39 protein-coding genes and 1 tRNA gene (2 of these 40 running past the window's edge) are annotated in these 57,671 nt (G+C 41.5%); 23 read left to right on the top strand and 17 right to left on the bottom strand.

Annotated features, from left to right (window positions below; all coding sequences use genetic code 11):
- Both ftsH and rsfS read right to left on the bottom strand, forming a co-directional pair.
- On the bottom strand, positions 1–1,845 hold the 5' portion of the coding sequence (ftsH, locus tag DXB58_RS00645; protein WP_032852107.1) for an ATP-dependent zinc metalloprotease FtsH. 306 nt of this gene lie to the left of the window's left edge; 1,845 of the gene's 2,151 nt are visible here — the first part of the coding sequence; the start codon lies at positions 1,843–1,845; the stop codon falls past the left edge of the window.
- 9 nt (positions 1,846–1,854) lie between these two features.
- Positions 1,855–2,214 carry a ribosome silencing factor gene (gene rsfS / locus DXB58_RS00650; RefSeq protein ID WP_117937711.1) on the bottom strand — a complete coding sequence of 120 codons (360 nt, stop codon included), beginning with the start codon at positions 2,212–2,214 and terminating at the stop codon, positions 1,855–1,857.
- 264 nt (positions 2,215–2,478) lie between these two features.
- Here rsfS and DXB58_RS00655 point away from each other — a divergent pair.
- A tRNA-Gln gene (locus DXB58_RS00655) sits at positions 2,479–2,549 on the top strand.
- A gap of 244 nt (positions 2,550–2,793) precedes the next feature.
- On the opposite strand, the gene DXB58_RS00660 is transcribed toward DXB58_RS00655, so the two are convergent.
- From DXB58_RS00660 to rsmA, 3 genes are all read right to left on the bottom strand, one after another.
- Positions 2,794–4,647, bottom strand: a complete 1,854-nt coding sequence (locus tag DXB58_RS00660; RefSeq protein WP_122135578.1) for a DUF349 domain-containing protein — start codon at positions 4,645–4,647, stop codon at positions 2,794–2,796.
- An 85-nt stretch (positions 4,648–4,732) separates the two neighbouring features.
- Positions 4,733–6,073, bottom strand: a complete 1,341-nt coding sequence (gene mgtE / locus DXB58_RS00665) for a magnesium transporter (RefSeq protein WP_117937693.1) — start codon at positions 6,071–6,073, stop codon at positions 4,733–4,735.
- Between the two features lie 65 nt (positions 6,074–6,138).
- Positions 6,139–6,939 carry a 16S rRNA (adenine(1518)-N(6)/adenine(1519)-N(6))-dimethyltransferase RsmA gene (gene rsmA, locus DXB58_RS00670; RefSeq protein ID WP_117937691.1) on the bottom strand — a complete coding sequence of 267 codons (801 nt, stop codon included), beginning with the start codon at positions 6,937–6,939 and terminating at the stop codon, positions 6,139–6,141.
- A gap of 70 nt (positions 6,940–7,009) precedes the next feature.
- Between rsmA and DXB58_RS00675 the strand changes: the two genes are divergently transcribed.
- The 6 genes from DXB58_RS00675 to meaB all read left to right on the top strand — a co-directional run bounded on the left by DXB58_RS00675 (position 7,010) and on the right by meaB (position 19,278).
- On the top strand, positions 7,010–7,996 hold the full coding sequence (locus DXB58_RS00675) for a lysylphosphatidylglycerol synthase transmembrane domain-containing protein (protein WP_117937689.1): 987 nt from the start codon (positions 7,010–7,012) through the stop codon (positions 7,994–7,996).
- A gap of 121 nt (positions 7,997–8,117) precedes the next feature.
- Positions 8,118–9,575: an aminoacyl-histidine dipeptidase gene (locus tag DXB58_RS00680; RefSeq protein WP_009000363.1), complete on the top strand. Its 1,458-nt coding sequence runs from the start codon at positions 8,118–8,120 to the stop codon at positions 9,573–9,575.
- Positions 9,576–10,458: 883 nt separating this feature from the next.
- Positions 10,459–10,629: a hypothetical protein gene (locus DXB58_RS27845; RefSeq protein WP_199487908.1), complete on the top strand. Its 171-nt coding sequence runs from the start codon at positions 10,459–10,461 to the stop codon at positions 10,627–10,629.
- A 500-nt stretch (positions 10,630–11,129) separates the two neighbouring features.
- Entirely contained in the window at positions 11,130–16,871 is a 5,742-nt protein-coding gene (locus DXB58_RS00690; protein ID WP_199487907.1) for an alpha-2-macroglobulin family protein, read from the top strand.
- 236 nt (positions 16,872–17,107) lie between these two features.
- Positions 17,108–18,175, top strand: coding sequence for a DUF1573 domain-containing protein (locus tag DXB58_RS00695; RefSeq protein WP_032853795.1), 1,068 nt, complete (start codon positions 17,108–17,110; stop codon positions 18,173–18,175).
- A gap of 11 nt (positions 18,176–18,186) precedes the next feature.
- A complete protein-coding gene (gene meaB / locus DXB58_RS00700) occupies positions 18,187–19,278 on the top strand; it encodes a methylmalonyl Co-A mutase-associated GTPase MeaB (RefSeq protein ID WP_009000366.1) in 1,092 nt (363 codons plus the stop codon).
- Between the two features lie 86 nt (positions 19,279–19,364).
- Here meaB and DXB58_RS00705 read toward each other — a convergent pair whose 3' ends face one another.
- Positions 19,365–20,285: a DMT family transporter gene (locus tag DXB58_RS00705; protein ID WP_009000367.1), complete on the bottom strand. Its 921-nt coding sequence runs from the start codon at positions 20,283–20,285 to the stop codon at positions 19,365–19,367.
- Between the two features lie 122 nt (positions 20,286–20,407).
- Here DXB58_RS00705 and DXB58_RS00710 point away from each other — a divergent pair, with 122 nt between their 5' ends.
- The 7 genes from DXB58_RS00710 to DXB58_RS00740 all read left to right on the top strand — a co-directional run bounded on the left by DXB58_RS00710 (position 20,408) and on the right by DXB58_RS00740 (position 31,877).
- The gene (locus tag DXB58_RS00710; RefSeq protein ID WP_009000368.1) at positions 20,408–21,262 is read left to right on the top strand and encodes an AAA family ATPase; all 855 of its coding nucleotides are present in this window, start codon (positions 20,408–20,410) and stop codon (positions 21,260–21,262) included.
- A complete protein-coding gene (locus DXB58_RS00715) occupies positions 21,240–22,256 on the top strand; it encodes a DUF4435 domain-containing protein (RefSeq protein ID WP_009000369.1) in 1,017 nt (338 codons plus the stop codon). Before DXB58_RS00710 ends, DXB58_RS00715 begins: the two co-directional genes overlap by 23 nt.
- A 37-nt stretch (positions 22,257–22,293) precedes the next feature.
- Positions 22,294–23,634, top strand: coding sequence for a mechanosensitive ion channel family protein (locus DXB58_RS00720; protein WP_085938580.1), 1,341 nt, complete (start codon positions 22,294–22,296; stop codon positions 23,632–23,634).
- Between the two features lie 26 nt (positions 23,635–23,660).
- Entirely contained in the window at positions 23,661–24,557 is an 897-nt protein-coding gene (locus DXB58_RS00725; RefSeq protein ID WP_009000371.1) for an AraC family transcriptional regulator, read from the top strand.
- Positions 24,558–24,907: 350 nt separating this feature from the next.
- The gene (locus DXB58_RS00730) at positions 24,908–27,622 is read left to right on the top strand and encodes a TonB-dependent receptor (protein ID WP_009000372.1); all 2,715 of its coding nucleotides are present in this window, start codon (positions 24,908–24,910) and stop codon (positions 27,620–27,622) included.
- Between the two features lie 43 nt (positions 27,623–27,665).
- The gene (locus DXB58_RS00735) at positions 27,666–28,874 is read left to right on the top strand and encodes a hypothetical protein (protein WP_009000373.1); all 1,209 of its coding nucleotides are present in this window, start codon (positions 27,666–27,668) and stop codon (positions 28,872–28,874) included.
- Positions 28,875–29,066: 192 nt separating this feature from the next.
- Positions 29,067–31,877 (top strand): ATP-binding protein, encoded by a 2,811-nt coding sequence (locus DXB58_RS00740; RefSeq protein ID WP_032853796.1) that lies wholly within the window; start codon positions 29,067–29,069, stop codon positions 31,875–31,877.
- Positions 31,878–31,976: 99 nt separating this feature from the next.
- Here the strand turns inward: DXB58_RS00740 and DXB58_RS00745 are convergent, their stop codons facing one another.
- The 11 genes from DXB58_RS00745 to DXB58_RS00795 all read right to left on the bottom strand — a co-directional run bounded on the left by DXB58_RS00745 (position 31,977) and on the right by DXB58_RS00795 (position 42,455).
- Complete coding sequence (locus DXB58_RS00745; protein WP_122135579.1) at positions 31,977–33,416, bottom strand: NADH-quinone oxidoreductase subunit N; 1,440 nt, start codon at positions 33,414–33,416, stop codon at positions 31,977–31,979.
- Between the two features lie 37 nt (positions 33,417–33,453).
- Positions 33,454–34,938, bottom strand: a complete 1,485-nt coding sequence (locus DXB58_RS00750; RefSeq protein WP_009000376.1) for a NuoM family protein — start codon at positions 34,936–34,938, stop codon at positions 33,454–33,456.
- Between the two features lie 13 nt (positions 34,939–34,951).
- On the bottom strand, positions 34,952–36,883 hold the full coding sequence (nuoL, locus tag DXB58_RS00755) for an NADH-quinone oxidoreductase subunit L (RefSeq protein WP_122135580.1): 1,932 nt from the start codon (positions 36,881–36,883) through the stop codon (positions 34,952–34,954).
- A gap of 55 nt (positions 36,884–36,938) precedes the next feature.
- Positions 36,939–37,247 carry an NADH-quinone oxidoreductase subunit NuoK gene (nuoK, locus tag DXB58_RS00760; protein WP_122135581.1) on the bottom strand — a complete coding sequence of 103 codons (309 nt, stop codon included), beginning with the start codon at positions 37,245–37,247 and terminating at the stop codon, positions 36,939–36,941.
- 33 nt (positions 37,248–37,280) lie between these two features.
- Positions 37,281–37,793, bottom strand: a complete 513-nt coding sequence (locus tag DXB58_RS00765; RefSeq protein ID WP_122135582.1) for an NADH-quinone oxidoreductase subunit J — start codon at positions 37,791–37,793, stop codon at positions 37,281–37,283.
- A 2-nt stretch (positions 37,794–37,795) separates the two neighbouring features.
- Positions 37,796–38,284: a 4Fe-4S binding protein gene (locus DXB58_RS00770; RefSeq protein ID WP_004305338.1), complete on the bottom strand. Its 489-nt coding sequence runs from the start codon at positions 38,282–38,284 to the stop codon at positions 37,796–37,798.
- Between the two features lie 12 nt (positions 38,285–38,296).
- The gene (gene nuoH / locus DXB58_RS00775; protein ID WP_004301463.1) at positions 38,297–39,373 is read right to left on the bottom strand and encodes an NADH-quinone oxidoreductase subunit NuoH; all 1,077 of its coding nucleotides are present in this window, start codon (positions 39,371–39,373) and stop codon (positions 38,297–38,299) included.
- Positions 39,374–39,395: 22 nt separating this feature from the next.
- Positions 39,396–40,988 carry an NADH-quinone oxidoreductase subunit D gene (locus tag DXB58_RS00780; RefSeq protein WP_009000380.1) on the bottom strand — a complete coding sequence of 531 codons (1,593 nt, stop codon included), beginning with the start codon at positions 40,986–40,988 and terminating at the stop codon, positions 39,396–39,398.
- Between the two features lie 27 nt (positions 40,989–41,015).
- On the bottom strand, positions 41,016–41,618 hold the full coding sequence (locus DXB58_RS00785) for an NADH-quinone oxidoreductase subunit B (RefSeq protein WP_004301465.1): 603 nt from the start codon (positions 41,616–41,618) through the stop codon (positions 41,016–41,018).
- A complete protein-coding gene (locus DXB58_RS00790; protein ID WP_122135583.1) occupies positions 41,609–41,959 on the bottom strand; it encodes an NADH-quinone oxidoreductase subunit A in 351 nt (116 codons plus the stop codon). Before DXB58_RS00790 ends, DXB58_RS00785 begins: the two co-directional genes overlap by 10 nt.
- Positions 41,960–42,077: 118 nt before the next feature.
- Positions 42,078–42,455 (bottom strand): hypothetical protein, encoded by a 378-nt coding sequence (locus DXB58_RS00795; protein WP_122135584.1) that lies wholly within the window; start codon positions 42,453–42,455, stop codon positions 42,078–42,080.
- 262 nt (positions 42,456–42,717) lie between these two features.
- Here DXB58_RS00795 and DXB58_RS00800 point away from each other — a divergent pair, with 262 nt between their 5' ends.
- From DXB58_RS00800 to DXB58_RS00840, 9 genes are all read left to right on the top strand, one after another.
- Complete coding sequence (locus DXB58_RS00800; RefSeq protein ID WP_122135585.1) at positions 42,718–44,322, top strand: DUF6377 domain-containing protein; 1,605 nt, start codon at positions 42,718–42,720, stop codon at positions 44,320–44,322.
- Between the two features lie 192 nt (positions 44,323–44,514).
- Positions 44,515–45,039 carry an RNA polymerase sigma-70 factor gene (locus DXB58_RS00805; protein WP_122135686.1) on the top strand — a complete coding sequence of 175 codons (525 nt, stop codon included), beginning with the start codon at positions 44,515–44,517 and terminating at the stop codon, positions 45,037–45,039.
- A gap of 77 nt (positions 45,040–45,116) precedes the next feature.
- Positions 45,117–45,344, top strand: a complete 228-nt coding sequence (locus DXB58_RS00810; protein WP_122135586.1) for an anti-sigma factor — start codon at positions 45,117–45,119, stop codon at positions 45,342–45,344.
- A 17-nt stretch (positions 45,345–45,361) separates the two neighbouring features.
- Positions 45,362–47,929 carry a glycoside hydrolase family 38 C-terminal domain-containing protein gene (locus tag DXB58_RS00815; RefSeq protein ID WP_122135587.1) on the top strand — a complete coding sequence of 856 codons (2,568 nt, stop codon included), beginning with the start codon at positions 45,362–45,364 and terminating at the stop codon, positions 47,927–47,929.
- A 17-nt stretch (positions 47,930–47,946) separates the two neighbouring features.
- A complete protein-coding gene (locus DXB58_RS00820) occupies positions 47,947–50,286 on the top strand; it encodes a GH92 family glycosyl hydrolase (RefSeq protein ID WP_122135588.1) in 2,340 nt (779 codons plus the stop codon).
- A 133-nt stretch (positions 50,287–50,419) separates the two neighbouring features.
- The gene (locus tag DXB58_RS00825; RefSeq protein WP_369906966.1) at positions 50,420–53,428 is read left to right on the top strand and encodes a discoidin domain-containing protein; all 3,009 of its coding nucleotides are present in this window, start codon (positions 50,420–50,422) and stop codon (positions 53,426–53,428) included.
- A 43-nt stretch (positions 53,429–53,471) separates the two neighbouring features.
- Entirely contained in the window at positions 53,472–54,878 is a 1,407-nt protein-coding gene (locus DXB58_RS00830) for an SGNH/GDSL hydrolase family protein (RefSeq protein WP_369906961.1), read from the top strand.
- A 46-nt stretch (positions 54,879–54,924) separates the two neighbouring features.
- Positions 54,925–57,645, top strand: coding sequence for a family 78 glycoside hydrolase catalytic domain (locus tag DXB58_RS00835; protein WP_122135590.1), 2,721 nt, complete (start codon positions 54,925–54,927; stop codon positions 57,643–57,645).
- A 17-nt stretch (positions 57,646–57,662) separates the two neighbouring features.
- Positions 57,663–57,671, top strand: the start of a protein-coding gene (locus tag DXB58_RS00840) for a family 78 glycoside hydrolase catalytic domain (protein WP_122135591.1). Its footprint extends 2,670 nt past the window's final position; the window shows 9 of its 2,679 coding nt (coding positions 1–9); its start codon is at positions 57,663–57,665; its stop codon lies beyond the right edge, outside the window.

Genomic DNA, 57,671 nt, shown 5'->3' on the forward strand with positions numbered 1-57,671 from the left:
AATCAGTAATTGCGTCAGTTCGTTGTGACCTTCTTTGTGCTCTGACAGAATTCTCTTGGCGCGGTCATACTGCTCGTTCACCATTCTCTTGACTTCTTCGTCAATTAGTTCGGCTGTCTTTTCGCTGTATGGACGGTTGAAAGAATATTCATCGTTGTTGTAATAACATAAATTCGGCAGCTTGTCGCTCATACCTAAATAAGCAATCATGCCGTATGCCTGTTTAGTCACTCTTTCCAAGTCGTTCATGGCACCAGTTGAAATGCGGCCGAGGAATAAATCTTCAGCGGCGCGTCCTCCTAAAGTAGCACACATTTCATCCAACATCTGCTCCTTAGTAGTAATCTGACGTTCTTCCGGCAGATACCAGGCAGCTCCTAATGCACGTCCGCGGGGAACGATAGTTACCTTAATCAACGGATTGGCATATTCCAATAACCAGGAGATAGAGGCGTGTCCTGCTTCATGCAAAGCGATGGAACGTCTTTCAGCTTCCGTAGTAATCTTGGTTTTCTTTTCCAGACCACCGATGATACGGTCTACCGCATCCAGAAAGTCTTGCTTGCCTACAAATTTCTTTCCGTGGCGGGCAGCGATCAATGCAGCTTCATTGCAGACATTGGCGATATCCGCACCCGAGAATCCCGGAGTTTGGCGAGCCAGCAAGTCTACATCAACACTATCGTCTATTTTGATCGGGCGCAAATGCACACCAAATACTTCTTTACGTTCATTCAAGTCGGGCAGATCCACATGTATCTGACGGTCAAAACGTCCTGCACGGAGCAACGCTTTATCAAGTACGTCTACACGGTTAGTAGCAGCAAGGATAATTACACCGCTGTTGGAACCGAAACCGTCCATCTCTGTCAATAACTGGTTCAAGGTGTTTTCGCGTTCGTCATTTCCTCCCATTGCAGGATTTTTGCCACGAGCACGTCCTACGGCATCAATCTCATCGATAAAGACGATACAAGGAGCTTTCTCTTTGGCCTGTTTAAACAAGTCGCGAACACGGGATGCACCTACACCTACAAACATTTCCACGAAGTCAGAACCTGCTAGTGAGAAGAAAGGAACATTAGCTTCACCCGCCACAGCTTTGGCAAGCAAAGTTTTACCGGTTCCCGGAGGGCCTACCAGCAATGCTCCCTTGGGTATCTTACCTCCCAAATCCGTATATTTCTGCGGTTCCTTCAAGAACTCTACAATTTCCTCTACCTCTTGTTTTGCTTCTGCCAAACCCGCTACATCCTTAAATGTAATCTTGATGGCTCCACCTTTTTCAAAAAGCTGGGCTTTTGATTTTCCTACGTTAAATACACCGCCGGGGCCACCACTGCCACCTCCGCTCATACGGCGCATGAAGAAGATCCATAACGCTACAAGCAAGACAAGCGGGAGTATCTGAATCAGGATTGCGGGAAAAATATCCGATTTGGGCGGATAGTCGGAAGAACCGTCAAAATGACCGGCTTCCTTTTCTGCCTGCAAAAACTCTTCCAGTTTATCGGTAGATGGCGTTCTACTTGTAATGATAGGGTTACGTCCCACTTTGGTAGAGTCCGCTCCAAAAACAGCCCCTACAGCAGTCGGTTTAAGAAAAGCTTCGATTGACTTATCTTCATAACCCAATACTTTGCTTACATAGCCCTTTTTTACGTAGTCCTGAAACTCACTGTAAGTTACAGCTTTGCTTCCAGCTCCCTTTGAATCACTGCCCCACCAGAGGCCGAGAAGCATAAGGGCAATAATCATATACATCCAGTTCAGGTTGAACTTAGGCATATTAACCTTATTGTTAGGTTTATTGCTATTGTTATTATTGCTATTATTATTGTCCATAATCATTAATTAGTCTAGATCGGGGATTTGAGTAAGTTTGGCATCTGCCCAAAGGTGTTCAAGATTATAAAAATTTCTTGTCTCCGGTAAAAAGACATGTACCAGTACGTCGGCATAGTCCATTGCCACCCATTCTGCATTCCGGAGTCCATCGATTGCATAAGGTTTGCTATCCGCACCTTTACGTGTAAATTCTTTGATTGAATCTACAATGGCATTCACTTGACTGGGAGAATTTCCCTGACAGATAACGAAATATTTACAGATGGTATCTTCTATGCTGGTTAAATCGGCAACGATTATCTTTTTACCTTTTTTCTCTTGAATTCCTTCTTTTATTTTTTCAATTAATACTTTAGTATCGTTCATTCCTGTAATTGAGATTAATAATTCATGTTCTCTATTTGTTTATAACAAAAAAAGGCAATCCTTTGTTTCTGGCTATAAACGTGATATTTTTGACAAATATACGCTGATTTATTGGATACAAGAAAGTTATCCCTCAATTTTTGTGTTTTTTAGTGGAGATACTTTTGTTTAGAAAGCTTATTTGGACATTTTTGCAAAAAAAATATCAGAATTGTTTTGAATTCCCAAAATATTTGTATCTTTGCACCCGCAAACGAAAATCATTGGGCTATGGTGTAATGGTAACACTACAGATTCTGGTCCTGTCATTCCTGGTTCGAATCCAGGTAGCCCAACAGAATCAACGTCAATTTAGATAGAACCCTGCTAAGAATTAATTCTTGCAGGGTTTTATTGTTTTCAGACATTCATAGTCAGAAGAAACATGAATCTGCAGTGAAAAGAAGCCATGAACTTGATGCCCAAGAAATGAATCCTTAAACAGGCTGTGTAAGCTTGTTTAGTAGAAAAGAAAAACAGGTTTTATTACCCAAGCGAGCATAAAACCTGTTTTTTTATTTTTCTAAATCGGGCAGAGGATTATTCTTCTGCTTTAATTGATTCGTCGATTACTTTAATTTTTTGTAATACCAGTTCCAGGTCTGCTTTCAACTTATCTACCTTGCGGTTCAGTTCAGTCAACAGGCTGCTGCCTTTCTTGGAAGTAGAAGTCAGGAAACCCAGATTGTTCTCATAAGTCTGAAGTTCGTTCTTCATATTCTCATAAGCACGTACCAGTTTCTCGCGTTCTCTATATAAAGATTGAGTACCGCTTCCTTGGATATTACTAATGTTCGAACGGAAGTTGCTTAATTTCTTGTTGGAAGCATTGATGTTGAAACGGTCGAATAACTGGTCGATCAATCCATGATATTGCTTGTATAGCTTATCTTTTTCTTTGAACGGCACATGACCGATAGAATTCCATTCCTTCATCAAATCCCGAACCAGGTTGCTTGCTTCTTCGGTATCCATGTTCTCATCGATAGCGGATAACTTTTCGATCAATGCTTTTTTCTTTTCCATATTCTCTGTTTCGACAGAGCGTTGTGAAGAAGTGCCCTTGTTCTTTTGCTCGAAGAAATAGTCGCAAGCAGTGATGAAACGTTTCCAGATAGCATCCGAATGTTTTTTGGCTACCGGTCCGATGGTCTTCCATTCTTTTTGAAGTTTGGTCAGTGCATCGGCAGTAACTTTCCAGTCCGTGCTGTCTTTTAAAGCTTCCGCTTTTTCGCAGAGTGCTTTCTTCTTTTCCAGATTCTCGTTCATACCTTCTTTCAAGCTCTTGAAGAATTCTCCTTTCTTCTTGAAGAAATCATCGCAGGCATGACGGAAACGTTCGAAGATCTTCACATTCATCTTTTGAGGTGCAAAACCGATGGTTTTCCATTTGTTTTGTAGGGCAATCACTTCCTGGGTCTTATTTTCCCAGGCAGAGAATGTTTTCAATTCATCATACTCAATCGCTTCAACGATTTCGCAGATTACGGTCTTTTGGTCCAAATTATGCTGCTCAGCCTCTTTCAGCGACTCGAAGTGCTGCTGATGACGGCGGTTGACAGCGGTAGAAGCGGTCTTGAACCGATTCCAGATCTCATCACGCAGTTCTTTGGCCACCGGACCTGTATCGCGGAATTCCTGATGCAACTTCTGTAGCTGGTGGAAAGCAGAAACCACATCCTCCTCGTTAGCCAGCTTTTCAGCAGCTTCGCAAAGGCGTGTCTTGATTTCCAGGTTCTTTTTGAAGTCGTATTCACGGAATTCATTGTTCAGTTTCAATAAATCGTAGAACTTCTCTACATATAATTGATAGTTTTTCCAAAGCTCATTCACTTTGCCTTGAGGTACCAATTTCGTATCATTCCATTGCTGTTGCAACTTCTTGAATTCTGTATAAGATTTGTTGGCATCATCTCCGGATTCTACCAGTTCTTTCAGTTCTTCGATGATGGAAAGTTTCACTTGCAGGTTTTCTTCCTTTTGGCGTTCCAGTTCGGCAACCTGTCGGCTGCGTTTTTCTTTGATAACCCCCATCAGACGTTTGAATTCTTCCTCTGTCGGGTCTTCTTGAGCAACAAAATCTTCAATGTTTCCGCCGTTGTCTGTAAACTGTACCTTAGCAGCTTCCAACTCGGCATTATGTAACTTGTAGAATGATTGTTTCAGATTGTCAATTTCCTGCTTATTTGCATTTTCGGCATCTTGCGCAAGCTCTTTCAGCTGGTTTAGTACATCTTCCTTAGTGGCAGGTTTAGGAGCTGCTTCAGGTTGAACTTCGGCAGTAACTTCTTCAGTCGGAGTCTCTGTAATAGCTTCAGAAACCTCGACAGTTTTCTTTTCTTCTTCTAATTCCCCTTGGTTCAAGGGTTGATTAGTGTCATGAGCGTCCATCATTGTATATTAGTTTTGGGTCACAAATTAATGAAATAAAACGATTACTTCATACTATTTTGCTTATTTTTTTTTGTTTATCGCATTTTTATGATAATAAAACGGTAATTCCCATGTACAACATCATTCCGATGATATCATTTGTAATGGCTATAAACGGACCTGTCGCAATAGCAGGATCGATTTTTAGCTTCTCCAGAGTCATCGGTACCAGTGTTCCGAAAATGGAGGCGAACATGACCACGGCAAACAGGCTGATGGATACGGAATAAGTCACTGTAGCTGTTGCACCGAACCGGATAAAGTTGTAGGTGTATACCAGTAAGGAGATAATCGTGGCATTGATTAATGCTACTATAGCTTCTTTAGTAACTTGTTTGAATGTATTTTTGGCGTCCAACGAACTATTAGCCAAGCCTTGTACAATGATTGCCGAAGATTGTGTTCCGACATTTCCTCCTGTACCACCGATCAGCGGGATATAGAGTGCCATTTCGGGATGAGCGGCAAAAGTTGCATCGAAATTTCCCAATATCATAGAGTTGCCGATTCCACCAATCATACCGATTAATAACCAGGGGAGGCGGGCAGTGGTCTGTTTCAATACATTATCGTCCGTTTCTACGTCCTGCGAAAGACCGGATGCCAACTGATAGTCACGTTCCGATTGTTCACGAACTTCATCCATGACGTCGTCGACGGTGATTTGTCCCACAAGCCGACCGATACTGTCGATAACGGGGATGGCCACCAAGTCATACTTTTCAATCGCCTGTACCACCTCGTCGATAGGAGTATCTACATGCACGGAAATCGGATCTTTCTGCATCACGTGTTTCACTTTGGATACAGAAGGAGATGTAATCATCTTTTTGAGCGGGAAGATACCTCGCAGACGTTCGTCGTCGTCAATGACATATACATAATAGATTTCGTCCAGCTCTTCCGCCTGTTGACGCATCTCTTTCAGACATTCGGGCATACTCCAGTTCTCGTTGACGAGTACCATTTCCGTACCCATCAAACCACCGGCGGTATTTTCGTCGTATTTCAACAAGTCGACAATGTCACCTGCCTGTTCAATGTCCTCGATGTGCGAAAGAACCTCTTCCTGCTTATCTTCATCGAGTTCACGCATCAGGTCTACGGCATCGTCCGTATCCATGTAGTCAACGAAGCGTTTGGCGATGGTCTCCGAAGGAAGCATTTCGAGCAGCTCCTTACGAGCATCCTCGTCCATTTCGACAAGCACGTCGGCGGCAATTTCGTTATCGAGCAGGCGATAGACGAATTTGGCCTCTTCCGGATTCAGGTCATTGCACAATTCGGCGATGTCGGCCGGATGGAGGTCGATGAGAAGCCCTTTTACCGTATCGGCGTCTTTTTGCTCAATAAGGTGTTTAACGTTGTCAATGTATTCCTCGTTCATCGTTGTCAATTACAAATTACGAATTACAAAATTCAGTTCTCTGCTCACTGCTGCCCGTCAGTCGGTTATTGGTTGTTGCCTGCTGTCTTTAATGCTTCTTCCACCTTATTGGTCAGGTCGATAAATTCTGCTACCGATAGTTGTTCCGGGCGTTTATTGAATAATATGTCCTCCGTAAGTGGACAATCTTTGCCTAAAATAGGTTTGATAGAGTTACGTAATGTTTTACGTCGTTGGTTGAAAGTCGTTTTCACTACCTGTTTGAATAGCTTTTCGTTACATCCCAACTCTTTAGTCTCGTTGCGCGTCATGCGGATAACCGCACTTTTCACTTTGGGAGGCGGGTTGAACACGTGCTCGCTCACTGTGAATAAGTATTCCACTTTATACCATGCCTGTATCAATACGCTAAGGATACCGTAAGTCTTGCTGCCCGGTCCGGCTGCAATGCGTTCGGCTACCTCTTTTTGAATCATTCCCGTACAGCAGGGGACAATATCTTTGTTGTCCAGCATCTTGAAAAAGATCTGGCTGGAGATGTTGTACGGGTAATTACCGGTCAGTACGAAAGGTTTGTCGTCGAACAGTCGGTGAAGGTTCATTTTCAGGAAGTCATCTTCGATGATGTGGTCCTCCAACGATGGATAAGCTTCGCGAAGATAGGCAACCGACTCATAGTCAACTTCTACGACTTTTATCAACCGGTCTTTTTTCACCAGAAACTGGGTCAATACTCCCATGCCCGGTCCCACCTCCAAAATAGGCAGTTCGGGGAAGGTGTCGACAGTATCGGCAATATCTTGCGCAACTTTCAGATCTTTCAGAAAGTGCTGTCCGAGAAACTTTTTAGGCTTTACTAATTTCATTTACCAACTAAATAATTACTTTTGCAGCCGACAAAGGTAATTCTTTTAAATGAAGAATGAAGAATTAAGGATGAAGAAACTATTAAAAAAGACGCTGAAACTGATATTACCGGTTGTTTTAGGCGGCTTTATCTTATTCTGGGTGTATCGCGACTTTGATTTTACAAAAGCGGGCGATGTGTTATTACACGGTACAAATTGGTGGTGGATGCTCTTCTCATTAGTATTCGGGGTGTTCGCGCAAGTCTTTCGTGGATGGCGGTGGAGGCAGACACTGGAACCGTTGGACGCTTTCCCGAAAAAGAGCGATTGTGTGAATGCTATCTTCATTTCTTATGCAGCCAGCTTGGTGGTTCCCCGGATCGGGGAAGTGAGCCGTTGCGGGGTATTGGCGAAATATGATAACGTCTCGTTTGCCAAGTCGTTGGGAACAGTCGTTACGGAGCGCCTGGTCGATACGTTGACTATTCTTCTCATCACAGGCGTGACTGTCTTGCTTCAATTACCGATATTCGCCACCTTTCTTCAACAGACCGGAACAAAAATTCCTTCCCTTGTCCATCTCCTGACTTCGGTATGGTTTTATATTATCCTGTTCTGTTTTATCGGCGTGGTGATCCTTCTTTATTATTTAAGAAAAACGCTGTTCTTCTATGAACGGGTGAAAGGTTTTGTGCTTAATATATGGGAGGGGATTATGTCTTTAAAGGGAGTGCGCAACATTCCTCTCTTTATTTTTTATACATTGGCCATTTGGGCATGCTACTTTTTCCATTTCTATTTTACATTCTATTGCTTCGCTTTTACGTCACATTTAGGAATTCTGGCAGCATTGGTCATGTTTGTAGGTGGTACGTTTGCCGTGATTGTGCCTACTCCCAACGGGGCGGGACCGTGGCATTTCGCTATCATTTCTATGATGATGCTTTATGGGGTAAATGTGACGGATGCCGGAATCTTTGCCCTGATTGTGCATGGTATTCAAACCTTTCTGGTTGTTCTGTTGGGTATCTATGGCTTTGCTGCCCTGTCGTTCACTAACAGACATCGAGGGTGAAATTTTAGCTAAAAGTGTGTATTCTTAAATGTTTTTGCTGACGTCCTTTGCCATCTGAAAACTTTTCCATAACTTGGCACTGTTTAATTATTAGATTTAAAATCGTTTTAAAATATTTATTATGAGTACCATTCTTTCTTTAGCTCCACAAAACGTGTGGAAGCATTTTTATTCGTTGACACAGATTCCTCGTCCGTCAGGACACATGGAAAAAATAACAGAATTTCTTCTAGGTTTCGGAAAAGGTTTGGGTCTGGAGTCTTTTGTAGACGAAGCAGGTAATGTAATTATCCGTAAACCGGCGACTCCGGGTATGGAAAACCGGAAAGGTGTAATTCTTCAGGCGCACATGGATATGGTTCCGCAGAAGAATAACGATACTGTACACGATTTTGAAAAAGATCCGATTGAAACTTATATAGATGGTGACTGGGTAAAGGCAAAAGGTACTACTTTGGGTGCGGACAACGGACTGGGAGTAGCTGCCATCATGGCCGTGCTGGAAGCAAAAGACTTGAAACACGGTCCTCTGGAAGCTCTTATCACTAAAGACGAAGAAACCGGCATGTACGGTGCATTTGGCTTGAAGCCGGGCACCCTGAACGGTGAAATCCTTTTGAATCTGGATTCCGAAGATGAAGGTGAATTGTATATCGGTTGTGCCGGAGGTATGGACGTAACTGCTACCCTGGAATATAAGGAAGTAGCTCCCGAAGCAGGAGATATCGCAGTGAAAGTTACTTTGAAAGGATTACGCGGCGGACATTCGGGATTGGAAATCAATGAAGGACGTGCCAATGCCAATAAGTTGTTGGTTCGTTTCGTTCGTGAAGCGGTTGCCAGCTATGAAGCCCGTTTGGCTAGCTGGGAAGGTGGTAATATGCGTAATGCTATCCCACGTGAAGCACATGCTGTTATTACCATTCCGGCTGAAAATGAAGAAGAACTGCTGGGCTTGGTGAAATACTGCGAAAACCTGTTCAACGAAGAATATTCGGCTATTGAAACTCCGATCAGCTTTACGGCTGAACGTGTAGAACTTCCTGCCGGTGAAGTACCTGAAGAAATTCAAGACAATCTGATTGATGCAATCTTTGCTTGTCAGAACGGTGTGACACGTATGATCCCTACTGTTCCGGATACGGTAGAAACTTCTTCCAACCTTGCTATTATAACGATTGGTGAAGGAAAGGCAGCCATTAAGATTCTGGCTCGCAGTTCAAGCGATAGCATGAAAGAATATCTGACTACCAGCCTGGAGTCTTGTTTCTCTATGGCAGGGATGAAGGTAGAGATGACAGGCGGATATTCCGGTTGGCAACCTGATGTAAATTCTCCGATTTTACATGCGATGAAGGCATCCTATAAACAACAGTTTGGTGTAGAACCTGCAGTGAAAGTGATTCACGCTGGCTTGGAATGTGGCATTATTGGTGCTATTATTCCGGGATTGGACATGATTTCTTTTGGTCCGACTTTGCGTTCACCGCATTCACCGGACGAAAGAGCGTTGATTCCTACCGTACAGAAGTTCTATGACTTCTTGGTGGCAACTTTGGAGCAAACTCCAATGAAATAACGTATTTCTCTTTATATAAATATTCTCCTATTATATAATAGGTAACCATAGTGAAGGCACGGATGATATTTCATCTGTGCCTTTTTGTCATATTTATTGTAGCGTATATTACAATTCTGCTTTATAACAAATAAATTAATTGATGCAAATCAAGAAATATGCTATAAAACATAAATTTCTCTCTTTTTTAGATCAATGTATAAACAAAGGCTGTATTTTTGTGTTGTAAAACATGTAATTAGGAGGATAACAAAATGAAAAGTTTAAAAAGATTGTTTAGAAAGATCGGCGAAGCCGATGTACATGTTTGGGGATATTCAACAATTAATACCAAACCAAACAAGTAAGTTTTATTTTTTAGTTTTCAAGAATTAGTAATTTTAAAGGTTTAAAGATTATGGCAAAGAAAATGGGTTCTTTAGTTAGAAAAATCCTTAGTGAAGTAGGTCGTAATGAAATGCTTTCATGGGGGTACAGAATTGAGAAATGAGAACAAGTACATTAATTAAGTTTAGAGTGGGGATACGTTATTAAATACGATATCCCCATTTTTTATATCTAAAATTTTATATAGAGTTGTTTTAGCTAACAACTGTGGCGGGGGATCTGTTTCAGTGTCAGTTCCTCCTTTAATTTCTGTGTTTGGGTACACTGTCTTTTGCCACTTGGGCTGGAATGTATCACATGCGAGTTTGGTTGGTTTTACTATCACACCCTCACCAAATCACTTGAAAGCCTTTGTTCATTGGTGTTACAAAGGGTGAGGGTAACTGTGATTGTAGGGCGAGGGTAATTTTTACTCTCACCCTTGAATTATACCTGTAATAAGTGCTTATCGGTTGATTTTTAGTAAGTTGTATGCTGATTTATCAGGTGCTAATACATGGAAGATGATGTATTTGTGTCTGATAACTGGTGTAATATTATCTGGAATAACAGGCTGAACGAGATAATAGATACGGATGAATTAATTGTATTCTGCAAGGTTTCGATTGGCTTCTCCATAGGGGAAAATCAGTTTCAAGCTTGTGAACAGTTTGTTTCATACGCTTGAAACACTTAGTTTCAAGGCATAAAACAGCTTGTTCACCGGCATGAACAAGCCATCTTATGTAGATATGCTGCAAATTATTGGGTATCTTCTATGAATATGCCCGGATTCTTATAAACGAGACAGTGTGTAAGATACCTCTATCTTGCACGCATCTGCAACGGTATCTTGCACTGCTTTAAATTCTTGTATATCAGTCAACTATCGCTGGTTTAGTGTAAGGTGCAAGATACTTTTGCATTTATGAACTTGTAAGAGATAGGTGAATCTTATTGCAGAAGATAAACTTTTCAATTAAATAATAAACCGAGTGGCAGTTTTTGGACTTTTTATTTTATTCCAGAGCGAGTTGATTAATAGGCTAATGTTTATACAATATGGTATGGGGCTGATAGCTTGATAAAAGCTTTTTTTAAGCTAAAAAGTACAAATCTTTAAACTTTATTTCCTTACTTTGTTATTTATAAGAGTGAGACTTATAGCAAACTTAAACTAGAAAGATTATGAAAGTAAAGCAGATTTGTATGATGGTGCTGCTATGGTTGGGAGTGATTCCGGCGGTACAGGCACAAACTTTCGACAAATTATGGAAAGAAGTGGAGCAAGCGGAGAAAAAGAGCTTGCCTAAGACTGTGATAAAACTGACTGATGAGATTTATCAGAAAGGGGAAAAAGAGAAAAACTCTCCACAAATGCTCAAAGCATATACGTGGCGGATGAAATATCGGGAAATGTTGAATCCCGACAGTCTTTACGCTGATTTGAAAGGACTGGAACAATGGGTGAAACAGACTGACCAACCAATGGATCGCGCCATCCTACACTCTTTGATAGCGGGAATCTATGCAGATTATGCAGCCAGCAACCAGTGGCAACTCCGCCAACGGACAGAAATCGTAGACCAGACACCTGCTACCGATATGCGTGAATGGACAGCCAATATGTTCATCGAAAAAGTGCGGACAAATATAAAGGAGGCGTTGGTCGATTCTGTATTGCTGCTCAAAACGTCCTCACGCGACTATATTCCTTTTGTAGAACTGGGGGAAACGAGCGAATACTATCACCATGATATGTATCATTTATTGGCTTCCCGTAGCATTGAAGCACTGCAACGGGTGGAAGAATTGGGTAACAGGATTACTAATGACGGTACTGTGAATCCGGTCAAACAAGATATAATAGCTATTTATGGAAATGTGATTTCCGCTTATAAAGCAACCGGATTAAAAGAAGGTTATGTGTTGACAGCACTTAACTACCTGGAATGGAGGTGGAATGCTGATCGGAATATTCGACCTCTGCAGGCTAAGGGTGAACTTCCGGTACTGACGGAAGATACTTATCTGAAAGCTTTGAACACATTGAAAAGCAAGTATGCTTCCGAACCGATCTGTGCCGAAGTTTATTTGGCAGAAGCCCGGTATACTATTGGAAAACAACAGCAGCTCAATGCATTGCAGCTTTGCGATGAGGCAATCCGCCTTTATCCAGGCTATCGCAGAATCAATGCTTTGAAGAATCTTCGGGAAGAGATATTGGCTCCTTATTTGAATGTTAATGCATCCGATTTGGCTTTTCCGAACGAAGGGATAGAATTAAGGGTCTCACACAAAAATCTGGATGGTTTCACTGTCCGTCTTTATCAGGCGAAGAAACTGATAAAGGAACAACATTACGCTGTGCTTCGTCCGAAAGATTACCGGACGCAGGATACTGTGTTTACATTCAAAGCTCCTGAACTTGGATCTTACGTGATGCGTATCATATCGGATATTCGTGCGAAGAGAGATAGTGAAAGCAAGTTTGATGTAACACGTTTCAAAGTGCTGACGTGTCGTCTGCCGGAAAAACAGTATCAAGTGGTGACGCTGGATGGACAGACAGGGCATCCCATTCCCCATGCGAAAGTGACGATGTACAGTAATGACGAAAAAGTGTTGCAGGAGTTTACGACAAACGAAGAGGGTAAGGTCGTATTTCCCTGGAAATCCGAATACCGCTATCTGAAAGCTTCCAAGGGGACGGATACGGCAATGCCGAAACAAGGCATTTATGCAGGAAGTTACGGATATTACGGCGACGAAGATAAAGTGACTGAAAATATGACTTTATTGACCGACCGTTCTTTGTATCGTCCCGGACAGACTGTGTATGTGAAGGGAATTGCTTATTCTCAACAATCGGATACAGCGAATGTACTTCCGAACAAGGAATATACGGTGACTTTATTAGATGTAAACAATCAGGAAGTAGGGCAGAAGTCGGTACGTACCAATGAGTTCGGTTCGTTTACCACCGATTTTGCATTGCCTTCGGCCTGTCTGAACGGAATGTTCTCTTTGAAAGCGGGAAGAGGCCGTACAAGCATTCGGGTAGAAGATTATAAACGTCCGACATTTGATATCACTTTTGAAAAGCAACAAGGAAGTTACAAACTGGGTGATGAGGTACAGGTGAAGGGTAAGGTACAATCTTATAGTGGTGTGCTGCTTCAGGATCTTCCGGTGAAATATACGGTAAAGCGTTCTGCATACAGCCTTTGGCGGTTTGCGGAATCTGTGCAGATTGCTTCCGGTGAAGTGATGGCCAATGAGAATGGAGAATTCACGATACCGGTTCGTTTGCAGGAAAGTGACTCTTATAAGAATAATGATAAAGTATATTATCGTTATTCCATAGAGGCTACTGTTACCAATGTGGCAGGTGAAACACAATCTTCTACGGACGTGATTTCGGCAGGAAATCGTTCGTTGGTTTTGCAGGTGGAATTGCAAGATAAGACTTGCAAGGATCAACCCTTCGAAACTATGTTTAAAGTGCAGAACCTGAATGGACAACCTGTGGAGGTGAAGGGGAATTATTACTTGTACCCTGCCAAAGACAAGGACTTTAAGCAGTTGGAAGAGAAATCGGTTGTAACGGGAACCTTTACTTCTAATGAAGACATGACGCTCGACTGGAAGAATCTTCCATCGGGACCTTATGTGCTGAAAGCATCAGTGAAAGACAATCAGGGTAAGGAAGTAACTGCTGACACCAACACGATTCTTTTCTCTGTCGAGGACAAACGTCCGCCTGTAGAAACGACGATGTGGTTCTATGGTGCAAATACGGAATTTGATGCTGCTCATCCGGCCGTGTTCTGTTTCGGTACGTCGAAAAAAGATGCTTATGTGATGATGAACGTATTCTCCGGTGATAAATTGCTGGAGAGCAAGACGTTGAATTTGTCAGATACGATTGTCCGTTTCGAGTATCCATATCGGGAAAGTTATGGGGATGGTGTCTTTGTGAATCTCTGTATGGTGAGAGACGGTCAGGTTTATCAGGAACAGGTACGGCTGACCAAACGGATTCCTGACAAGACGCTGGCTATGAAGTGGGAAGTGTTCCGTGATAAATTGCGTCCGGGACAAAAGGAAGAATGGAAACTGACGATTAAAACGCCGCAAGGACAGGCTGCCAATGCGGAAATGCTGGCAACGATGTATGATGCCTCCTTGGATAAAATATGGAATCGGCAACAGAATTTCCAAATCTACTATAATCAGATTGTCCCATATTCTAACTGGATGAGTGGATATTCCGGCAATAATTCATTTAACTACTGGTGGAATACGAAGAGTCTCAAAGTGCCATCACTGGAGTATGACCATTTTGTGATGTCGTCCGGTTTAAAAAATGTATATGCAATATCGGAGTCTTTAGCTGATGGAGTGGTGATTAGAGGTATATCGGCTCAAAGAAAGGTGTCGATGACAGGAAGTGTTGCAAGCCGGAACAATGCGATGGAAGTGAAATATGCACCGGCTTTAGTATCCGAGGCTTCTGATGATGTGGAATTTGAGTCAGGATGGGGGCAAACGGGAGTACTTGGCAAATTTGATAAAACGTTCGGAGAAGAAATGCTTCCCGAAGCATCTGCTGACTTGCGTACCAATTTAGCAGAAACTGCATTCTTTTATCCTCAACTTCGCACCAATGAACAGGGAGAGATCTCTTTCTCTTTCACGATGCCTGAAAGTCTGACGCGTTGGAATTTCCGTGGATATTCTCATACAAAGGGAATGTTGACGGGAACATTGGATGGCGAAGCCACCACAAGCAAAGAATTTATGCTGACTCCTAATCTCCCTCGTTTTGTGCGTGTGGGTGATAAGACTTCTTTGGCAGCTTCTATCTCTAATATGACTGGTAAGCCGCAAGCCGGAACGGTCAGCCTGGTCCTTTTTGACCCGATGACAGAGAAGGTTATCAGTACACAAAAACAGAAATTCAGCCTTGCTGCCGGAAAGACAATGGGTGTGGACTTCCAGTTTACTGTTAGTGATAAATACGAAATAGTGGGATGCCGGATGATTGCCGACAGTGGTACTTTCAGCGATGGAGAACAACAGTTGCTTCCGGTTCTTAGCAATAAAGAGCATTTGGTGGAGACACTTCCAATGCCTGTGCGTGGAGAAGAAACCCGTACTTTCTCACTTGATCATCTGTTCAATCAACAAAGTAAAACAGCCACAGATCGTAAACTAACTGTTGAATTTACGGGAAACCCGGCTTGGTATGCCGTTCAGGCATTGCCTTCATTGAGTCTTCCGACAAGTAATAACGCTATTTCCTGGGCTACTGCCTACTATGCCAATACATTGGCCTCGTTTATCATGAACAGTCAGCCGAAGATCAAAGCGGTATTTGAAAGTTGGAAACTGCAAGGAGGTACGAAAGAAACGTTCTTGAGCAATCTGCAAAAGAATCAGGAAGTGAAGAATATCATTTTGTCCGAGTCTCCCTGGGTGCTCGAAGCACAGACGGAAGAGCAACAGAAAGAGCGCATCGCCACCTTGTTTGATTTGAATAACATTCGTAGTAATAATATCGCAGCTTTGACTCGATTGCAGGAGTTACAAAACTCAAACGGGGCATGGTCTTGGTATAAAGGAATGAACGGCAGTCGATCTGTAACTACCTATATCGCCGAACTGAATGCCCGTCTGGCTATGCTGACAGGTGAGAAATTAAGCAGATCGGCTCTTTCCTTGCAACAGAAGGCTTTCGCTTACCTTCATCAATCAGCTTTGGATGAGTATAAGGAAATCCTGAAAGCACAGAAAGACGGTGTGAAGTTTACTGGCGTTTCGGGTAGTATTCTGCAATATTTGTATCTCATCGCTATTTCGGGAGAGCAGGTACCCGCAGTCAATAAAGCAGCTTATACCTATTATCTTTCTAAGGTAGGAGAATTGCTTACCTCCCCTTCAATGAATACAAAAGCGATTGCCGCCATTGTGCTTGATAAAGCCGGACGCAAGAAGGAAGCGCAGGAGTTTGTTGCTTCTCTGAAAGAACATCTGACGAAGACAGATGAACAGGGAATGTTCTTTGCTTTCAACGAGAATCCGTATACATGGGGCGGAATGCAGATGCAGGCTCATGTAGATGTGATGGAAGCGCTGGAACAGACAGGCGGCAATAACGATACAGTGGAAGAAATGAAACTTTGGTTGTTGAAGCAAAAGCAGACACAACAGTGGAATTCTCCGGTAGCTACTGCCGATGCAGTATTTGCATTGCTGATGAAGGGTGCTAATTTACTCGACAATCAGGGAGATGTACGGATTGTGATAGCTAATGAAGTGCTGGAAACTGTTAGTCCAAGTAAAACGACTGTTCCTGGATTGGGATATATCAAACGTTCTTTCACACAGAAGAATGTGGTGGATGCCCGCAAGATTGAAGTGGAAAAGAGAAATCCGGGTATTGCCTGGGGAGCTGTGTATGCAGAATTTGAATCTCCTGTGAGTGACGTGAAACAACAGGGCGGTGAATTGAATGTTGAGAAACAGTTGTATGTGGAGCGTACGGTGAATAACGTGCCTCAATTGCAGCCTATTACTTCCAAAACGGTTCTTCAGGTAGGTGATAAAGTCGTTTCCCGTTTGACCATCCGCGTAGACCGTCCGATGGACTTTGTACAGTTGAAAGATCAGCGGGGAGCTTGTTTCGAACCGATCGGCAGTATCTCCGGTTATCGTTGGAACAATGGGCTTGGCTATTACGTAGACATCAAAGATGCATCGACTAATTTCTTCTTTGATCATTTAGGAAAAGGTGTATATGTGTTGGAATATAGTTACCGTGTCAGTCGTGCAGGAACTTACGAAACAGGTTTGGCAACTATGCAGTGTGCTTATGCGCCGGAATACGCTTCGCATTCTGCTTCGATGACAATTATTATTAAATAGTTCCGGCAGGGGATTTTTATTCTCACCGACGAGCGAGGCGTTCCTCACCGATGAAAAGGGGGTTCCTCACCGAGGAAGGCATCCTTCGTCGGTGAGGAACTTTGTTCTTATAAACAGGGGCTTATAAGGACTGCTATTAAGTAAAGTCTTTTCCCAATCTGTGTTAATCTGTGTAATCTGTGGTGAAAAACTCATCTAAAACCCCTACATTTGTGCACCAAAATAAAAAATATCGCATGAAACGTAGTTTACTATCTATATTAACTTTGCTTACTGTCGCTTTGGCAGCCGTTGCCCAACCGCGTATCTCTTCAAATAAAGAGACACATAACTTCGGACAAATAGAATGGAAACGTCCGGTGACTGTGGAATATACCATCACTAACACGGGAAACCAACCGTTGGTGCTGACCAACGTCACGACCTCTTGTGCCTGTGCCGTGGCCGACTGGACGAAAGAACCGATTGCTCCCGGAGGAAAAGGAACAGTAAAGGCTACTTTTGATGCAAAGGCATTAGGGCATTTTGAGAAGTCGGTAGGCATCTATAGCAATGCCAGTCCGAGTCTGGTTTATTTGAAGTTTACCGGCGAAGTAGTACAAGAAATTAAAGATTATACCAAGCTGCTTCCTCATGTCATTGGAAATATTCGTTTAGATCGTGATGAGTTTGCTTTTCCTGATGTCTATCGCGGACAACAACCTTCATTGACTTTTAGCATCGCCAATCTTTCCGATCGTCCTTACGAACCGGTGTTGATGCACCTGCCTCCTTATCTGAAAATGGAAGCGGAACCTAAAGTGCTGTTGAAAGGTAAGAAAGGAACTGTTAAACTGACACTGGATGCAAGCCAGTTGAAAGATTATGGATTGACACAAACATCCGTTTATCTTTCCCGTTTTTCCGGTGATAAGGTGAGCGAAGACAATGAAATTCCGGTTTCGGCTATTCTTCTTCCCGACTTCTCACGTATGACAGAAAAAGATTCTCTGAACGCTCCTGCTATGCATATTTCGGAAACGAATATTGATCTTAGTATCCCGTTAATAAAGAAGAATAAGGTAAGCCATGATATATTGATTGCCAATTCCGGAAAAACTCCGTTAGTTATCAGTAAGTTGCAGGTATTCAATTCATCGGTAGGAGTGAGCTTGAAGAAGACTGTCCTTCCCCCGGATGGAATGACGAAACTTAAAGTGACCATTCGTAAGCGTGACGTAGGTAATAAGAAACATCATTTACGTATCTTGATGATAACGAATGATCCGTTACGCCCGAAAGTTGAAATCAATATCAAACGCTAAATCCTATTGTTATGGAACATCCTGAAAATAGTGAAGAATATAAGGGACTTGTTGTCAATAAAGGCATTGAGCAACCCTCATCTGTGAATCCCTACTTAAAGCGGAAACCTAAGAAACGCCAACTTTCAGTAGCAGAGTTTGTAGAAGGTATCGTAAAGGGTGATGTCACTATATTGAGTCAGGCTGTGACATTGGTGGAAAGCGTAAAGCCTGAACATCAGGCTGTCTCGCAGGAAATCATCGAGAAATGTCTGCCATTTTCCGGCAATTCGGTTCGGATTGGTATCAGTGGTGTTCCCGGTGCGGGAAAGAGTACGTCGATAGATGTATTCGGTCTGCATGTACTCGAAAAAGGGGGCAAACTGGCAGTATTGGCTATCGACCCCAGTAGTGAACGCAGTAAAGGCAGTATCCTGGGAGATAAAACGCGTATGGAACAGCTTTCCGTACATCCTAAATCGTTCATCCGCCCTAGTCCGTCAGCCGGTTCATTGGGAGGAGTGGCACGTAAAACACGTGAGACGATTATTCTTTGTGAAGCTGCCGGATTCGATAAGATTTTTGTGGAGACCGTAGGAGTGGGACAGAGTGAAACGGCTGTTCACTCGATGGTCGATTTCTTCCTGTTGATTCAGTTGTCCGGTACGGGAGATGAATTGCAAGGGATTAAGCGTGGTATTATGGAAATGGCGGACGGTATCGTTATCAATAAGGCTGATGGAGATAATTTGGAACGTGCCAAGTTGGCAGCCACTCAATTCCGTAATGCATTGCATCTGTTTCCTGCGCCTGAATCCGGGTGGACTCCCAAAGTATTAACTTACTCCGGCTTTTATAACCTGGGAGTGAAGGAGGTCTGGGACATGATTTACGAATACATTGACTTCGTGAAAGGAAACGGCTATTTTGAATATCGCCGCAACGAACAAAGTAAATACTGGATGTATGAAAGCATTAATGAACAACTTCGTGACAGCTTTTATCATAATCCGAAGATTGAAGCAATGCTCTTAGAAAAAGAACAGCAGGTATTGAAAGGTAACCTGACTTCGTTTATAGCTGCAAGAAGTCTGCTCGATACTTATTTTGAGGATTTGAAATAGCTTTAATTATAATGAGATTCTAATCTATTAAAGAATACATTTTGTATAAAAGGGTAGAAAGACTAGGTGTCTTCTACCCTTTTATACTATGAATGAAGTTTTTCCGCTTTTTCAAGATCAGCCCTTGATTTACTCTGTGTTACGATATACACTCCCAGGAATACGAGCGCGATAGCGATTCCTTTCTCCCAGCCGAAACTTCCGATTCCCATAGTAATTGCTGCAATTGTAGCCACAATCGGTTGCATATAGTTGTACATACTGACTACTGTCGGACGGAGAAGTTTCTGTGCAGTCATGATACAGAGATAAGCGAGGAAACTGCCTCCTAATACAACATAAAGTACCTGTAGAATGGCAACTGTGGAAATTGAAGCCCATTGAATAGTAGAAATATCGTAATATGAAAACGGTATATAACATATTGAAGCGTATATAAACATCCACTTATTAATTGTTACTGCCGAATATCGTTGAGACAATCCTTTGAATACAGTCAGGTATATAGAGAAGCTGATTTGTGCAACGAGACAAAGTAAGTCACCAATCAGGCTTCCGTTTCCGTTATTTCCCGCCTGACTGCTCACAATGAGAATGAGTGCTCCCATAGCCCCTACAAAAATTCCCAGTACTTTCTTATTTGTCACCGGCTCTTTTAAATAGATAGCTGCTACAACCATGGTCACAATCGGTAGAGTGGTGGTCACGATAGAAGCATCAATAGGTGAGGTCATAGAAAGCCCGAAGATAAATACTCCTTGGTTGAATACTAACGCAAACAATGAAGCGAAGAAAATCTTCAGCATATCACGATGATCCACATGTTCCTGTTTGCAAAATATAGAGAGCAGCCAGAAAGCTGCTGCTGCTCCCACCATACGGAACGTGGTAACTGAAATAGCGGAAAACTCTTGAAGAGCCGACTTACCGATGGGAGACATCAATCCCCACATGACGTTTGCTGTAAGTGCAAACAGATGACCATGCAGATTCTTACTTTTGTCCATGTTGATGCTATTTATTTTACATTATTTCTGATATCATTAACAAACAAGTAGAGAAAACGGTTGCAAAGGTAGCTTTTTATCGTATGATTTGTTTATATTTGCCTTGATTAAACTTGAATATTATGGAACAACAGGCCAATTATATCCGTCGTATCGAAATACACGGACTATGGGAACGCTTTAATATAGGATGGGATTTGCGTCCCGATGTGAATATCCTCTCCGGCATTAACGGAGTGGGGAAGACTACCATTCTGAACCGTTCGGTGGGATATCTCGAGGAACTTTCCGGTGAAATGAAAAGTGACGAGAAAAACGGAGTGCGGCTTTTCTTCGACAATCCCCAGGCAACCTATATCCCCTATGATGTGATCCGGAGCTACGACCGTCCCTTGATTATGGGAGACTTCACAGCCCGTATGGCAGACAAGAATGTAAAGTCTGAACTGGATTGGCAACTCTACCTGCTGCAACGCCGCTATCTTGATTATCAGGTGAACATAGGCAATAAGATGATCGAAATGCTTTCCAGCGACAATGAAGAGGAACGTCGCAAGGCAACCACATTGTCTGTAGCTAAGCGCCGCTTTCAGGATATGATTGATGAACTATTCAGCTATACACGTAAAAAGATAGACCGGAAGCGGAATGATATTGCTTTCTATCAGGATGGCGAACTATTGTTTCCCTATAAACTATCGTCCGGCGAAAAGCAAATGCTGGTTATTCTGCTGACCGTACTTGTGCAGGACAACAGCCACTGCGTACTGTTTATGGATGAGCCGGAAGCATCCCTTCACATAGAATGGCAGCAAAAACTGATTGCCATGATACGTGAACTGAATCCGAATGTGCAGATCATCCTGACCACTCATTCACCTGCCGTCATTATGGAAGGTTGGCTGGATGCCGTGACAGAAGTAAGCGATATATCTACCAATATAAATCAAACAAATGGCAACTTCACTACGAGATAATCTGACTTCTTCCTATTTCAATGCCGCCCATAAGCTTTATCCGAAGAAAGCCCGCCGACGTATCATCGCTTATGTAGAAAGCTATGATGACATTGCTTTCTGGCGCACATTGCTTGAAGAATTTGAAGATGATGAACACTATTTCCAAGTGATGCTTCCTTCGGCCACCTCCCTGGCAAAAGGAAAAAAGATGGTGCTCATGAACACGCTGAATACAGCCGAATTGGGGAGAAGCCTGATTGCATGTGTAGACAGCGACTATGATTTCCTGTTGCAGGGAGCTACTAATACCTCCCGTAAAATCAACCGGAACAGATATATTTTTCAGACTTATACCTACGCCATTGAAAATTATCATTGTTTTGCCGAAAGCCTTCACGAGGTATGCGTGCAGGCCACATTGAACGACCGTTCCATCCTGGATTTCAATTCCTACCTGAAGCGGTACTCCGAAATTGTATATCCACTTTTTCTCTGGAACGTCTGGTTCTATCGCCAACGGGATACTTACACCTTCCCGATGTACGATTTCCATACCTATACTTCTTTGCGTGAGATTAATCTCCGGTATCCGGAAAAGAGCCTGGAATCACTCCAACAACGGGTTAACCAGAAGTTGGCAGAGTTGAAAAAGAAATTTCCTCATAACATTAATCAAGTAAACGGACTGCAGGCTGAATTTAAAGAACTGGGTTTGGTGCCGGAAACTACCTACTTGTATATGCAGGGACACCATGTGATGGATAATGTGGTAATGAAACTCTTGATTCCGGTCTGCACCGTATTACGCCGTGAACGGGAACAGGAAATCAAACGACTGGCCGAACACAATGAACAATTCAGAAACGAACTGACTTGTTATCAGAACAGTCAGGTAAATGTGGAAATCATGCTCAAGAAGAATGTAGCCTATAAAAGGCTCTTCCATTACGATTGGCTGCGGCAGGATATCAGTGAATATTTAGAAGAAGGAAAAAATAAACAGAAATCATAAATAAAAGAAAAACTAAAAAAGAGAGAGAAGATTGCTTATGAAAGAAGTAAAGGAAGTAGTTGACACTGTGAGTGTAGCATTGGCAAATGGACAGCCGGAAGAAGCAGGTAATGTAATGATGCAAGAAGTAAACCATGCTTTGCTTTCGATGGGAGTAGATGAAGTCTGGGCGGATAAGATTGATAACTTTATCATCTTATTGTGCATAATTGGAATCGCTTTACTAGCCAATCTGATTTGTCGCAAGATTATTCTGCGTACTGTAGCCAAATTGGTGAAACAGACGAAAGCAACTTGGGATGATATTGTATTTAATGATAAAGTGATGCTGAATATCAGCAGATTGGTAGCACCTATTTTGATTTATATATCTATTCCTATCGCATTTCCCGAACATGCGGACTCCGGTTTGCTGGACTTCCTTCGCAGACTTTGCATGATTTATATCCTGGCAGTCTTTCTTCGCTTTGTCAGTGCGCTGTTCACAGCCGTTTACCTCGTATATAGCGCACGTGAACAATATAAGGACAAACCTTTGAAGGGACTTTTGCAGACAGCACAAGTCGTTCTCTTCTTTATAGGAGCCATTATTATTATCAGTATCCTGATAAAGCAAAGTCCGGTGGTATTGCTGACCGGACTGGGAGCTTCCGCTGCCGTTTTGATGTTAGTATTCAAGGACAGTATCATGGGATTTGTCTCCGGCATCCAGCTTTCCGCCAACAATATGCTGAAAGTGGGTGATTGGATCACGATGCCGAAATACGGTGCGGACGGTACGGTAATAGAGGTAACGTTGAATACCGTAAAAGTGCGTAACTTTGATAACACCATCACTACCATTCCCCCTTACCTGTTGATTAGTGACTCTTTCCAGAACTGGCAGGGAATGCAGGAATCCGGCGGACGCCGTGTGAAACGTTCCATTAATATAGACATGACCAGCGTGCACTTCTGTACACCGGAAATGTTGGCAAAATACCGGAAGATACAACTTTTGACGAACTATGTGGATGAAACGGAAAAGGTAGTAGAAGAATATAATAAGGAGCATCACATCGACAACTCCGTATTAGTGAATGGACGCCGGCAAACAAACCTGGGAGTTTTCCGCGCCTATCTGACTAATTATCTGAAAAACCTGCCTACCGTCAATCAGGATCTGACCTGCATGGTACGCCAGCTCCAACCTACCGAAACCGGTATTCCGTTGGAACTTTACTTCTTTTCTGCCAATAAAGTATGGGTTGCCTACGAAGGTATACAGGCAGATGTTTTCGATCATGTGCTTGCCATTATTCCCGAATTCGATCTGCGTGTCTTCCAGAATCCGTCAGGAGCAGACCTCCATCGGATAGGGGTAAAGATAGAAAACTAATCAAACGCTTATAAATTACTATTGCTATGACTACACCGTTATCCAACCAGATTATCCGTGAAATCACTCCTTTATCAGATAAGGATTGCTTTTACATTGCGGAGCGTTATAAAACGGAATTCACTTATCCTATTCACAATCACTCCGAATTTGAATTGAACTTCACCGAAAAGGCTGCCGGAGTGAGGCGGATTGTAGGAGATTCTTCCGAAGTGATCGGTGACTATGATCTGGTGTTGATAACGGGAAAAGACCTGGAACACGTCTGGGAACAGAACGACTGTCGTTCTAAAGAGATACGGGAGATTACCATCCAGTTTTCTTCCGATCTTTTCTTCAAGAGCTTTATCAATAAGAATCAATTCGACTCTATCCGCCGGATGTTGGATAAGGCACAAAAAGGACTTTGTTTTCCCATGTCTGCCATACTGAAAATTTATCCGTTGCTGGATACACTTGCTTCCGAGAAACAGGGGTTCTATGCAGTCATCAAGTTTATGACGATACTGTATGAGCTTTCTCTCTTTGAAGAAGAAGCCCGTACATTGTCCAGTTCGTCTTTTGCCAAGATAGATATTCATTCGGACAGCCGCCGTGTGCAAAAAGTGCAGGAATATATCAATGAACATTATCAGGAGGAAATACGTCTGGGACAATTGGCTGATATGGTGGGAATGACGGATGTGTCGTTCAGCCGGTTCTTCAAACTGCGTACCGGAAAGAATTTATCTGATTATATCATTGATATTCGTTTGGGTTTTGCTTCCCGGTTGCTGGTAGATTCTACCATGTCTATTGCCGAGATTTGTTATGAGTGCGGTTTCAATAACCTTTCCAATTTCAACCGTATCTTTAAAAAGAAAAAGAGTTGTTCGCCCAAAGAGTTTCGTGAGAACTACCGGAAGAAAAAGAAATTAATTTAGTGATTGGCGAGGGGATAGAGACCGGTTGACGCTAGTCCCCCTCCGGACTCCGTTTTTTCTGCAAAGGAAGCCTCTGAAGATGCTCTGGACGAGGGCTTGTGCCAGCGGCTTGTCACAGTTGTGCCACTACGTTGTCACTGTTGTGCCATTGCGATGGCACAGTTGTGCCAGCGGGTTGGCATTGCCTGTCATAAGCAGGAAAGGAAATAAAGATAGCAATGAAAGGAAATTCCATGTAGAAGCAATGAGATTGCAATGCTTATTTCAATAGATTGTATTTTCTTCGTATTATCATCGTAACATTTACGCTCTACCTTTGCCGATGTAATTTAAACGTAGAGTAAAGTTCGATGAAAAAGCCATTTCTATTAAGATTCTCTGTTGCAGTCTTCTTCAGTATCGTATGTGTACTTTCCGCATTGGCTGCTAATATAAAGGTGAAAGGAGCTGTGAAAGACAAACTTTCCAAAGAACCTCTGATCGGAGCTACTATCCGGCTGATAGGCACTCAAGCCGGAGCCGTTACCGATATGGATGGTAATTTCGAGTTGAATGTTGCCGGTGTTTTGGAAGGTATGTATGACGTCGAGATCAAATATGTAGGCTACAAGACAGAAGTGCGCCGTAAAGTACGTGTGGAAAATGGAAAGCTGGTGATTTTGAATCTGGAACTGGAAACAGATGCACAAGAACTTTCCGACGTGGTGGTAGTAGCCAAAAAGAACCGGGAAAATGAGAATATGCTGTTGCTCGAACAGCAGAAAGCAGTGATTGCCGTGCAATCCGTCGGCGTCAGGGAACTCTCCCGCAAGGGTGTTTCGGATGCAGAAGGTGCCGTGACTAAAGTTGCCGGAGTATCTAAACAAGACGGGGTGAAGAATGTCTTTGTCCGTGGATTGGGAGACCGTTACAATGCAACTACGTTCAATGGATTCGCTCTTCCTTCCGAAGATCCGGAATATAAGAATATCTCTCTTGATTTTTTCGGTACGGATATAATCCAGTCTGTAGGCGTAAATAAAGCATTCAACGCAGGAGGCAGCAGTGATGTTGGAGGGGCAACCATAGATATTGTATCCAAAGAACTGATAGGTAGCGGTCATCTGGGATTCGGCATTTCCGGTGGCTTGAACACACAGACTGTAGCGGCCGATTTTCTGAAACAGGATGGAGTGAACTTTATAGGCTTTGCCAATCGTACCGAACCTGTGGATGAAAACTCATGGAACTTCAAAAATAAGTTAGACCCTTCCGGTCAACATCTCCAGATCAACCGGAGTTATAGCATTTCCGGTGGCAAACGATTCTATGTCGGCGAAGACAAAAATCCGCTTTCTTTCTTCCTGACTGCCGGACATACGACGGACTATCAGTATACGGATGAAATCATACGTAATACAACTACCAGCGGTACGATATACAAAGATATGAATGGCAAGAAGTATACGGAGAATATCAGTCAGCTGGCACTTGCCAATGTTGATTTCGATATGCAGAACCGTCATCATATCAGTTATAATTTTATGATGATTCATGCTAATACTCAATCAGTGGGCGATTACAATGGTAAGAACTCTATTTTTAGTGACGACTATGAAAACCTCGGATTCACCCGTCGTCAACAGGCGAATGACAATATGTTGATCGTTAATCAGCTGATGACTAACTGGGGATTAACCAAATCGTTAAGTCTGGATGCAGGTGCTTCCTATAACATGGTGAAAGGTTATGAACCGGACCGTCGTATCAACAACCTGACCAAAGCCGAAAATGGATATACATTGCTTAGAGGAAACTCGCAACAGCGCTATTTCTCAACTTTAGACGAAAACGATCTGAATGTAAAAGCAGGCTTGGTCTATCGTCTGAAAGATGATATGGAAGAGATATCAAATGTCCGTTTCGGATATGCAGGCAGATTCGTTGATGATAACTTCAAAGCTACGGAGTATAACCTGACGGTAGGGCATGTTTCTACCATTCCTTCTTTGGATGGCTTCTCGCTTGACGATTATTATAATCAGGAAAACTTTTCTTCCGACTGGTTTAAGATACAGAAGAATATAGATGAATATACAGTAAAAAAGAATATTCATTCCGCTTATGCCGAAGCTACCTACCAGTTTACTTCCCGTTGGATTGTGAATCTGGGATTGAAATATGACAAGGTGGATATTGAAGTGGATTATAATGTAAATCGTGGAGGCTCTAAAGGAAACAATACCATTCAGAAAGATTATTTCCTGCCCAGCTTGAATCTCAAATACAATCTGAATGAGAAAAATTCGCTTCGTCTGGGAGCCAGCAAAACGTATACGCTGCCGCAGGCAAAGGAAATATCTCCTTACCGTTATGTCGGTGTGAACTTCAACAGCCAGGGTAACCCCAATCTGAAACCTTCGGATAATTATAACCTTGATCTGAAATGGGACTTTAATCCCACTCCGACCGAATTGATTTCTCTTACGGCTTTTTATAAACTTATCAAGAATCCAATATCCCGCATAGAAGTGGCAAGTGCCGGAGGTTATCTTTCTTATGAGAATATAGCAGACAAAGCAACCGTAGCCGGAGTAGAAGTGGAAATACGTAAGAATCTGTTTGTCCGTCCGGTGGGTAATGCCGCAAATGGAATAAATAAACTCTCTTTAGGATTGAACGGCTCTTATATCTATACGAATGCAAAAATGCCTTTGGCAACCGTCACTACCGGTTCGCAACTGGAAGGAGCTGCACCGTGGATTGTCAATTTCGATCTCTCACATAACTTCACGAAGGGTAAGCGTAGCTTTGTCAATACATTGGTACTTAATTATGTGAGTGATAAGATATATACCATTGGTACACAAGGTTATCAGGATATGATGGAGCAGGGAATCCTGACACTGGATTTTGTGTCTCAAGCTAAACTCAATAAACATCTCTCACTCAACCTGAAAGCTCGTAATCTGCTGAATCCCTCGTATAAGTTAAGTCGCAAAGCGAACGAAAACGGGGAGAAAGTGATACTGAATGATTATAAGAAAGGAATAAATATAAGCCTGGGTGTGTCGTGTACATTCTAAGCCGGGTGATGAAATAAGATTATTAACTAATAATGAAAGCAAAATGAAAAGATTGTTTGTGAACTTTATGACATTTGCCGTTATGGCAACAGCACTTACATTGACTGCATGTAGCAGTGATAGTGACGGAGACGGCGATGGTAACGGAAATGGTGGAAACAATGGCGGAACAGGTAGCTCTATCGTTGTGGGTGAAAATATCCTGTCCGGAACGCTGACCGGAGAGCAAACGTTGGAAGCTAAGGAATATATTCTGAACGGAACAGTCGTGATTGAAGACGGAGGACGTCTGAATATCCCTGCCGGAACAACGATTAAAGCTCGTGAAGGTTTCAGCAGTTATCTGCTGGTAGCACAGGGTGGTAAACTTTATGCTGACGGTACCGCTGCCAAGCCAATCGTTTTCACGGCCAACTCAACAAGTCCTACATCGGGTTATTGGGGAGGAGTCATTATCAACGGTAAAGCTCCGATCTCCGGTTCGAATGCAAATAAGAGTGATACTGGCTTGACGGAAATCGACAATAACTATAAATATGGTGGTAGTGTCGATAATGATAATTCCGGTTCATTGACTTATGTGAAAATCTGCTATGCCGGTGCCCGCTCTACAGCAGATATCGAACACAACGGATTGACGCTGAACGGTGTTGGAAACGGTACCAGGATTGAGAATATCTATATTCTTGAAAGTGCGGATGATGCCATCGAATTCTTTGGCGGTACAGTGAATGTAACGAACCTGTTGGCTGTAAACCCGGATGATGATATGTTCGACTTTACTCAAGGATATTCCGGTACATTGAAGAACTGCTATGGTGTTTGGGAAAGCGGTTATACCAGTACAGAAGCAGATCCGCGCGGTATTGAAGCAGACGGTAACCTGGACGGTATCTATCCCGATCATCTGCGTCAATCGGACTTTACGGTTGAGAACATGACGATTGTAAATAATGCTGCAAATACAACGGACAATGTAGACCGTATGCAGGATGTGATAAAAATTCGTCGTAAGGCAAAAGCTACTATTACGAATGCTCTCGTTAAAGGTTCAGGTGGTACAATTGATCTGATTGATATGAATGACGGGAAAGACGACGGAAATGCGGCGTCCACTATCAGCATAACGAATACCCTGCAATATAGAACCAAATTGAATGGTACATTGAATACATTTACCGAGCCAACTACTAACACAGGTGCAGATGCATCCCTGTTCACTTGGACCGGATATAATTTCTCCTCATTATAATTAAGATATAGATTAGCGAGGTTTATTTTTTTTAATAGGAGGTATGGGAGAATTTGTAACAAACAGATTCTCCCATATTCGATTTGTTTGTTTTCGTAATCTTTTTTTTGGTTTTTTATTTGCTCCTTTATGGTATGAATGATTGCCTTTTTCGTATATTTGTCAACCTATTATCTTACAATGATACAAAATATGCAAACAGACAACGAGCGATACAAAAAGATGGCTTCTCTTGCACAGATTGGCTGGTGGGAAGCGGATTTAACAGCAGGATATTATTTATGTTCCGATTATCTTTGTGATCTTTTGGGGTTGGATGGTAATACTATCTCTGCTTCGGATTTTTTGAATCTGATACGTGAGGATTACCGCAAACAGATTGCCAGGGAATTCCAGGCAAATACTTCTATCCATAAGGACTTTTACGAACAAACTTTCCCTATTCATTCAAAATATGGCGAGGTCTGGTTACATACCCGTCTGGCTTTTCGTGAGAAAGGTACAGGAGCTAATGGAGGTGATAAGTCCTTCGGAGTAATCCAGTGTGTTGAGGCTCCTATGGAAGAAGATCAAAGGGATGCATTGAGACGTGTGAATGACTTGCTTCGTCGTCAGAATTTTGTTTCACAGTCGCTGCTTCGTTTTCTCCGTGATGAAGAGGTTGATTCCTGTATAGCAGATATTTTAAAGGAAATTCTAAATCTATATAATAGAGAAGGCCGTGTTTATATTTTTGAATATGATGAATGTCATACTCATCATAGTTGTACTTATGAGGTGGTTTCTGAAGGAGTATCAGCGGAGAAAGAGACTCTTCAAAATATACCTATCAGTCAATCGAAATGGTGGAGTGAACAGATATTAGCTGGTAAACCTATTGTTCTGGATACCTTGGAACAGCTTCCTGAAGAAGCAGCCGATGAGTATCAGATACTTGCTGTCCAAGGAATTCGATCTTTGATGGTTACTCCTTTGATGGCAGGTGACTATGTTTGGGGATATATGGGTATTGATTTGGTGAAAAATTACCATGACTGGACTAATGAGGATTTTCAATGGTTCTCTTCATTGGGAAATATTATAAGCATTTGTATTGAGTTGCGTAAGGCTAAAGACAAGGTAGCTCGTGAACAGACTTTCCTGAATAACCTGTTTCATTTTATGCCGATGGGATATATACGTATGTCCATTATCCGTGACGAGAATAATGAACCTTGTGATTATCGGGTGACGGACGCGAATGAGGTCAGTTCAACCTTCTTTGGTCATCCTTTAGAATCCTACATTGGTTCATTGGCATCTGAAAAGCATTCTGATTATCTCCAAAAAGTTGATTTCCTGAAAGAAATTTTGGGGAGTAACTCTTATAGGGAGAAAGATGAGTATTTTGCTAGGACGGAACGATATACGCATTGGGTTATTTATTCTCCCGGAAAGGATGAAATAGTCGGTTTGTTCCTTGATTCTACGGGATCGGTGCAGGCTAACCGGGCATTGGACCGTAGCGAAAAGCTCTTTAAGAATATCTTTGCTAATATTCCGGCAGGGGTAGAAATCTACGATAAGGACGGCTATTTGATGGATCTGAATAATAAAGATCTGGAGATATTCGGTGTAGTGAATAAATCAGATGTGATAGGGATTAATTTTTTTGAGAATCCGAATGTTCCGCAGAGCATTCGTGATCGTGTGCGAAATGAAGATTTGGTGGACTTCAGGCTTAATTATTCTTTTGAACAAATAGGAGGATATTATAAAACAAGCCGTTCTAATGTAATAGAACTATATTCAAAGGTTAGTAAGTTGTATGATAATGAGGGCAACTTCAGCGGATATATTTTAATAAGCATTGACAATACGGAACGAATTGATGCAATGAATCGTATCCGTGATTTTGAGAATTTCTTCCTGATGATATCCGACTATGCCAAGGTAGGTTATGCTAAACTGAATCTTTTGAACCGGAAAGGATATGCCATTAAACAGTGGTATAAGAATTTGGGTGAGGAAGAAGATATTCCTTTGAGCGAGGTTGTGGGAGTTTATGGCAAAATGCATCCGGAAGACCGTAAACGTTTCTTTGATTTCTATGACGAAGTCAAGAAGGGAAAAAGGAGGCATTTTCAAGGAGAAGTGCGTATTCGTCGTCCCGGAACAAAGAATGAATGGAATTGGGTGAATAGTAATGTAATGGTCACTAACTATAAACCGGAAGAAAACGAAATAGAAATCATTGGTATCAATTATGACATCACAGAACTGAAAGAGACCGAAGCCGAACTGATTCAGGCACGCGATAAAGCGGAGATGATGGATCGTTTGAAAAGTGCTTTCCTTGCAAACATGAGTCATGAAATCCGTACGCCGTTGAATGCTATTGTTGGTTTCTCCGATTTGTTGGTGGAAACTGAAGACGTGGCAGAACGTCAGGAGTATATTAAGATTGTACGTGAGAATAATGATCTATTACTGCAACTTATTTCGGATATACTCGACCTCTCGAAGATTGAGGCTGGTACGTTTGAATTTACTAATGGAGATGTAGATGTAAATCTGTTGTGTGAGGATATTGTCCGCTCGATGCGTATGAAAGCGAAAGAAGACGTGGAACTGGTGCTCGATAATCCTCTTCCGGTCTGTCATGTCATTAGTGATCGCAATCGCATACATCAGGTGATCTCTAACTTTGTTAATAATGCAATGAAGTTTACCTCCGAAGGGAGTATTCATGTCGGATATGAACTAAAAGAAGGAGAGTTGGAGTTTTATGTCAAAGATACAGGAATCGGTATTGAGAAAGAGCAGTTACCGCATATTTTTGAACGTTTTGTAAAGCTTAATTCTTTTGTGCACGGTACAGGATTGGGACTTTCTATCTGTCAAAGTATCGTAGAACAACTGGGTGGACGTATTGGCGTTGACTCTGAAAAAGGAAAAGGATCACGGTTCTGGTTTACTATTCCCGGAGTAATTGTGACGGAAGAGATGAGTTGTGCCCAGTAAAGGGGCAATTTAATATATAAAAGAAACGGTCTTGGTTTTTATGTCGATTGATGCTGACATGAAACCAAGACCGTTTCTTATGTTATAGAGGTAGTTCGTTTATATTCCGAACGACAATTTATCGATAGACTGATATACGATGCTTGCGATGCCCAGTCCGATGATACCCAGTGTGCAGAGTGCTAGTCCCCATTTCGTGCAGCGGTCGCTGCGGAAAGTAGGAATCGGGCTATCGGAAGGAGTGATATACATTGCTTTTACAATCAACAAATAATAGTATAATGAAATCACTGTATTTATCAATGCAATGAATACCAGCAAGTGGAAACCTGCATCGAAAGCAGCCATGAAGATAAAGAACTTCGAGAAGAATCCGGCAAACGGAGGGATACCTGCCAATGAGAACAGAGACAGAGTCATCAGGAAAGCAATTTTGGGATTCGTTTTATAAAGTCCTGCGTAATCTTCGAGCGTGAATTTCTGACTGCGTAATGCCACGATAGTAATCACGGCAAATACTCCGAGGTTGGCAGCAGCGTACACTAATACGTAATATACCAAAGCTGTCATGCCTTGTGCCGTACCTCCGATAACGCCCAACATAATGTATCCCGCTTGTGAAATACTGGAGAACGCCATCAAACGTTTCAGGTTCTGCTGACGGACAGCAAATATATTGGTAATCGTGATAGAAGCGATGGTTACCCAATAAAGTACTTCCTGCCAGTCATTAATCATTGGAGCGAATACTTTGATAAGTACAGCCAATAAAACAAATGCAGCCGATCCTTTGGATATAACGCTCAAATAAGCGGTAACTGCACTCGGAGCACCTTCGTAAACGTCTGCTGTCCATAAGTGGAACGGAACCAATGATAATTTGAATGCCATTCCTGCAAAGAAGAATACAAATGCCATGATCTGCAACGGATTTCCGTCAATATGGGCAGGAAGGTCATCGAAATAAAGAGTACCGGCAGAACCGTAGATCATTGACAGGCCGAACAACAGTAATGCACTGGAGAAAAGAGCTGTCAGAATGTATTTGGCTCCTGCTTCGGCAGAGTTATGACGGTATTTGTCAAAGGCAATCAGCGCTGCCATCGGGATAGAAGCAGTTTCCAGTCCGATGAAGAACATCAGGAAGTGTCCGGCAGAAATCATGAGGTACATACCAAACAAGGTAGAGAGTGTTAGTACATAGAATTCTCCTTGCTTGAATGAAGTATCTTCTCTTTTCATCCATTCGTGTGCCATCAGGAAAACAATCAGTGTGCCGACGTTCAGGATGGATTTAACCACTGTGTGCATCGGTACATAATGATACATACCGCCGAATGCATCGGCAGCAGTCCCCGGAATTAAGTTGATAGCTGTATGGATAGCCATCAGAATAACGGGTAACATTGTGTTCAGGCGTGCTTTCCCACCATTTTTGTGTGCATCCGGACTCATGAAGAGGTCAGCTAGAAATAGCAGCACCAGGACAGCTATGAGCGACAGCTCTTCTCGCATATATAGAAATTGTGAATAATCCATATTTACAAATTAATAATTAAAGATTAAAAATTAAAGGTTATGGAATCAGTTGTGAGACTACGGGGAGTACACTTTCACCAATCATGTGGCTAACCCAGAAAGGAGCCATACCTAGTCCGGCTACACAAACGATGAGGCAGATAACGGCTACACGTTCGTCCCAAGTCGCATCAGTCAGTTCGAGATGATGCTTGTTGGTACAGGTTCCGTATAGAATTTTACCTACCAGACGCAGAATGTAGACTGCAGTAATCACAATCGAAGAACAAGCGATGATAGTCAGTACACGGTGAAATTGGTCGTTGTTCTGGAAAGAGCCGACGAAAATAGTCATTTCAGCAATAAAACCACTTAATCCCGGCAGACCGAGGTTGGCAAGACCGGCAATTACATAACATACGCTAAGGAACGGCATAATTTTCATTAAGCCGGCAAGCTCGCGAACGTCACGTGTGTGTGTACGTCCATAAATCATACCGATAAGAGCAAAGAACAAGGCTGTCATCAATCCGTGTGAAAGCATCTGAAGGATAGCTCCTGTTGCTGCTGTCTGATTCAGCATCAGAATAGCGAAAAGAACCAGTCCGCAGTGAGATACGGATGAATACGCATTGATATATTTCAAGTCGGTCTGTACGCAAGCGGAGAATGCACCGTAAACTACAGAGATACCTGTCAATATCAGGAAGATCCATGAAAGTTCGTTAGCAGCTTCCGGCATCAGATACATGGCGATACGGAAACATCCGTAACCTCCCAGTTTCATCAATACTCCGGCATGGAGCATAGATACGGCAGTCGGGGCGGAAGCGTGACCGTCAGGACTCCATGTGTGGAACGGGAAAAGGGCACCTAATACACCGAAACCAAGGAAAGTCAGCGGGAACCAGATGCATTGCTGTGCAAAAGGTATGTTGTGCAACTGTGCGATTTCAAGAAGATTCATGGTCGTTGCTCCCGAACCGAAATAGATTCCGAGAATACCGATCAGCAGGAAGGCAGAACCACCCATCAACATGAGGGTCAGCTTCATGGCTGCATATTCTTTACGTCCCGATCCCCATACACCAATCAACAGGTACATCGGTATCAATGCGATTTCGTAGAACATGAACATGGTGAATAAATCAACGGATATAAAGAATCCGAATACTCCCATAGACAATAGGGTGAACCAGAGGAAATATTCTTTTGTCAGCGGTTGCAGACGCCAGGAAGCAAATGTACCGGTGAACACAATGACAGCGGACAATAACAACATGGCTACCGAAATTCCGTCAACACCTACTGAATAGGATATGTGAAGCGGGGCATACCAAAGCGTATCTGCACGGAAAAGCATTTCTGCCGTGTTTCCGGCACTACGCTCTCCCAGATACAGGAATGTAAGTACGACGGAGGCAATCAGAAGTGCCGATGCGCCAGTAACCATAACCCCCCGGATGGCTTTGATTCCTCGTGCTGCCCAGAGTCCGGCCAGCATCAATAAGGGGATAAGTACGAATATTGATAAGAAATTCATATCGTTCTGTGCTTTATAAAATTAATAGTAGGATAAGTGCCAGTGCACCGCAAAGGAACACGTACGCATATTGTTGTACCTGACCGCTCTGCAAACCACGGATCTCGTCGCTTGTGGTGTTGGTTGCCCATGCCAGGAAATCAAAGAATCCATCCACTACATGACGGTCGAACCATGCGATAGGAGTAGAGATGCAGCGGAAGATAATCTTATGCGTGATAAACTGGTATATATCGTCAATATAGAAGCGGTTATAAGCAGCCTTGTGCAGACCTTTGAACTGTTTTTCCAATGAATCGGCAACTGGTTGTTTGGCATTCTTGTACATCCATGTAGCGATTGCAATCGAAATAATTGCAATGACAACACTCGTAATAGCCACCGACGGATCGAGATGGATAGAATAAGATTCACCATTCGAACTGATGAAGTGTCCGAAAGGAATAAATCCGGCTCCACAAGTTACTACTGCCAGAAACATTAACGGGAAAGTCATAGCCAGCGGACTTTCATGTGGGCGGCAAGGTGCCGCTTCCAAGTTTCCCTTCGGCGTGTTATGTTCCGAATGGGAACCTGCCCGGAGCGGCTCGCTCCCCCAGAAAATACCGTAGTACAAACGGAACATATAGAAAGCAGTCATCGCAGCAATTACTGTCATTACCCATCCCATTACAGGGCTATATTGGAAGCAAGCAGCCAGAATTTCATCTTTCGAGAAGAAACCCGAGAATGGAGGAATACCGGCAATAGCAAGACAAGCAATCAGGAATGTCCAGTGAGTGATCGGCATATATTTGCGTAAACCTCCCATCGCGGACATTTCGTTAGAATGTACAGCATGAATGATACTACCTGCACCGAGGAAGAGCAATGCCTTAAACATAGCATGTGTGAAGAGGTGGAACATGGAAGCCATGTAGCCTAAGCCTCCTTCGTGAGGATCCATGGAAGTACAGACACCCAGAGCTACCATCATGAAACCAATCTGTGAAATGGTAGAGAAAGCCAGTACGCGTTTAATATCTGATTGTACGCAAGCCACACTTGCTGCATAGAATGCGGTGAATGCACCTACCCAGGCAACCATGTGAAGCGTATTCGGTGCATAGGCAATGAAAAGCGGGAACATACGTGCCACCAAATATACACCGGCAACGACCATTGTAGCCGCATGAATCAATGCACTGACCGGAGTAGGACCTTCCATTGCATCCGGCAACCAGATATGCAACGGGAACATGGCACTTTTACCGGCACCACCGACAAACATCAATCCGAGAGCTAATGGAAGCATAGAAGCTCCACCGCTTATCAAGGATACCGTGTCTGGGGTAAATCCGAATGTACCACCATAATATCCGTAAATCAGGATACCGATCAAGAAGCCCAAGTCGGCAAAGCGAGTGACAATAAACGCTTTCTTGGAAGCGGCAATCGCAGCAGGTTTTGTATAGTAGAAACCGATTAGCAGATAAGAGCTTACCCCCACCAATTCCCAGAAAAGGTACATTTGGAAGATGTTGGTCGCAACGACCAATCCCAGCATAGACATGGTGAACAGGGATAGGAAAGCATAATAACGTTGAAAACCTATCTCGCCTTTCATGTAACCGAAAGAGTAGATATGTACCATCAGTGACACGGTAGAGATAACAATCAACATCATTACTGATATAGGATCGAGCAGGATGCCCAAATCAAAGTGTAAGGTCTCTGTAAAAGGAAGCCACGTGAAGTTGTAAGGTATCAGTGTGGCGAATGTTCCGTCTTCCAGTCGTGGAGCCGAGAAATATTGGATAGCTGTAACGTAGGATAGTACCGCTACTGCTCCCAGTATCAGCGTACCAATTGTGCCCGCTGTCCGGTGGGACATCCATTTACCTCCGATTCCCAGTATGAGAAAGGAGAAGAAAGGAAGAAGGAGTATTAGAATTGTTAGTTCCATACAGTTTTATTTTTATTACTTGATTTATTATTATTTGTTCTTGGTGAGAAACAAATCACCACTTCAGCTCGTCCAAGTTGCGCACCTGGATGCTTCGGAGATTACGATAAATGTTAATCATGATGGCAATGGCTACTGCAGTTTCCGCAGCCGAGATGGCGATGGAAAAGAGTGCAAAGAAATAGCCTTCCATTCCCCCCGGAAAGAGAAAACGGTTGAACACGGCAAAGTTGATGTCCGTGGCATTCAGCATTAACTCTACAGAAATCAGGATAGCCAGTGTGTTCCGGCGGGTAAAGAATCCATAGATTCCTGCAAACATCATGATGGTAGAAACTACCAGATAATATTCCATGTGTATCATATACTTAATACTTAATAGTTAATACTTGATTTTCTATCTCTTACGTGCAATTATGATACCACCGATGATACAAGCCAGCAACAGGATACTGACAGCTTCGAAAGGTAATATATAACCGTATTTGTCGCTACTAAGCAAAGCGTTCCCGATGGTATGAATATCAATCTCTTGCGGGGCAAGATTGGCCGTCTGCATGAAATTATGCTTCAATGTGATAGTCAGGATAATTGCTAAACCGGCAATCATGGTAATGAGCCCGGCCAGGAGCTTACTTCGTTTTGCTTTCTCGGCGCGATCACCTTCTCCGCTGGTCAACAGAATGGAGAATACATAAAGAACGACGATACCACCGGCATAAACCATTATCTGAACAGAGCCCAGGAAGGTGTAACCCAGCAAAAAATAGATGCCGGCCGTGCCGAAGAGCACGAAGAGCAGGTAGGTGGCCGAGCGTACGATACGTTGGGTAGTCACCGTCATGATGGACATAGCAATAATAAATGCTGCCAAAAAGTAGAATACTACTGTTTCAAGTGTTGATCCCATATCTAAACTTCTTTTTTCTTTTCTATTACTTTACTACCGTCGTGATTCAGTTTCAGGACGAGTTTCGTCCGGTCGAATACTGCATGTTCGAAGTTTTGGTCGAACGTAATCGCATCATGCGGACAAGCATTGACACAGAGTTGGCAGAACATACAGGCACCCAGATCATATTCATAGGTTGCCAGGATTTTCTTTTTCTTGCCATCTTCTGTTTCGACGGTTTCGCTGGTCACTTTGATTGTATCGTTCGGACAAGCCATTTGGCACAATCCACAGGCTACACAGCGATGTTCGTTATTCTCATTGTGGGGCATATTCAGCGTACCACGGAAACGGTCGAACATTTTCAGCTCTTTCCGGTTTTCGGGATATTGCTCGGTCACTTTCTTGCGGAAGTATACCTTGATGCTGGTTTTCATACCCGTTGCCAGTGTGCTGATGCCGTGCACCAGACCACCTAAGTACGTATATTTTTTATCTTTATATTCCATAATTTTCATTTATCAAAAGTGGAAGCCGAAAGCTACGCAGCATGCCATTAATAATAGGTTTACCATAGAAATTGGAACCAGATATTTCCATTCCAGATTCAGAATCTGGTCGATACGTAAACGTGGGAACGTCCATTTGATCCACATCAAAAGGAACACCACGAAGAATGCTTTAGCGAAGAACCAGATAAAGCCCGGAATATAATCCATTACAGCGTTGAATCCATCCAGCCCGACGATGTGTAACGGCATCCATCCTCCCAGGAAGATAGTGGCGGCAACACTGGCCACGATAAACAGATTCAGGTATTCTGCCAGATAGAAGAAACCGAAACCCATACCGGAGTATTCTGTGTGGTATCCGGCAGTCAGCTCACTTTCCGCTTCGGGAAGGTCGAACGGGCCACGGTTACATTCTGCATTTCCGGCAATCAGGTAAATGATAAAAGCAATGACAGCAGGGATATGTCCTTTGAAGATGAACCAGCCGTCAGCCTGTCCTTCTACGATTTCAGAAAATTGCATGGTTCCCATCAGTACTACCATAGTCATGATACTCATACCAACAGAAAGTTCGTAACTGATAATCTGTGCACCGCTTCGCATGGCACCGATCAAAGAGAATTTGTTGTTACTACCCCAACCGGCCAGCAAGATGCCGACAACTCCAATGCTGGAAGCAGCCAACAGGAAGAACACGCCCACGTTAAAGTCGAGAATCGCTGCACCTTTATTAAAAGGAATACAAGCGAAAGTCAGGAATGAGGCGATAATCACCATGAATGGAGCGAGATTGTAAAGGAAATGGTCGGCACCCTTCGGCATGAAGATTTCTTTGGTCATCATTTTGAGTACGTCGCAGACCACTTGAATAGAACCCCATTTACCAACGCGGTTCGGACCAAGACGACACTGGAAGAAACCGCAAACTTTACGCTCCATGTAGATCAATATGATAGCCAGGATGGCATATAGTGCTACGAGGCACACGCCGACAGCTACACATTCTATAAAGATGGCTAATCCCTCCGGCATAATGGAGAGTAGTAGCTCATGTATCCAGTTTGTTACTATACTAAAGTCGAACATATATTCTTAATAATTAAGTATTTTATCTATCAATATCCGGAACGACATAATCTATTGTTCCGCCAATAGCAATTAAATCGGCAATCTTTGCTCCCCGGCAGATGGTGTCGATTGCGGCAACAAGCGGCAATCCCGTAGCACGGTAGTGCAGGCGGTAAGGCATTTTGTCACCCTGACTTTCAAGGAAGACACCAAATTCACCACGACTTCCTTCTACTGCAGCATAATAACTGCCTTCCGGAACACGGATGATAGGCTTCATTTTCTCCTGATAAGGTCCTTCGGGAATATTGTCTATTAATTGTTCGATGATGTTCAGACTTTCCATGATTTCATCCATACGCACCAGGTAACGGGCAAAGCAGTCACCTTCCGTATAAACAATTTCTTTGAAATCTACTTTGTCGTATACACCGTATGGCATTCGTTTACGTACGTCACACGCCCATCCTGAAGCACGGCCTGTACCTCCGGTACAACCGAAAGAGATGGCATCTTCACGGCTTAACACACCGACGCCTTTCATACGGCTTTGTGCGATGATGTTACCCGTAAATATATCATGATATTCGTGGATGATTCCTCTCATATAAGGAATGAACTCTTTTACTCGTTTGACGAAGTTAGGATGAAGATCAGCCTGTACACCGCCAATTGTATTGTAGTTCATAATCAGACGTCCGCCACAAGTCTCTTCAAAGATGTCGAGAATCTTCTCACGGTCACGGAATCCATAGAAAAATGCCGTCAACGCTCCCAAGTCCATCGTCAGTGCAGAGTAGAACAACAAGTGAGAGTCGATACGTTGCAATTCATCCATAATAGTACGGATATACTTCACACGTTCGCTAACCTCAATACCCATAGCCTTTTCAATACACATACACAGTGCATGACGGTTCTGGTGTGCACCCAGATAGTCAAGACGGTCTGTCAAGGCTAATGTTTGAGGGTAGGTAAGGCTTTCATTCATTTTCTCGATGCCCCGGTGGATATAACCGCAGTTCGCATCAATCTTACGAATGATTTCACCTTCCAGAGAAACACGGAAGCGCATTACACCATGAGTAGCAGGGTGTTGCGGACCGATGTTAACTACATATTCTTCTTCACCGAACAACTTCATCTCTTTATTTTTGATGGTTCCGTCCGGGTTCAGTTCTATTTCTTGAGTCGTATCAAACGTCTCTTCATTGGTCATACACAATGGGTTATCCTTTTCCGGATCATTATCTTTGCGCATTGGATAACCTATCCAATCGTTACGCAGATAAAGCCGGCGCATGTCAGGATGACCGATAAAAGTGATACCGTAATAATCGAAAACTTCACGTTCGTAGAAGTCGGCTATCTTCCAAATGTCGCTGACAGATGGAATTTCAGGTAGCTCGCGGTTGGTTGTCGCTGTTTTTAGTGCTATCCGTTCGCCTGTAATGGTAGATTCCAGATGGTAGACTACGCCTAAACCGCGGAGTTTTTCCGGAGCGTCTTTCTCATCGGCTACTCCCCAGTCCATACCGGTGAGGCTTTCGAGAAAGTCCATCTGTTTTTCATTTCGCAAGCGCAGCATCTCGTCGTGTAACGCTGCAGGAGCTATAAATTGTATTTCTTGCATAAATCCTTTAAATTACAGAATGTAGAATCATTCTTCATTTTTTAAATAATCCGGTTTCTTCTCTTTTCTGTTTACTCCACCAAAGAACTTTTCTATTTTCACTTTGCGTTGCAATTGCATCATGCCATAATAGAAAGCTTCAGGACGTGGCGGGCATCCGGGAATATATACATCTACCGGAAGAATCTTGTCCACTCCGTTTACCACATGATAGGACTTTTTGAAAGGACCTCCGCTGACAGCGCATCCGCCTACGGCAACCACATACTTCGGATCGGGCATCTGGTCATAGAGTCGTTTCAGTACCGGAGCCATTTTATTGGTGATTGTTCCGCATACCATAATCATATCAGCCTGGCGCGGACTGGCACGTGCTACTTCAAACCCAAAGCGGGCCATGTCATAACGCGCGGCACCCAGTGCCATGAATTCGATACCGCAGCAACTGGTTGCAAAGGTAAGCGGCCACAGTGAGTTACTGCGTCCCCAGTTGATAAAGTCGTCAAGAACTCCGAGGGCAACGTTTGCTCCTCCTGCATTAAGTTCCTTGACCAACTTTTCCAATGATTCATTGTCGATAAATTCATCATACGGAATAGATTTTATTTTTGGCTTTTTGGTTATTTCCATTCCAAAGCTCCTTTCCTCCAGGCATAAGCAAGACCCAGAACTAAAATGATAAAGAAGAAGAGAACACTAATAAGTCCCTGTGGTCCCATGTCGAGCATAACTACTGCCCATGGGAACAGTAAAGCAGTTTCGACATCGAACATAAGAAATAGGATGGCAAACAGGTAGTAGCCTACGCGAAACTGCATCCATGATTTACCACGTGTCGGTATACCACATTCATAAGCCTCAAACTTTTGCAGATTGTATGAACGGGGAGAAATAGCACGCGAAAGAGCTACTACTACACCGACAAAAGCAAGCGCTGTCAGTAGAACAACAACTAAAAATGTAAAATTCATAATTCAATAGCTGTTTAGATTGAATATTATATAGAAATAAACAATTAGTCTATTCGCCCTATGGGGAATAAAACCAACTGTAATAAATGACGAGTAAAAGAGTTTACTGTACTGTAGGCTAAATGACTATCTTTCTTAACCCATATATATAATAGGAGATAGGATCATAAAAGCACGTTGGGGGATGAGAAGGTGAAGAGTGATACGGTCTTTGAGAATTGTGATGTTCTCCGGAAAAAGCAACTGGCAACAGTACGCTTTTATTTGCCGGGACATGCGTGACGTCCGTATGACTCATATCACAAGATTGGGTAGCGTAAAGGTTGTAAAGACGTTCTAAAGCATTTTGTATCGGACGATCTTGCGACACATAGCATTTCTCCTGCCGATAAGTCGGGGAGGAAACTTTGCACATATCTTCCATTGCTCCGTTAGTTGCACAATGGATGAGCAAAGCCAATACTAAAAGTAGTCCGAATTTTAAGCTTTGTTTCATCTTTCTCCTTTAACGGTTGCAAATATAGAACTAATATTTATACTTTTTGCAAAGTCCGAGTGGCAAAAAAGCTTTTTTTAACTCCGCTTCTTTGCGATTCGTTTTTTTGTCGGTACGGTTTCATGAATAGCATTTTGAAATGAGGCAATTCTTTTTTGTGTATTTGTTAAAAGATGCAATAAAAAGAACGATTTACTTCCTTTTTTTACGAATTACACAAATAAAATACATTTTTTTGCAGACTAAGAAAGAACGCACTAATATGAAACGCACACTTTGGTTTACATTTTTTCTCTTGAACTCCTTATTTTACCTTTATGCAGGTAATGAAAATGACTCTTTGTTGAAGGTGTTGGATAAAGTGATTTCTGAACGTTTGGTGTATACACAGAAAAAGGAAGCCACCATAAAAGAATTGAAGACAAAGAAGTCTGGACAGCATACTCCGGAGGATTTATACAATTTGAATAAAGAGATTATCCACCAGTATGAAACTTTTGTCTGTGATTCGGCAGAACAATATATTCATGAGAATATTAAGATTGCGAAGAAGATGGGTAATGAGGAATATCTTTTGGAAGAGAAACTCCGCTTGGCTTTCGTCTATTCCCTATCAGGTCTGTTTATTCAGGCAAATGACATTTTTAAGTCGGTTGAGTGCGCGGATTTACCCGATCATTTGAAAGCATTGTATTGCTGGAATAAGATACGTTATTATGAAAACCTCATTAAATATACGGATGATGTACGATTCTCAAAGGAATATATTGCAGAAAAAGAAGCTTATCGAGATACAGTCATGAGTATCTTGTTTAATGAGTGTGACGAGTACAGGAAAGAAAAAGCGGTGAAACTTCAAGATAAAGGTGATATTAAAGAAGCGCTTCAGATATTGACGCAAATATATGATAAACAAGAACCGGAGTCTCATGGATATGCAATGATGGCTATGGGGCTTGCGAGAGCCTATCGATTGGTTGGAGATGTCGCGTTAGAGGGAAAATTTCTAATATTGGCAGCTATTACAGATGCTAAACTTGCAGTGAAAGAGAATGAGGCATTGTTAACATTAGCAGTTAACTTATATCATAAAGGGGATATAAACAGAGCTTATAATTATATAAAGGTAGCGTTGGATGATGCTATTTTTTATAATTCCCGTTTCAAGAATACGGTCATAGCCCGTATTCATCCGATTATAGAGAATACTTATTTATACAGACTAGAGGAACAGAAACGAAACCTGCGTTTTTATATCTTACTGACCAGCTTGTTTGTGGTGGCCCTTGCGATTACTTTGTATTTTACATATAAGCAAACCAAAATCGTATCCAGAGCTAAAAGAAATCTGAAAGCTATGAATGAGGAGCTGGTTGGATTGAATAAGAATCTTGATGAGGCCAATCTGATAAAGGAAAAATACGTTGGATATTTTATGAATCAGTGTGCTGTTTATATTAATAAGCTCGATGAATATAGGAAGAATGTGAATAGGAAGATTAAAACTGGACAGATTGATGATTTGTATAAATCATCTTCCCGTCCTTTTGAGAAGGAACTTGAAGGACTTTATCAGAACTTTGATAAAGCGTTTCTAAAGTTGTACCCCAATTTTGTTGAAGAATTTAATTCGCTATTGAAGCCTGAAGAACATTACAAACTGGAAAAAGATCAATTAAATACAGAATTGCGCATATTTGCATTGATTCGATTAGGAATTATAGATGTCGGACAGATTGCTGTGTTTTTGCATTATTCCGTTCAGACGATTTATAATTATAAGAGCAAAGTGAAGAGAATGTCTATTCTTGATAGTAATATCTTTGAAGAAGAGGTAAAAAAACTCGGTTCCTTGTCTCAAAAATGATTCTATCCGGTTTACCAAAACTATAAAAGAATCTTTTTTTAATGTTTTGATTATTAGATAAATATAGTATAAATACTCCTTATGTAATTTACTTTAGAGCCTACTTCTGTTCAGAAGTAGGCTCTTTTCATCTTTATATTTGCATCACGAGATTTTTGGTAACTGAATACTAATCTAAAGAAACACATGACTATGAATTTTTCAGATTTATATCTTATTTATTATCCAAAATTGGTTCGGTTTGCAAAAGAATTTGTAATGTTGGAAGAGGACGCTGAAAACATAACCCAAGATGTTTTTGCAGATCTTTGGGAAAAAAGAGAGTCTATGAGTCATATTGAAAATATAAATGCTTATCTTTTCCGGCTAGTAAGAAACAGATGTTTGGATTATCTAAAGCATAAGGTGTTCGAACAGAAATATGTGGAGAATGTACAGGCTTCTTTTGAAGTTGAACTGAATTTGAAAATGCAATCTTTGGAGCGTTTTGATGTATCGGATATTTATGAGGGAAATGAAATGGAGCAATTGGTTCGGAAAGCCATAAATAGTTTACCTAAAAAGTGCCGTACTATATTTTTATTGAGTCGTATGGAGGGGTTGAAATACCGGGAGATTTCCGAACGGTTGGGTATTTCGGTTAATACGGTGGAGTGTCAGATGGGAATAGCACTTAAAAAGTTACGGGTAATGTTGAATATGTGTTTGGCTGCATAATGTTTAATTAATTTATAAATACTTTTTTAGGGGTATTTATCGACATAATCGTTCTTTGATAAAAAAAGGAACAAAGGATGGATAAAGCTCTAAATAAATATTTTGCAGGTGAACTTACTTCTGATGAGAAGGAGAGTTTTCTGATGGAGGTGGATAGAGATGAAGTGCTGAAAGGGAATTTTGTTGATGATCAAAGCCTTTTAGCAATCATTGATTGGATATTCTCCGGGCATAAAGATGACGAGAAAGTTATACAGCAAAAACTGGATGAATTTATGCGCAAGATGGAACAGCGCGAGAAATAAAATAGTTGTAGCATACCATGAATAAAATTTATATTATATTACTGACAGTTTTCTTTTATAGTAATGTTTATTCACAACAGGCTTATTTTGTTGATGGGTATCATGGCGGAATATATGGCCATTATCCGGTGAAGTGGAAAACTCAGTTTATCGTAGATCAGCTATCTATGCATCCGGATTGGCGAATTTGTTTGGAGATAGAACCGGAAACTTGGGATACTGTTCGTGTGCAAACCCCTGAAGCTTATCAACAATTTAAGAGGGTTGTGACAAGTCGGCAAGTGGAATTTACGAATCCTACATATGCACAACCTTATTGCTATAATATTTCAGGAGAGAGTATCATTCGGCAGTTTCAATATGGTATAGCCAAGACTAATGCGCATTTCCCGGAGGTTGATTTTATTACTTATTCTGTAGAAGAACCTTGCTTCACAAGTTGTTTACCACAGATTCTTAAACAATTCGGTTTTAAATATGCTGTATTAAAGTGTCCCAATACTTGTTGGGGAGGGTATACTGCTGCGTATGGTGGCGAATTGGTTAACTGGATAGGGACGGACGGGACTTCTATTTTGACAGTTCCTCGTTATGCTTGTGAACAGTTGGAAAAGAACTCAACGTGGCAGACAACCGCTTGGGGGAATTCGGAAGCGTATTTGATGGCTTGTCGTGAAGCAGGAATAAAGCATCCGGTCGGCATGTGTTTTCAGGATGCCGGATGGAAAAACGGTCCGTGGATCGGAAGTGGAAAGAACACAAAAAATAATTCTATATATATGAGATGGAGAGATTATATAGAGAATATCTCCATCGGAAAAACTGATGATGATTGGCATTTCTCACAGGAAGATATGCGCGTAAACCTAATGTGGGGTAGCCAAGTGTTACAGAAGATAGCGCAGGAAGTTCGTACTTCTGAGAACAAGATTATCATGGCAGAGAAAATGTCTGTTATGGCTCATCTGAAGAATGGGTATACTTGTTTGAAAGCAGATATGGATGAAGCGTGGCGCACTTTAATGATGGCACAGCATCATGATTCTTGGATTGTGCCCTATAACGGATTGAATAGGCAAGGTACATGGGCTGATCAGATTAAACGATGGACTGATGATACGAATCGAATTTCTGATGGAATTATAGAAACGTCCATACAAAGCTTTGATGATCTGTCAGGTTCACAGCAAGGAGATATTAACCAGCAATGGGTACGGGTTTTTAACACTCTGGGAGTAGAAAGGAAAGAACCGGTGAGTGTTCTTCTTTCTTTAGAGTCAGAGAATTCGAATTTTGTCATTTGTGATTGGAAAGGTAAAGAGATAGGTTGTTTTGTAGAAAGTGAAGGAGAAAAGAAAAAAATGTTTTTTGAAGCAGAGATTCCTCCCTTCGGGTACTCCACGTATTGTATAAAAAAGAAAGAAGTAGGTAAAAAGATCGTTGCAGGAAGCAAAAAGGTTTCAGAAAGTGAGAAGGTTAATGAACAGGAATACATGGTTGAGAATGACATGTATAAGGTTGTTTTTGATTTATCGAAGGGAGGAGTTATCAAAAGCCTGATTGCTAAAAAAGAGGGGAATAAAGAATTTGTATGTCAAACAGGTGAGTATTCTTTAGGAGAGTTGCGAGGTTTCTTTTATGAAGAGGGAAAGTTCCGTTCTTCAACAGAAGCTCCGGCCAGATTGACTATATTGAGGGATAATATATATGAAAAAAAGGTAAAGATAGAAGGGGAGATTGCCTCTCACCCGTTTACACAGTTAATAACCCTTTCAAAGGGGATGAAACGGATTGATTTTGAATTGACGGTTGATTGGAAAAAGAATGTAGGTATTGGTGAGTATAAAGAAAATCATTGGAGTGGTAATCGCAGAGCTTTTTGTGATGATCGTTTTAAATTGAATATATTGTTTCCAACCGATCTTCGCTCTCCCCGTGTTTATAAGAATGCACCATTCGATGTGTGTGAAAGTAAACTCGATAATACTTTTTTTAATTCTTGGGATCAAATCAAACATAATATTATACTCAACTGGGTAGACTTAGCTGAACAGAAAGGGGATTATGCATTGGCTTTATTTTCTGATCATACTACTTCTTATTCTTATGGAGAAGACTTTCCGCTTGGACTGACAGCTCAATATTCGGGTGGAGGACTTTGGGGACCCGACTATAAAATTACAGGTCCTTTAAAAATGAAATATGCAATTATGCCTCATCGGGGTAAATGGGATAAGGCATCAGTAGCAAACAACAGTGATTGTTGGAATGAGCCTTTATTATCTTCTTGTTATTCGGTGGCAAAACCGGAATCAAAGTCGTTTATTAATTTACAAAATACCGGTTATCAGGTAAGTGCTGTTCATTTGGAAAATGGAAAGATCGTATTACGCTTGTTTAATTCAGAAGGTAACGAGAAATTACAGAAGGTCACTTTTGACATGCCGTTGTCCGGTGTGGAAGAGGTGGATTTAAATGGAAAATGTATCGAAAGAAAGAATATAAAAACACGTGCGGGAAAATCGGATATGATGATTTCGATGCCTCGTTTCGGTATTAGAACTTTCGTTCTGAGTTTGATTTAAATTTTTATTATATTGTTATGTATAAAGCGACTGCTAATCTTTTATTTGTTTGCTTTTTATGGTGGATGACGGGATGTTCGTCCACCAGTACGGTATCGGAAGATTTGGTCCCGACTGATTATGTAAATCCGTTTATTGGTGCCAGTACGAGTGTAGGGGCTGCGGGTGTATATCACGGACTAGGTAAAACTTTTCCGGGAGCTACTACTCCTTATGGTATGGTGCAGGTTAGTCCTAACACTATAACAGGGGGAGATAATGGTTCCGGATATAGTGACGAACATAAGACGATTGAAGGTTTTGCCTTTACACAGATGAGCGGTGTGGGTTGGTTCGGTGATTTAGGAAATTTCCTGGTGATGCCTACAACAGGTGAATTATATAAAGTAGCAGGGAAAGAAGATAATGATAGCATTAAAGGATATCGTTCAGCTTATAACAAAGTGACCGAGACGGCTAAGGCCGGATATTATTCGGTTGAGTTGACTGATTATCGTATAAAAGTGGAAAGTAGTGCAACGCCGCATTGTGGAATTTTACGTTTTACTTATCCTTCTAATGAGCGGTCTCGTATTCAGATTGATTTAGCGCGTAGAGTGGGAGGAACATCTACTTCCCAATATATTAAAGTAGTAGATGATCATACCATTCAAGGTTGGATGAAGTGTACACCTGATGGTGGTGGATGGGGTAATGGTGAAGGAAAAGCCGATTATACTGTCTATTATTATGCCCAATTCAGTAAACCTTTGACCGATTATGGTTTCTGGAGTGCGGATATTCCCGAAGATTGGGTTCGTAAACGTGATGAGGTGGTCAGTATTCCTTATTTGACTCGTGTTTCACAAGCTCCGGTCATCAAAGATAAGAAAGAATTGGAAGGTAAGCATTTGGGCTTTTTTACAGAATTCCCGACAAAAGAAGGAGAGACTGTAGAGATGAAAGTGGGTATCTCTTTCGTTGATATGGAAGGAGCTGCTAATAATTTCAAACAGGAAATAGCTTCTAAAGATTTAGAGCAGGTGAAGAAGGAAGCTACAGATTTGTGGAATAAAGAACTTAGTCGTATTCGAATATCTGGTGGTACGGAAGATGAAAAGACTATTTTTTATACTGCCATGTATCATACTATGATTGATCCTCGTATTTATACAGATGTGGATGGTCGTTATGTAGGCGGTGATTATAAAATACATACAACGGACAGTGCCTTCACAAAGCGTACTATTTTTAGTGGATGGGATGTATTTCGCAGCCAGTTTCCTTTACAGACTATAATTAACCCATGTCTGGTGAGCGATGAATTGAATTCATTGATTTCAATGGCAGAGCAGAGCGGGCGTGAATATTACGAACGTTGGGAATTTCTGAATTCCTATTCCGGTTGTATGTTGGGGAATCCGGCCTTGTCTGTTTTAGCAGATGCTTATGTAAAGGGAATTCGTACGTATGATGTAGAGAAAGCGTATCAGTATGCTGTTAATACTTCACGGCATTTTGGTAATGATTCATTAGGTTATATACCGGAACCATTAAGTATTTCGACAACTTTGGAATATGCTTACACTGACTGGTGTGTATCTCAAATGGCACAGGCGATGGGAAAAGATGAGGATGCCAGCTATTTTTACGAAAAAGGCCAGGCATATCATCATATTTTTGATAAAGAGAAAGGTTGGTTCCGTCCTCGTAAAGCGGATGGCTCATGGATAGCATGGCCTGAGAATGCACGTCTTAAAGAATGGTATGGCTGTATAGAAGCAAATTCTTATCAACAAGGTTGGTTCGTGCCTCATGACGTTCCGGGAATGGTGGAATTGATGGGTGGTAAAGAGAAAGTAATTGAAGATCTGATTCATTTTTTCAGTAAGACTCCTTCCAATATGTTGTGGAATGAATATTACAACCATGCTAACGAACCGGTACATTTTGTACCTTTCCTTTTTAACCAGCTTGCTGTACCTTGGCATACCCAGAAGTGGACACGTTATACTTGTGAAAAAGCATATGCTAATAAAGTAGAAGGTATCGTTGGAAATGAAGACGTAGGCCAAATGTCGGCATGGTATGTGTTGGCAGCTTCCGGTATTCATCCTTCTTGTCCGGGTAATACACGTATGGAGATTACAAGTCCGGTATTCGATAAGGTGGAATTTGCCTTAGATCCTGCTTATTATTCAGGAAAGAAGTTTACGGTGATCGCTCATGATAATAGTGTTGGTAATGTTTATATACAGAAAGCTTTGCTGAATGGTAAGGAATATAATAAATGTTATTTGGATTTTGCAGACATAGTGGCTGGAGGCACATTAGAATTGTTTATGGGTGATACGCCTAATACGGAATGGGGAATCTGATAGAAAATATCCTTTCGTTTTTGATAGAAAGTAACTTTAAAATCTTGGTAACACGATGAATAGAATAATTTACTATATTGTATCTGTTGTACTTGTTTTAGTGCAGACAGCCTGTACGGAACAGGTTACAAAAATGTCATTGAATAGTTCTGATCCCCGAATAGTTTGGGAGGTGAAACCACAAGCTGATTTAGAGAATGTAACTGGGGAACAGATATCTACTCCAGGGTTTGAAATACCGGAGTATGTGAAAGGTGTAGTTCCGGGAACTGTTTTCACAGCTTATGTTGAAGCAGGAATAGTGCCTGATCCTAATTATGCTGATAATATTTATAAAGTGGACGAAACTTTTTATAACCGTCCGTTTTGGTATCGTACAGAGTTTGAACTTCCGGATTCCTATTCTGAGGGAAAACGTGTATGGCTTCATTTCGATAATACGAATCGCTTTGCTGATTTCTATTTTAATGGAGAGAAGATATCAGGCACGAAAACATCTACTAAGGATGTAAGTGGTCACATGCTGCGTTCAAAATTTGATGTAACTCATTTGGTTAAAAAGTCCGGTAAGAATGCGATTGCTGTTTTGATAACTGATCCCGATCAGAAGAAGACACGTAAAGCGAAAGACCCTTATGGTGTTGCTTGTAGTCCTAGTTATCTGGCTGGTGCCGGATGGGACTGGATGCCTTATGTACCTGGGCGTTTAGCCGGTATCACAGGTAATACTTATCTGATGGTTACCGGAGATGTCGTAATGGAAGATCCTTGGGTACGTTCAGAATTACCTACTTTGCAAAAGGCTGAACTTTCTATTTCAACCAATGTCAGAAATGCCTCTTCCTCTCCTAAAAAAGTTGTTGTTTCCGGGGTGATTCAGCCGGGAAACATCTCTTTCTCCAAGGAAGTTCAGGTAGAAGGCGGAGCAACGGCAGGATTGTCTATCAGCAAGGAGGATATAGCACAATTGGTTATTGACCAGCCGAAACTTTGGTGGCCGAATGGTTATGGTGATCCTAATCTTTATACTTGCAAATTGACTTGTTCTGTTGACGGGGAGGTATCGGATGTGAAAGATTTGACATTTGGTATTAAGAAGTATGAGTATAAGATGGTTGATAATGTAGTTGGTTATCCTGTTTTGACATTCTTTATCAATGGACAAAAGATTTATTTGAAAGGTGGAAACTGGGGGATGAGTGAGTATTTACTTCGTTGCCAAGGGAAAGAGTATGAGACAAAAATCAGGTTACATAAAGAAATGAATTACAACATGATTCGTCTGTGGACAGGTTGTGTTACTGATGATGAATTTTATGATTATTGCGATAAATATGGGATTATGGTATGGAATGATTTCTGGTTGTACGTGGCATATAATGATGTGGCACAACCAGAGGCATTCAAGGCGAATGCCCTTGACAAGGTCAGACGTTTGAGAAACCATCCGTCTATCGCTATTTGGTGTGGAGCTAATGAGACGCATCCGGCATCGGATTTGGATAATTATCTGCGTGAGATGATTGCTAAGGAAGATCATAATGATCGTATGTATAAGTCTTGTTCCAATCAAGATGGATTGTCCGGTAGTGGTTGGTGGGGTAATCAACCTCCGAGACATCATTTTGAAACATCAGGTAGTAATTTAGCATTTAATACACCGGCTTATCCGTACGGAATTGACCACGGTTATGGAATGCGTACAGAAATAGGCACAGCTACTTTTCCTACTTTCGAAAGTGTGAAAGAGTTTATTCCGGAGAAAGATTGGTGGCCTCTACCCACTGATGAGCAGTTGAAGAATGATGATGATAATGTATGGAATAAGCATTTTTTTGGTAAAGAAGCATCTAATGCCAACCCTGTTAATTACAAGAATTCAGTCAATATGCAGTACGGAGAATCATCCGGATTGGAAGAATTTTGTGAGAAGGCTCAATTGTTGAATATTGAAGTCATGAAAGGGATGTATGAGGCTTGGAATGATAAAATGTGGAATGATGCTGCCGGACTCCTGATTTGGATGAGTCATCCTGCTTATCCTTCGTTTGTGTGGCAGACTTACGATTATTATTACGATCCTACAGGTGCTTATTGGGGAGCGAAAAAGGCTTGTGAGCCTCTACATATTCAATGGAATGCCTCTAATAACAGTATAAAAGTAATAAATACGACAGCCAAAGATTTGAAAGGGGCGACAGTCAAGGCTACGATTTACGACTTGAATGGAAAAGAGATTGCCACGTATGGGCAGACTAAGCGGGTGGATGTAACAGCTAGTAATATTGCAGAAGCCTTTACTTTGAATTTTAATCCTTTTAATCTGGCTTTTGGAAAAGAGGTAGTAGCTTCTTCCTCAACAGGTGATTCTAAAAAGGCTTCACTGGTGACTGACGGAGGTGCTGGTAGCCGTTGGGAAAGTGAATATAATGATCCTCAATGGATATACGTTGATCTTGGTAAGGAAGAAAAAATAGAGAATGTCATTTTAAAGTGGGAAACAGCCTGTGCCAAGAAGTACGCTTTACAAGTATCAAATGATGCAAAAGAGTGGAAAACTGTTTACGACAATAAGGATGGAAAAGGCGGTACAGAGAAAATAGATCTGGAATCTATAACAGCTCGTTATGTAAAATTAGAGGGTATCAGCCGTGCCACACAGTTTGGTTACTCGTTATTTGAGTTTGAAATCTATGGTGAGAAGCCGGAAGGAATAGAAGAATTAACCCCACTTCATTTCATTAAACTGGAATTGACTGACGCCAATGGTAATTTGCTGTCCGAAAACTTTTATTGGAGGAATGGTGTGAGAGACCTTGATTATACACAGTTGAATACACTTCCGGAAGCTGATTTATCTTGTCGGTTAGTGAACAAATTGACGGCTGATGGAAAGATGCAGGTAGCTGTAAAGAACAATTCCAAGAGTGTTGCTTTTGCCAATCGGATAAGATTAGTTAATAAAGTCACGCAAAAGCGTGTGCTTCCTGTTATCATGTCTGATAATTATGTGACATTGATGCCGGATGAAGAAAAAGTTATAAGTATAGAGGCAGCACCTGAATTACTAAAGGGTGGAGTGAGTGTACTGGTGAAACAGTATGGAAAAGCAGAGAAAAGTAAATTGGATATAATGGATTGATTACTGGGATTGTAGAGTAATCATTTAAAAGAATAATAGATAAATGGATAATAAAAGAAGTATGAAGATATTCTTGTTGTTATCTTTGATTTATGCGAGTTGCAGCTCTTTACAGGCACAGACATCAGTTCCACGGTTTGAAAAAGGAGAGCGTGTTGTATTTGTAGGAAATAGCATTACTCACGCAGGACATTATCATTCATTTATTTGGCTGTATTATATGACTCGTTTTCCTGACAAGCCGGTTACGATTATGAATGCGGGGATTGGCGGGGAGAGTGCGTGGGATATTAAAGATCGTTTGGATTATGATGTCTTTAATAAAAAACCGACTTATGTGGCCCTTACTTTTGGCATGAACGATACCGGTTATGATATTTATATGAAAGATAATGCCAGGGAGCTTTCGGAACGACAAGTTGCAAGATCATTGGAGAATTATCAGGGAATAGAACAACGATTGTTGGCCAAAAATAAAGTTACTAAGGTGTTGATCGGAGGTTCTCCTTATGACGAAACTTCCGGATTTAACAACTTTATTCTGCATGGAAAGAATAATGCTATTCTGAAAATTATAGATGCCCAACGTGCATCGGCAAGAAAGAATGGTTGGGGATTCGTAGATTTTAATTTACCGATGCGGAAAATAAGCGAGAGAGAGCAAGAGAGAGACTCTGCGTTTACTTTCTGTAGAATCGACCGAATTCATCCGGATAATGACGGGCAGATGGTTATGGCCTATTTGTTTCTGAAAGCACAAGGATTGACAGGGAATGAAGTGTCGTCCGTTTCTATTGATGCGCGTAATTCAGCTGTTGTAGCCAGTAAGAATTGTAAAATATCCAAATTGAAAAAGAACGGGGCTGATTTGACTTTCGACTATTTGGCAAATGCTCTTCCTTATCCATTGGATTCTATCCCGAGACATGGCTGGGGAAATAAAAGGTCACAACGTGATGCAATGCAATTGGTCCCGTTTATGGAAGAATTTAATCAGGAGCGTTTACAGGTGATTGATTTGGAAGAAGGTCTGTATCGATTGACTATAGGAGATCAGTTTATTGACAATCTTTCATCTAAAGAATTAGCTAGTGGGGTGAATTTGGCAAATTATCCGAACACTCCCCAGTATCAACAAGCTGCGAAAATTATGTATCTGAATGAAGAACGGTTTGAAATAGAGAAACGTTTCAGAGAATATTTGTGGACAGAGTGTTCGTTCTTGAAAAAAGAAGGATTATTGTTTGCAGATAATCAGCAAGCTATCGATAAACTAAAAGAATACCTACCTAAAGACATGTTTCTTAGAGCGAGTTATGATTGGTATATCAAAGCGATGCATCCGGAAATACGTAAAGTTTGGGATGATTATATGAAGAATATTGTAGAAACCATTTATAAAATCAATAAACCGGTCACTCAGAAAGTGAGGTTGACAAGAATTGAATAGCAACATCCTATTTGTAGGTAGTAAAAAACTCTTTAGGGGATACAAAATGAATAGACTAATTGGAAATCTTTTGTTATTGATTATGTTTTCTTCTTTTGCTTATGGAAGAAATGATATCAGTATAGTGAATTTGCGTTGTGATAATATGGAGACTCCGGTTGTTATTGAAAGCCAGCATCCGATTCTTCAATGGCAATTGGTGTCGAATCAAAGAGGAAAGAAACAATCGGCCTATCGTGTTATTGTATCTAGCAGTTTGAAATTATTGAATCAGGAGAAGGGGGATTATTGGGATTCCGGTAAAGTTAGTTCTTCAGAATCTATCATTGGTTATCAGGGGAAAAGGTTGTTATCTCAAATGCAACTTTATTGGAAAGTGATGGTTTGGGACGAAAATGATAATCCTACGAAATGGAGTGATGTGTCGAGCTGGAGTATGGGATTGTTGAATTCTTTTGACTGGAAAGCTAAATGGATAGGACAGATAAAAGATGTGTATCCGGATTCGACGCTTACCTTTTCGGCACCCTATTTTCGCAAAGAGTTTACTATTGAGAAAGCCATAAAGAAGGCTATGGTATATGTTTGCGGATTAGGCTTTTATGAGATGTATTTTAATGGGGATAAAATTGGAGATCAGGTCCTGGCCCCTGCCGTTACAAATTATGATAGGAGGTCATTGAAGAAACTTTTGTATCATTATGATGACCAGTCTACACAACGAGTGCTTTACAATGTATTTGATGTTACTTCTAATTTGGAAAAGCAGAATAATGTAATTGGAGTTGTGTTGGGCAACGGTTGGTATAATCAACGAGATCGTATTGTGGAAGGCTATATGTGGTATGATGTTCCCAAATTGCTGTTGCAGTTAGAGATTGAATATAAAGATGGAAGTAAAGAAACTATTATTTCTGATCAGTCATGGAAAACAACTACGGGTCCTATTTTGCATGATGCTATATTTACAGGTGAGATTTATGATGCTCGTCTTGAATTAGGTTCATGGAATCAAGCAGGTTATGATGATTCGGCTTGGAAATCGGTATTGTCTGTTCGTCCTCCCACGGGAATGTTACGAGTACAAACAGTTCCATTTACCAAAATAATGGGAACGGTGGATACCTATTTTGAACAGGCAAATGATTCTTTGTTTGTTTTTACTTTGCCTGAAACTGTTGCAGGCTGGTGTGAACTCTCTGTGAAAGGCCAGGCTGGAGATACTGTGAAGCTACGTTTTATTAGTGATGAAGGGTTGAGTTATGGTCAAGAAGACATGTATATACTACGAGGTGGACAGAACGAAAGATGGGAACCCAGATTTACTTGGCATGCTTTTAAGAAAGTTGAGGTGACTGCAACACAAGGTGTCGAGATCTCAAAACAGAGTATACGAGTGAAGTCCATTTATACGGATATTAGGAATACGGGGAGCTTCGATTGTTCTAACCAGCTTTTTAATAATATTTGTCAAGCTTATAACCGCACGATGCAGGCTAATTTTAAAGGGATCATAAGTAGTGATCCGCATCGTGAACGATTGGCCTATACTGGTGATGGACAGATTATTACAGAAAGCCTGCTTTATTCGTATGATATGACTTGTTTCCTTAAAAAGTTTATTAGTGACATTAGTGATGCAAGCAATAAGAATACAGGATATGTACCGCATACTGCACCCTTTGGTGGTGGAGGTGGTGGACCAGCATGGGGATCAGCGTATGTGATTATCCCATGGAATTATTTCTGCCATTATGGTGATACCACACTTTTAGAGGAGCATTATTATGGTATGAAACATTGGATTGAATATCTTAGTACACGAACTGATGATAAAGGAATAGTGGTACGGGAGGAACCAAACGGGTGGTGTTTGGGTGAATGGTCTACTCCCCATAATGTGATTGAAATTCCGGCATCTTTAGTGAACACGGCATATTTTTATCATGTCACTTGCATTATGGCGAATATAGCGAATTTTTTGAATAAGAAAGAGGATGAAGATGAGTTTCATATACTTACCCGAACAATTAAGAAAAATTTTAATATTGCATTTTATAATGAAGTGACTCATCATTATTGGGAAGGTAAGCAGGGAGCTGATGTATTTGCATTAGCATTCGGACTTGTCCCGGACAGTAATCGTGAGAAAGTATTTACTGCTTTGTTGAAACATTTGGAGAAGATTAACTATCATTTTGATACAGGTATACTTGCTACTCCGCTTTTATTGCAAGTTTTGACGGAGAATGGTAGAGCAGATCTTGCTTATAAGATTATGAATCAGCGTGATTTCCCCAGTTATGGATATCTGGCTGATAAGAAAAATAATACGCTTTGGGAAACGTGGAATGGTGATGGAAATGATGAAGGTTGTGGACACTGTCATCCGATGTTTGGCAGTGTGGTAGCATGGTTTTATAATTCATTAGCTGGCATAAAACCCGATTTATCGAATCCGGGAATGAAACATTTTTATGTTGAACCGGTGATAGTTACCAGTTTGAAATATTGCAAAGCTACATATGATAGTTTGTACGGTAGAATTTGTTCGAATTGGAAAATAGATGAGAACGGAAATCTGAATCTTCAAGTAGAGATACCTACAAATACATCGGCTACGGTAACGATTCCTGATTGGGGTAGTGGAATGGTGATGGAATCAGGAAGACCTGTAAGTGAAATCAGTAATATTGTAATGAATAAAGTTAATCCGTCTCGAATGGAAGTTGCATCGGGCTCATATAACTTTGTCATTCTTAAATAAGCCATAAAAAATAGAATATGAATAGT

It is taken from the genome of Bacteroides sp. OM05-10AA (assembly GCF_003439055.1).
Taxonomy (GTDB): Bacteria; Bacteroidota; Bacteroidia; order Bacteroidales; family Bacteroidaceae; genus Bacteroides; species Bacteroides intestinigallinarum.

Excerpts from the sequence above, each read along its gene's own strand:
- rsfS (WP_117937711.1), bottom strand. The coding sequence starts at position 2,214 with ATGAACGATACTAAAGTATTAATTGAAAAAATAAAAGAAGGAATTCAA.
- DXB58_RS00660 (WP_122135578.1), bottom strand. The coding sequence starts at position 4,647 with ATGATGGACGCTCATGACACTAATCAACCCTTGAACCAAGGGGAATTA.
- mgtE (WP_117937693.1), bottom strand. The coding sequence starts at position 6,073 with ATGAACGAGGAATACATTGACAACGTTAAACACCTTATTGAGCAAAAA.
- rsmA (WP_117937691.1), bottom strand. The coding sequence starts at position 6,939 with ATGAAATTAGTAAAGCCTAAAAAGTTTCTCGGACAGCACTTTCTGAAA.
- DXB58_RS00675 (WP_117937689.1), top strand. The coding sequence starts at position 7,010 with ATGAAGAAACTATTAAAAAAGACGCTGAAACTGATATTACCGGTTGTT.
- DXB58_RS00680 (WP_009000363.1), top strand. The coding sequence starts at position 8,118 with ATGAGTACCATTCTTTCTTTAGCTCCACAAAACGTGTGGAAGCATTTT.
- DXB58_RS27845 (WP_199487908.1), top strand. The coding sequence starts at position 10,459 with ATGGAAGATGATGTATTTGTGTCTGATAACTGGTGTAATATTATCTGG.
- DXB58_RS00690 (WP_199487907.1), top strand. The coding sequence starts at position 11,130 with ATGAAAGTAAAGCAGATTTGTATGATGGTGCTGCTATGGTTGGGAGTG.
- DXB58_RS00695 (WP_032853795.1), top strand. The coding sequence starts at position 17,108 with ATGAAACGTAGTTTACTATCTATATTAACTTTGCTTACTGTCGCTTTG.
- meaB (WP_009000366.1), top strand. The coding sequence starts at position 18,187 with ATGGAACATCCTGAAAATAGTGAAGAATATAAGGGACTTGTTGTCAAT.
- DXB58_RS00705 (WP_009000367.1), bottom strand. The coding sequence starts at position 20,285 with ATGGACAAAAGTAAGAATCTGCATGGTCATCTGTTTGCACTTACAGCA.
- DXB58_RS00710 (WP_009000368.1), top strand. The coding sequence starts at position 20,408 with ATGGAACAACAGGCCAATTATATCCGTCGTATCGAAATACACGGACTA.
- DXB58_RS00715 (WP_009000369.1), top strand. The coding sequence starts at position 21,240 with ATGGCAACTTCACTACGAGATAATCTGACTTCTTCCTATTTCAATGCC.
- DXB58_RS00720 (WP_085938580.1), top strand. The coding sequence starts at position 22,294 with ATGAAAGAAGTAAAGGAAGTAGTTGACACTGTGAGTGTAGCATTGGCA.
- DXB58_RS00725 (WP_009000371.1), top strand. The coding sequence starts at position 23,661 with ATGACTACACCGTTATCCAACCAGATTATCCGTGAAATCACTCCTTTA.
- DXB58_RS00730 (WP_009000372.1), top strand. The coding sequence starts at position 24,908 with ATGAAAAAGCCATTTCTATTAAGATTCTCTGTTGCAGTCTTCTTCAGT.
- DXB58_RS00735 (WP_009000373.1), top strand. The coding sequence starts at position 27,666 with ATGAAAAGATTGTTTGTGAACTTTATGACATTTGCCGTTATGGCAACA.
- DXB58_RS00740 (WP_032853796.1), top strand. The coding sequence starts at position 29,067 with ATGCAAACAGACAACGAGCGATACAAAAAGATGGCTTCTCTTGCACAG.
- DXB58_RS00745 (WP_122135579.1), bottom strand. The coding sequence starts at position 33,416 with ATGGATTATTCACAATTTCTATATATGCGAGAAGAGCTGTCGCTCATA.
- DXB58_RS00750 (WP_009000376.1), bottom strand. The coding sequence starts at position 34,938 with ATGAATTTCTTATCAATATTCGTACTTATCCCCTTATTGATGCTGGCC.
- nuoL (WP_122135580.1), bottom strand. The coding sequence starts at position 36,883 with ATGGAACTAACAATTCTAATACTCCTTCTTCCTTTCTTCTCCTTTCTC.
- nuoK (WP_122135581.1), bottom strand. The coding sequence starts at position 37,247 with ATGATACACATGGAATATTATCTGGTAGTTTCTACCATCATGATGTTT.
- DXB58_RS00765 (WP_122135582.1), bottom strand. The coding sequence starts at position 37,793 with ATGGGATCAACACTTGAAACAGTAGTATTCTACTTTTTGGCAGCATTT.
- DXB58_RS00770 (WP_004305338.1), bottom strand. The coding sequence starts at position 38,284 with ATGGAATATAAAGATAAAAAATATACGTACTTAGGTGGTCTGGTGCAC.
- nuoH (WP_004301463.1), bottom strand. The coding sequence starts at position 39,373 with ATGTTCGACTTTAGTATAGTAACAAACTGGATACATGAGCTACTACTC.
- DXB58_RS00780 (WP_009000380.1), bottom strand. The coding sequence starts at position 40,988 with ATGCAAGAAATACAATTTATAGCTCCTGCAGCGTTACACGACGAGATG.
- DXB58_RS00785 (WP_004301465.1), bottom strand. The coding sequence starts at position 41,618 with ATGGAAATAACCAAAAAGCCAAAAATAAAATCTATTCCGTATGATGAA.
- DXB58_RS00790 (WP_122135583.1), bottom strand. The coding sequence starts at position 41,959 with ATGAATTTTACATTTTTAGTTGTTGTTCTACTGACAGCGCTTGCTTTT.
- DXB58_RS00795 (WP_122135584.1), bottom strand. The coding sequence starts at position 42,455 with ATGAAACAAAGCTTAAAATTCGGACTACTTTTAGTATTGGCTTTGCTC.
- DXB58_RS00800 (WP_122135585.1), top strand. The coding sequence starts at position 42,718 with ATGAAACGCACACTTTGGTTTACATTTTTTCTCTTGAACTCCTTATTT.
- DXB58_RS00805 (WP_122135686.1), top strand. The coding sequence starts at position 44,515 with ATGAATTTTTCAGATTTATATCTTATTTATTATCCAAAATTGGTTCGG.
- DXB58_RS00810 (WP_122135586.1), top strand. The coding sequence starts at position 45,117 with ATGGATAAAGCTCTAAATAAATATTTTGCAGGTGAACTTACTTCTGAT.
- DXB58_RS00815 (WP_122135587.1), top strand. The coding sequence starts at position 45,362 with ATGAATAAAATTTATATTATATTACTGACAGTTTTCTTTTATAGTAAT.
- DXB58_RS00820 (WP_122135588.1), top strand. The coding sequence starts at position 47,947 with ATGTATAAAGCGACTGCTAATCTTTTATTTGTTTGCTTTTTATGGTGG.
- DXB58_RS00825 (WP_369906966.1), top strand. The coding sequence starts at position 50,420 with ATGTCATTGAATAGTTCTGATCCCCGAATAGTTTGGGAGGTGAAACCA.
- DXB58_RS00830 (WP_369906961.1), top strand. The coding sequence starts at position 53,472 with ATGGATAATAAAAGAAGTATGAAGATATTCTTGTTGTTATCTTTGATT.
- DXB58_RS00835 (WP_122135590.1), top strand. The coding sequence starts at position 54,925 with ATGAATAGACTAATTGGAAATCTTTTGTTATTGATTATGTTTTCTTCT.